This window comes from Nonomuraea sp. NPDC049625 (genome assembly GCF_040675285.1).
Classification (GTDB): Bacteria; Actinomycetota; Actinomycetes; order Streptosporangiales; family Streptosporangiaceae; genus Nonomuraea; species Nonomuraea angiospora_A.
The window spans coordinates 57672-113662 of record NZ_JBFAOQ010000002.1; the positions used below are offsets into that span (position 1 = coordinate 57672).

The following is a 55991-nucleotide window of genomic DNA, read 5'->3' on the forward strand; positions in this document are numbered from 1 at the left end:
GTACGCCGGGGTCCGGCCGACGAAGACCGGGCGGTAGACGAGCAGGTCGTTGGTGTGCACGCCGCCCCGGTAGGCGTCGTTGAGCACGTACACGTCGCCCGGGCTCATCCGGTCCGCGGGGATGTCCTTGAGGAGCTCGGGGAGCGCCACCTTGAGCGCCATGCTGTTCATGAGGGTGGTGGCCATGGACTGGGCGATCAGGCGGCCCCGGGCGTCGAGGACGGCGGCCGAGGCGTCGGAGCCCTCCACGATGAACGTCGAGTACGCGGAGCGGACCACCACGATGCTGGCCTCTTCCGCCGCGACGACGAGCGCGTTCCTGAGCACCTCGGCGGTCAGGAGGTCGGGCATGTCGTGCTCCTGGTGAGGTGGACGGCGCGGGTCTCGGCGAGGGTGGCGGTCCAGCCGGGCGGGACGACGATCGTGGACTCGGCGTCCTCGATGATCGCGGGGCCGTGGAGCGGGCCGCCGGCCATGGTGTCCCTGGTGTGGACGGGGACTTCGGCGTAGCCGCCGGTCTCCGGGAAGTACGCCCGCCTCCCCCGGGGCACGGCCGCCGCTGTCGCGTCCCCGGCTGCCCCGTCGCCGGCCGTCCCGTTCCCGGCGGCCTCATTCCCGGTGGTGCCGGGGGGTGGGGAGGTGGGGGCGGTGAGGTGGATGCGGTAGCTGACCAGTTCGATCTCGCCCCGTTGCGCGATCCCGTACACCTCCTCGTACCGTGCGAAGAAGCGGGACGCCAGCTCCTCCCGGGAAGACGTCCATTCGACGGTCAGGTCGTGGGACTGGCCCTTGAAGCGGACGTCCACCGACCGTGACACCAGCACCCCGGGGTCCGAGAGTGAGACGCCCAGGTCGGCGGCGGCGTCGGTGGCCAGGGAGGTGAAGACGGCGGAGGGGTCGGGGGCGTCCAGGCGGGACAGGACGCGGTCCGTGGAGAGGGCGCCGGCGAGGAGTCCGGCGGCCGAGGCGACGCCGCAGTGCGCGGGCACCACGACCGTCCCGATCCCGAAGCGCTCCGCGACCCGGGCCGCGTGCATGGGACCGGCGCCGCCGAAGGCGACCAGGGCGAAGCCGCGCGGGTCGATGCCGCGCTGCACCGTCACCACGTGCACCGCCGACGCCATCGAGGCGCTGACGATCTCGTGCACGGCGTACGCGGCCTCCTCCCGGGAGACCCCGAGCGGCGAGGCCAGCCGGTCGAGGGCCTTGGCGGCCAGGTCCGGAGTCAGGGGGAGCGAGGCCGAGGAGAGGTAGCCGAGGACCAGGTTCGCGTCCGTGACCGTGGGTTCGGAGCCGCCCAGGCCGTAACAGGCGGGCCCGGGGGAGGAGCCCGCCGAGTGCGGGCCGACGCGGAGCGCGCCGGCGGCGTCGAGCCAGGCGACGCTGCCCCCGCCCGCCCCCACCTCCGCCAGGTCGATGGCCGGGGTCTTGATGGGCACGCCGGTGCCCGCGCGCCGGCCGCCGAAGCTGCCCTTGCCGCCGACGTGGAACTCGTTCGTGATCTCGGGCGTCCCGCCGCGTACGACGCACGCCTTGGCGGTGGTCCCGCCCATGTCGAACGAGATCACGTCCGGGAACCCGGTCCCGGCCGCCGCCAGCACCCCCGCCGCCGGGCCCGACTCGATCGTGGCCACCGCGCGCCGGGCGGCCAGCTCGGCGGAGATCACGCCGCCGCTCGACTCCATGACGTGGACGGGCGCGCGGATCCCGATCTCGGCCAGCCGTTCCCGGAGCTGCGAAAGGTACGAAGCCATCAACGGGCCGATATATGCGGACATGATGGTGGTGGTGGCGCGCTCGTACTCGCGGATCTCCGGCCAGATCTCCGACGACGTCACCACGTCCGGGATCGACTCCCGCAGGAGCTCGGCGACCTGCCGCTCATGGGCCGGGTTGGCGTACGAGTGCAGCAGGCAGACCGCCGCCGACGTGATGCCGCGGGCCGTGATCGCCGCGGCGGCCCGGCGTACGGAATCGAGGTCCAGCGGCGTCAGCACCGCGCCGCGCGCCGAGACGCGTTCCACCACCTCGAAGCAGTCGCCCGCGGCCACCGGCGGAGGCGGCGGTGAGAAGCGCAGATCGTAGCGGTCCTCCTCGACCCGCGCGTAGCGCCCGAGCGGGACGGCGGCGCGAAAGCCCTGGGTGGTGACAAAAGCCACCCGGACCCCCTTGCGTTCGAGCACCGCGTTGGTGGCCAGCGTCGTCGCGTGGACGACCCGCGTGACCTGCGCGGGGTCGCGGTCGCCGAGCGCGCGCGTAACGCCGGCCACGATGCCCGCGATGGGGTCGTAGTGGGTGCTCAAACATTTGGCCACGGCAATCGCGCCGAACGTGCCTCCAAGGACCACATCGGTGAAGGTGCCACCGACATCTACGCCGATCGTGTAGCCCACCCAGGTACGTTATTCCCCCGAGCAAGCGCTTGTCTACGTGGCGGTCTATTGACTTACAGCATGCGATTGGGACCCTGGTCCTAGACCTGCGTTGGGAGCGGAGATGGCGCGCCTCACAGCTCTTGCCGGTGGCGTCGCGACGGCACTGGTGCTGATCGCGATGCCGGCCGCGGCTCACGAACACCCGAGCGGGATCACCGACCTGGTGACCCCCGCCGTGGTGCGACTGGAAGCCGTGTCTCATGTGGAGATCACCCTGCTCGACCACATCGGCGAGCTCAAACATGTGGAGCGGTCCTACGACATCCCGTTCGCCGCGGGCACGGGGACCGTCGTCAACCCCGACGGCACGATCATCGCGCTCAGGCGCCTGGCCGTGAACCCCAACGACGTCGCGATCTACGCGGCGAACAAGGTCTTCGCCGAGCACCACAAGGTGAAGATTCCCCTCGACTACGAGAAGCACAAGCTCAAGGACGACCTGCTCAACCACCACCTGGCGGAGTGCTACCCGCCGAAGACCGACACCGCCACCTGCATCATCAACGTGACCACCGAGATCACGGCCTATCCCAACGTGTCGCCGCCGACCCCCAACGGCATCAAGGTCAAGTGCATCAAAGCCGGCCCGACGCCCGACAGCCCCGCCGTGCTGGTGCCGGTGACCCCCATGACCGGAGGCGTCGGCATGCCCACCGCGCCGCTCGCCGACCAGGTGCCCGAGCAGGAGGGAGCGCCCACCAACGTGGCGGGCTTCCTCGGCCGGCCGGGCCCGAAGGTCCTGGAGACCGTCGAGATCGCCCACCTGGGCAAGGGCGGCGCGGGAGGTGCGGGCGGTGACAACGGCAGGCCGTTCGCCGACCCGGAGAAGAAGGTGGACGAGCCGGTCAAGCTGGGCGGCCTGGCCGACCAGGGACTCATCGGCGCCCCCGTGATCGGCGACAAGAACGGCCACGTCATCGGCCTGCTGGTGGGCGGCGGCAAAGAGGGCAGGATGATCGGCGTCAGGGAGATCAACGGCATCCTGGCCGCCGCCAAGGTGGCGCCGCGCAGAGGCGCGATCGACACGGCGTTCGAGGCGGCGCTGACCCGCTATCACACCAAGTACTACACGGAGGCCGCGCCCGGCTTCCAGCGCGTGCTGGAGCTCTATCCGGGCAACGTGGTGGCCGCCAAGCTGCTGAAGACCTCGCTGGAGAAACGGGGCGGGCCGGAGGACCAGGGCACGAAACAGGTGGCGGCCACCACCACCCGGTCGACCCCGCTGTGGCCGTTCATCGTGGCGGCCGGAATCCTTTTCATGGCGGCCGCGGGCGGGGCGTATCTGCTGTGGCGCCGCCGTGCTCCTGAAAAGGTGACAGAGCCGCCAGAACCACCGGGGGCGGCCGCGCCACCGCTCGACGACGGGGCCAGCCAGACCGTGGTCGTACGGCGGTCGCAGGCGTTCCCCATGGTCCCGCAGCAACAACAGCAGGTGATGACCGCGCCGAACCCGGCGATCAAGTACTGCACCTCGTGCGGCATGCGACTCGGGCCCGCGCATCGCTTCTGCGGTTACTGCGGCCACCCCATCGAGACGTGATGCCATTGAACGAAAGATCGCTCATCGGCCAGGAGGTGGCCGGGTACTACATCGAGGACATCGTCGGCAAGGGCGGCATGGCCGTGGTCTACCTTGCGCTCGACCCCAGGTTGAGCCGCCGGGTGGCGCTGAAGATCCTCAACCCGGTGCTCAGCGTCGACGACCGGTTCAGGCAGCGGTTCATCCTGGAGTCCAGAACGGTCGCCAGCATCGAGCACCCCAACATCATCCCGATCTACGAGGCCAACGCGGACGCCGACGGCGTCCTCTACATCGCCATGCGCTACGTCGACGGGCTCGACCTGCGCCGGCTCATCTACGACCGCGGACCGCTGCCGATCGCCCAGGCGAACCAGGTCTTCGCCCAGGTCGCCGCCGCCCTTGACGCCGCGCACGCGCACGACCTGATCCACCGCGACGTCAAACCGGCCAACATCCTGATGGCCGGTGACCACGTCTACCTCACCGACTTCGGCATCACCAAGCACCGCTCGTCGATCTCCGGGCTGACCCAGACCGACCAGTTCATCGGCACGCCCCGCTACATGTCGCCCGAGCAGATCAACAAGGAGCACATCGACGGCCGCGCCGACCAGTACGCGCTGGCCTGCGTGGTCTACGAGGGGCTGTCGGCGCGGCTGCCGTTCCAGCGCGAGAACGACATCGCCCTGCTCTGGGCCCACCTGGCCGAGCAGCCGACGCCGCTGTCGCAGCTCAGGCCCGACCTGCCCGCGCAGATCGACGCCGTGATGATGCGGGCGCTGGCCAAGGCGCCCGAGCAGCGTTACGCCACCTGTACGGAGTTCGTGACCGCGCTGCGTGACGCGATCAGCGGGCACCAGCCCGACCCCATGAGCGGCCCCACCAGCGGGCCCCACCTCGTGCCCCGCCAGGGTCCCCACTCCGGCCCGCACCCGGCCCCGTACCCCGCGCCCGTCCCGGGACCCACGACCGGACCCACGACGGGCCCCACGACCGGCCCCCCGACCGGTCCCGCCTCCGGGCCCACCTCAGGCCCGCGTCCCGCGCCTGTCCTGGGGCCCCCGTTCACGCCGATCGGGTCGGACCGGGCCCCCGCGCCCCCCACGCATCCGACCGCGCCCAAGAAACGCCCGGGACGCGTCCCGATCGTGGCCGCCACGCTGGTCGCCGCCGTCGCGGCCCTCGCGCTCGTCGCCATGATCATCATGAACCACCGCGGCGACACCTGGTCCCGCTACAAGACCAGCGCCGCCGCGCCGCTCACGTTCGAGTACCCGGGCGACTGGACCGTGCGCACCCACCAGGACCTGTTCGCGGTGGTCTCGCCGCACGCCCAGGAGTTCGAGTCCCTGTTCGTGGCCGGCCCCGGCGCGGACTGGTCGGCGATCTCCCAGGTCGTCGAGGACGACCCCGACTCCGCCTCGGGCGTCTACGTCCAGGTCTCCGACACCCTCGACGCCGGCGGCAACTCCGAGCAGATGAAGGCCAAGATGGAGGCCCTGCTGCCCGGCCAGGTCGACGTCGGCAAACCCGTGCCGGACCAGGCCGGCACCAGCCCCGCCACCCGCTTCGACGGCTCCCTGCACGACCCCGCGTCCGGCACCAGGCTGGGCTTCGTCAGCTACGTGATCGACCGCCAGCCCAAGACCATGCTCGTGATGTACTTCTGCGCCAAGGCCACGTGCGACGACGCCACCCAGACCCGCATCCGGCAGAGCGTCCATGTGTCGTGACTTGTGACTCACTTGCGTGCGGCTTGGCCTGGGTGTTCAAGGCGGGTGCCCGGCGTCTACCCTCCGGCTTGTGGGCATTCGCATAGTCATCGCCGACGATCAGGCGATGGTCAGGGCCGGGCTGCGCATGGTCGTCGACAGCGACCCCGGCATGGAGGTGGTCGGGGAGGCGTCCGACGGGCGCGAGGCCGTCGCCGTGGTCAGGCGTACGCGGCCGGACATCGTGCTCATGGACATCTCGATGCCCCGGCTCGACGGGCTGGCCGCGGCCAAGGAGCTGCTGGACGACCCGTCGCCGCCCAAGGTCATCACGCTGACCACGTTCGACACCGACGAGAACCTCTACGCCGCGCTGCGCGCCGGCACCAGCGGGTTCCTGCTGAAGGTGTCGCCGCCGGAGCAGCTCCTGGAGGCGATCAGGGTGGTGCACGCGGGTGACGCGCTGCTCGACCCGGCCGTGACGAGCCGGGTGATCGCCACGTTCGCGGGCCGGGCCGAGCCGACGCCCTCGCCCCGGCTGGCCGAGCTGACGCCGCGCGAGCTGGAGGTGCTGCGGCTGCTGGCGCGCGGCCTCACCAACGCGGAGATCGCCGGGGAGCTGTACGTGGGGGAGGCCACGGTCAAGACGCACGTGGCGCGGGTGCTGATGAAGCTGTCGCTGCGCGACCGGGCGCAGGCCGTGGTCTTCGCGTACGAGACCGGGGTGGTCCGGCCGGGCGCCGCCTGAGGGTTTGGCGGTACATGGAGCATCATGTGTATATTTTCCGTCAGAAGGCGGTAGATACAGGAGATATTTCATGCAAGCGTTCCCTCGGGTGCTGTTCGACGAGGCTCACAGCGAGTCGTGGACCGTCCGGCGCGAGGTGGCCGAGGCCATCAACCCCGCCCATCCCGACGACAACAGCTACGCCCGCGCGGCCGGGCTGCTCCGGCATCTGGGGCACACGGTCGGCGCCCACACGTCCGGCGCGCTCACGCCCGAGACGCTCGCCGAGCAGGATGTCCTGGTGATCGCGCACCCGTCGGGAGAGCGGTGGGAACGTACCATCGGGCAGGGCAGCCCCCTCTTCACCGCCGCCGAGCTGGACGCGATCGAGTCCTTCGTCGCCGACGGCGGCGGGCTGGTGGTGCTGGCCGAGGAGGAGCAGGACAAGTACGGCAACAACCTGCGTGAGCTGCTCGGGCGGTTCGGGGTGGGCGTGGCGCACACCACCGTGCGCGACCCGAAGAACGCGCACCGGGACGTGGCCACCTGGGTGCTCGCCGAGCCCGCCACCACCTCCGGCCTGCTCGCCGGGGTCCGCGCGGCCTGCTTCTACCGCACCGGCGTCCTCACGATGGCGAGTGAGGGCGCGGGCGAGGGCGAGGTGCTGTTCGCGACCTCGCCGACCGCCGACCCGGCGGGCGCGCCGCTGGCCGCCGCCGTCCGGTACGGCAAGGGGCGCGTGGTCGCGTTCGCCGACTCCGACCTCTTCGGCGACGACTCCATCGAGGACTACGACCACCGGCGCCTCTGGGGGAACGTGGTCACCTGGGCCGCCCGCGTCCCGGACGCCGGCGACGCCGCCGGGTCGCGCGACGAGGCCAAGGCGGCCGGGTTCGCCCGGCTCAAGGCGGCCGTCGAGGAGCTGCGTCCGCTGCAGGTCAAGGACGGCTCGGTGCCGGAGGAGAAGGAGCGGGCGAAGGCGCTGATGGCCGAGATCGGGACGCGCCTGGGCGAAATATCGCCATATTTCCCGCATGACGCCGCGTACCTCCAGGCCGTCCAGGCGGACCTGGCGAAGTGGGCCGAGCAGGACCTCGGCGTGCCCGACTTCCTCGACTCGCTCGACCTGTTCCACCCCGACACCCAGCGCGAGGACGGGCTGGAGCACGTCGTGGTCTTCCCCATGTACACCCAGAACGGCAACCCCGCCCGCAACCTGGAGGCCGTCTGGATCCGGACGATCTGGCCGGACTGGCTGGCCGACTTGGAGGCGGGCGGCTACGACAACCCGATGTTCGTGCCGATCGCGTTCGAGGACTTCACCTCCGGCTACGACACCCACTCCGCCGTGCTCTTCCCCGAGACGGTCGCGGTGCGGCAGGCTCCGGCGCGCTTCACCTGGGGCGGGATCTTCGCCGACCGCGAGGCCGCCAGGTTCAGGCGGGTGTCGCAGGCCGCCGCCGAGACGCTCAAGCTCGACCTGCCGCCGGACGCGGCCAGGCTGCTGGCCTCGCAGCGGCTCGCGCAGGACACGTTCGTGCTCTGGGACCTGGTCCACGACCGCACCCACAGCCACGGGGACCTGCCGTTCGACCCGTTCATGATCAAGCAGCGGATGCCGTACTGGCTGTACTCGCTGGAGGAGCTGCGCTGCGACCTGACCGCGTTCGGGGAGGCCGTCAAGCTGGAGGCCCGGGGCGTGCCGCACGCGCGGTACGTGCAGGTGGCGATCCTGTTCGACCGGCTGTTCAGGTTCCCGATCACCGGGGAGCGGGTGCGGAACTACGACGGGCTCGGCGGGCAGCTGCTCTTCGCGTACCTGCACCGCAACGACATCGTGCGCTGGACGGACAACCGGCTCACGATCGACTGGGAGCGGGTCGCGGACGGGGTCGCCGACCTGCGGGGCGAGGTCGAGAAGCTGTATCGCGACAGCATCGACCGGTCCAAGCTGGCGCACTGGCTGGCGGCGTACGAGCTGGTGGGCGCGTACGTGGCGCCGCATCCCGGCTCCGTCTGGGCCAAGGGGGTCCAGGCGCTGCCGGAGGAGCAGAAGGCCAAGGTGGACGCGGTGCTGCCGGACGAGTTCCCCCTGAGCATGTTCTACGAGGCACTGCGCCGTAAGCTGGCCGAAGTGGTCGAATCGACTAAGGGACTTCGCGCATGATCATTCTGGTTACGGGTGCTGGAGGGCCGACAGGGGAGGCCGTTTCCGAATATTTCCGGAAAAATGGTCATACGGTGATCGGGGTCGACAAGGAGGACGTCGACCTGCTCGACCGTACCGCCGTACAGGGCCTGGCCGACTGGATCGAGCGCGATCACGGCCGCGTGGACGGCGTGGTGCACCTGGTCGGCGGCTGGCGCGGCGCCGGCTCGTTCGCCGAGACCAGCCTCGACGACTGGGATCTCCTGCACGACCTGTTGATCCGCACGCTCCAGAACGTGTCGCTGGCCTTCGAGCCGCTGCTGCGGGACAGCGACAACGGCCGCTTCGTGATCGTCTCGGCCAAGGCGGCCGAGCGGCCCTCCGCCGGGGGCGCCGCCTACGCGGCGGCCAAGGCGGCGGCGGAGGCGTGGACGCTCTCCCTCGCCGACGCGCTCTCCGGCACCGGCAGCGCGGCCACCATCCTGGTGGTCAAGGCCCTGGTGAACGACGCCATGCGGGCCGAGAAGCCCGCCGCGAAGTTCGCCGGATTCACCGACGTACACGACCTCGCGGAGGCCATCGGCGGCCTCTACGACCGCCCCGCCGCCGAGGTCAACGGCACCCGATTGGACCTTACTGCGTGACTTCCCGGCACGACCCCCGGCTCAAGGCGTTCGCCAGCGACAACTACGCCGGGGTGCACCCCGAGATCCTCCAGGCGATCGCCGCCGCCAACGGCGGCCACCAGACGGCCTACGGCGAGGACGTCTACACCGAGGCCATGGCGGAGGTCTTCAAGCGGCACTTCGGCGAGCAGGCGCAGGCCTGGCCGGTCTTCAACGGCACCGCCGCGAACGTCGTCTCCCTCCGTTCGATGACCGCCCACTGGGAGGCGGTCATCTGCGCGGAAAGCGCCCACATCCACACCGACGAGGGTGGCGCGCCCGAGGTGGCGGGCGGCATCAAGCTGCTCACCGTGCCCACGCCCGACGGCAAGCTCACGCCGGAGCTGATCGACCGGCAGGCGTGGGGGTTCGGCGACGTGCACCGGGCGCAGCCGCGCGTGGTGTCCATCTCCAACACCACCGAGCTCGGCACCCTCTACACGGCCGACGAGATCGCGGCGATCTGCTCGCACGCCCATGACCTGGGGCTGCTCGTCCACCTCGACGGCTCCCGCCTCACCAACGCCGCCGCCGCCCTCGACGTCCCGCTGCGGGCCCTCACGACGGACGTGGGGGTGGACGTGCTCTCCTTCGGCGGCACCAAGATCGGGCTGCTGTACGGCGAGGCCGTCGTCGTCCTCAACCCGGCCGCCGCCAGCGGGGTCGACTACATCCGCAAGACCTTCATGCAGCTGTCGTCGAAGATGCGCTTCGTGTCGGCGCAGTTCGAGGCGCTGCTGTCGGGCGACCTGTGGCTGCGCAACGCCCGCCAGGCCAACGCCATGGGCCGGCGCCTGGCCGAGGCGGTCAGCGGCATCCCGGGGGTGACGCTCACCCGGCCGGTGGAGGCGAACGCGGTCTTCGCGATCCTGCCCCGGGACGTGACGGAGCGGCTGGCCAAGCGGTTCCGGTTCTACACGTGGAACGAGGCGACGGGGGAGGTGCGGTGGATGTGCGCCTTCGACACGACGGAGTCCGACGTGGACGCCTTCGCCGCCGCCCTCACCGACGAAATGCACCCCTGACCCCCGCGCCGCCGGTGGTCGTTATGGCTTGGCGGGGGTGGTCCGCAGGGCGAGGCGGGCCGCCTGCCAGCCGCCCATCCCGTGTACCGACGGGCCGGGTGGGGTGGAGGCCGAGCACAGGAAGACGCCCGGCAGCGGTGTGCGCCACGGCGCCGGCGACCAGACGGGGCGGCGGAGGAACTGGACCAGGCTGGTCAGGCCGCCGGTGATGTCGCCCCCCACCAGGTTGGGGTTGGCGGCCTCCATCGCGGCCGGGCCCATCGTGTGGCGGGCCAGGACGCGGTCTCGGAAGCCGGGCGCGTACCGCTCGATCTGGGTCTCGATGGCGTCCGTCATGTCCACCGTCGAGCCGGCGGGCACGTGGCAATAGGCCCAGAACGTGTGCCCGCCCCTCGTCGGATCCGCCGCGTACGGCTGGACCGCCAGCACGTACGGCCGGGGCGAGTGCCGGCCGGCGGTCGTCTCCGCCTCGCTCAGCGCGATCTCCTCCAGCGTCCCGCCCAGGTGCACCGTGCCCGCGTCCGCCACCGCCGGATCCCGCCACGGCACCGGCCCGTCCAGGGCCCAGTCCATCTTGAAGACGCCGGGACCGTAGCGGAAGCGGGCCAGCCGCCGCCGGTAGCCCGCCGGGAGGTCCGCCATCGCGAGGAACTGCCGGGGCGAGACGTCCAGCACCACCGTCGGCGCCGACAGCTCCGACAGCCGGCGCACGCGGTGGCCGGTGACCGCCTCCCCGCCCAGCGACCTGAGCTCGGCCACCAGCGCGTCGGCCAGCACCTGCGACCCGCCCCGCACCAGCGGCCAGCCCGCCAGGTGGGCCAGGGACGCCAGCATCAGCCCGTATCCGGCGGTGATGGGCGCGCGCAGGTCCCGTACGGAGTGGGCGGCCATGCCCGCGATGAGCGCCCGCCCCTCCACGGTCCGGAACACCCGCCGGGCGAACGTCGTGGCGGGCAGGGCCGCCGCGAGCCCGAACCCGGCCGCCTGCGCGAACGTACGCGGCCCCGTGGCCCGCCACGGGCCGAGCGGCTTGAGGAGCAGGTCCACCAGCGGGAGCCCGGCGCGGGCGGCCGCGCCCACGGTCGCCAGCCACGCGCCCGCGTCGCGGCCCAGGCCCTGGGCGGTGCGGTGGGCGTCGCGGTGCACGAGTACGGCCGGGCGGCCGTCGAGCGGATGGGCCACGGGCACCGGAGGATGCGCGAACTCCACACCCGGAAGGTCCAGCGCCCGGAACGCGGGAGAGGCCACCGCCATCGCCATCACCGTCGCGCACAGGTCGTGTACCCGCCCCGGCAGCGTCAGCTCGCCGGAGCGCAGCCCGCCGCCGAACCGGTCGGCGGCCTCCAGCAGCAGCACCCTGCGCCCGGCGCGGGCCAGCGTGACGGCGGCGACGAGCCCGTTGGGCCCGGAGCCCACCACGACCGCGTCGGCGTCCCCGTCCACGGCCGGCCTTACTGGGGCTTGAGGATCGACGGGTAGGGCTGCGCGCCGCGCTGCTTGAGCAGCTCCGTCATGAGCTTGATCTCGCCGCTCTGCCCCTGGACGATCTTCTGCGCCATGCTGACGACCTCGTCGCGCGTGGACAGCTTGAGCAGCCCCTCGGCCATCTGCACACCCCCCTCGTGGTGGCGGATCATCAGCTGCAGGAACAGCACCTCGGCCTGCGTGCCCTGCGCCTCCTTGAGCTGGGTCAGCTCCTGCGGCGTGGCCATACCGGGCATGGAGCCGGGCATGGAGCCGGGCGCGGCGGTGGCGGTGCCGCCGTGGCCGTGGCCGGCCATCCAGGCCATCGGCTTCTGGTCGGTGGCCTGGTCGAGACCCCACTGCTGCAGCCAGCCCAGGAACATGCCGCGCTGGTTGGCCTGGGTGTTGATGATGTCGAAGGCCAGGTTTCTGATCTCCTTGGCCGGGCCCTTGTCCCTGACGATGAACGACATGTCCACGGCCTGGGCGTGATGCGTGGCCATGTCGCGGGCGAACCCGGCCTCGGCCGAGGTGTCGCCGGGCGTGCCGTCACGGCCGAACAGGAAGAATGCGGCCACGGCGAGCACGAGCACGCCGCAGGCGATCAGGATGGGTTTACTCACGGGCTTTTCCATGGCCCGTCCAGCGTACCCACCGATGGCGTCGTGATCGGACGCTTATAAGCGCCTTATTCTCCGCATACGCCGGGAGGCAATAGGGTGACCGGAGTTGGTACGCCGATGGAGGAACGATGACGAAGGAGAAGGCGCAGGCGAGGCGCGAGCATCTTGCGAAGATGCGGGCCGAGCAGAAGCGCAAACAACGCCGCGCCGCGCTGCTCATGTGGGGGACGGGCGGTCTGATCATCGTGGTGCTCGTCGGCGTGGTCGGCTTCTACCTGGTCAAGCAGGCCAGGGAGACCTCGTTGGACGCCGTGGCCAATTACAAGTACGAGGCCGGGCAGCACGTGTGGAACGCGGTCACCTACAAGGAGAACCCTCCGGTGGGCGGCCAGCACAACAACTACTGGCAGGCGTGCTCGGTCTACGACAAGCCCATCCACAGTGAGCACGCCGTGCACTCCATGGAGCACGGGGCCGTCTGGATCACCTACCGGCCCGACCTGCCCAAGGCGCAGGTCGACAAGCTGAAGGAAGTGGCGTCGTCCACGGGCCAGCAGGACTACATGCTGGTCAGCCCGTACCCCAACCTGCCCGCGCCGGTGGTCGCGTCGTCGTGGGGGCACCAGCTCAAGCTGAACGACTCCGCCGACCCGAAGCTGGGGGCGTTCATCAAGAAGTTCCAGAACGGTAAGGACACGCCGGAGCCCGGCGCCACGTGCGGCGGCGAGGACGCCATCACGACGACGGCCGACCAGGCGCCGCTGCCGCCGGAGCCGAAGGCCAACCAGCAGCAGCCGCCGATGGAGACCATCTCGCCGACGCCCAGCCAGTCGCAGAAGTAGCCCGCGCGGGGCCGGTGGGCATCGGCCGGAGCCGGGAACGGCGGTACGCCGGAGGGGCGGGTGGGTGGCCCCTTTCGGCGGCGTGGCCGCCCCCTCGTGGGTGTGGGAACTCCGGCCGACGCCCGTGACGGGGCTCTCACACCCCGTCGATGAGGAGGCCCTGACGGGCGCGGGAGTACTCCTCGAAGGAGATGCGGCCGTCACCGTCGGCGTCCACCCGGGAGAAGGCCGCGGCGAGGTCGGTGTCCGCGCGGTTCCATACGGTGCGGAAATCCTCCATGGTGATCCAGCCGTCGCCGTCGCGGTCCGCGACGGCGAAGGTGGCCCGGGTGATCGGCGCGAGCACGGCTTCGAGTGCGCCCGTGCGTACCAGCGACTCGAAGGACGTGACGTACTCCTCCTTGCTGATCCGCCCGTCGCGGTCGGTGTCGAGGGCCCGGGCGTGGGTGTCCCAGGCGTTGAGGAACGCGTTGACGACCGCCTCGGCCTCGGGCGAGTCCGCGCGCACGCCGGTCTGCTCCAGCCGCCGCTGGGCCAGCGACAGGTAGTCGTATCGGGTCAGGAAGCCGTCGCCGTCGGCGTCCAAGTCCTTGAAGTTGCGCTCCGCGCTCTCGCGGAAGCTGCTCTTCTGCGCCATCATGACTCCGATCAGTTACTCTAAGTAGTCTAACGCTACTTAGCGTAACTCGCGCCGGATGTGATGGACAGAAGGCTCACGAAAGAGCGTGTTCGACGGGCGTCCACTCCAGACCGTGCGCCTCGGCCACCGGGCGGCTGGTCAGGTGGCCGTCGTAGGTGCTCAGGCCCAGCGCGAGCGCCGGGTCCTCGCGCATGGCCCGCTTCCAGCCCAGGTCGGCGATGGCCAGCGCGTACGGCAGCGTCACGTTCGTCAGCGCGAACGTCGAGGTGTGCGGCACCGCGCCGGGCATGTTGGCCACGCAGTAGAAGATCGAGTCGTGCACCCGGTACGTGGGCCGCTCGTGCGTGGTCGGCCGGGAGTCCTCGAAGCAGCCGCCCTGGTCGATCGCGATGTCCACCAGCACCGAGCCCGGCTTCATCCGGCTCACGAGGTCGTTGCTCACCAGCGTCGGCGCCTTGGCACCGGGCACCAGCACCGCGCCGATGACCAGGTCGGCCTCCGTCACCGCCTGCTCGATCTCCAGGGTGTTGGAGGCGACGGTCTGGCAGTGGCCCTGGTAGATCAGGTCGGCCTGGCGCAGCTTGTCGATGTTGTTGTCGAGCAGCAGCACCTCGGCCTGCATGCCGAGGGCGATGGCGGCGGCGTTCATGCCGGACACGCCGGCTCCGATGACCACGACCTGCGCCGCGCGCACGCCGGAGACGCCCCCTATCAGCACGCCCCTGCCGCCTCCCGAGCGCATCAGGTGGTACGCGCCCACCTGCGGCGCCAGCCTGCCCGCCACCTCGGACATGGGCGCGAGCAGCGGCAGCGCCCGGTTGGCGGTCTGGACGGTCTCGTAGGCGACGGCGGTGCTGCCGGAGTCGAGCAGGGCCTGCGTGCAGGGCCTGGACGCGGCCAGGTGCAGGTACGTGAACAGCACCTGCCCCTTGCGCAGCCGGTGGTACTCCTCCGGCACCGGCTCCTTCACCTTCATGACCATGTCGGCGGCCGCCCAGACCTCGTCGGCGTCCGGGACCATGACGGCCCCCGCCGCGGCGAAGTCGTCGTCGGGGATCGCGGAGCCGACGCCCGCCCCCTGTTCCACGAAGACCCGATGCCCGTGGCGCACGAACTCGTGCACTCCGGCCGGGGCAAGGGCCACCCGATATTCGCTGTTCTTGAGCTCTTTCGGAACACCGACTTTCATGGCCGAACTCTTCTCGCTCTTGTGCGCTTACGTCTCCATTCTTCCTCTCTCCCCCGAATAGGTGAGGATTATCGGGCTGATTACCCCGGTGCCGCCGTACCTCGATAGGCTCACCGGCAGTCCGAACGTCAGGATGGGATCGCCATAGATGGACAAGCCGGAAGAGCCGCCGCCCGCGGACCCCGGGGAGCCGAAGGCCAGCAAGGCCACCACCATCTTGCTGATCGTCTCGCTCGTGCTCGTCGTGCTGGTCGCGGGAGTGGTCGGCTCGATCGCCGTCCTGATGACCAAAAATCCCGACACGCCGCTCCTGGGTGCCGCGCCGATGCAGCAGCTGGCCGTGCCCATCCACTTCGCCCCCGTACGGGAGGCCAAGGCCGCGCCGTGCCCCGGCGCGGAGGCCGTGCTCGACCAGGAGCAGAAGAACTGCTACTTCCTGGAGGACGGCGTCACCGTCGACACCGTGCAGCGGATCGAGCCGGTGCGCGAGAAGGACGGCCAATACTCCGTGCGCATCGCGATCGCCCCGCGGTTCAAGGAGCGCCTGGTGCAGCTCATCGACGAGCTGGTGCCCGAGCAGCGGCAGGTGGCCATCGTGCTGGCCCCCGCGCAGCCTGACGCGCCCAAGGTCGTGCTGGCGGCGCCCGTCGTCACCCAGTACATGGACGGCGACAGCATGAGCATCTCGGGCTTCGAGAAGGAGGAGGCCGACGCGCTGGTGACCCGCCTGCTGGGCACCACGCCGGGCGCGTCCACGCAGCCCACGGACCCGGCCTCGCAGCCGCAGCAGCCCGGCGGCACCCCGCCGCAGAACAACCAGACCCCTCCGGGCCAGCAGAACAGCCCTCCGGGCCAGCAGAACACCACCCCCGGCACCGCCACCACCCCCGGCACCAACCCCGCCGCCACGGGCCCCGCCACGGGCCCCGCGTCAGGCCCGCGGCGCACCCCCGACAAGCGCTACGCCGGCTGCAAGGAGGCCGTGGCCGCCGGGGACGGCCCCTACTACAAGGGCACCCACGAGGAATACTCCTGGTACGTGGACGTCGACGGCAACGGCGTGGCCTGCAACAGCGGCGACATGCGCTAACCGAACAGCTCCTCCAGCCCGTCGATCGCGAAGTAGGCCACGAAGATCAGCGAGACGATCCAGAGCAGCCACGGGATCTCGGAGAAGCGCCCCCTGGCGGCCTTGACGAGGGTGTAGGCGATCACGCCGGCGCCCACCCCGTTCGTGATCGAATAGGTGAACGGCATGAACGCGATCGTCAGGAACGCCGGGATGGCCACGTCCAGCTCGTCCCAGGGCACGTTCCTGCTCTGCGTCATCATCAGCGCCCCGACCAGCACCAGCGCGGGCGCGGCAGCGGCGGCGGGCACCACCGAGGCCAGCGGCGTGAACAGCAGCGTCAGCCCCAGCAGCGCGCCGGTCGCCACGCTGGCCAGACCGGTCCGCGCGCCCTCGCCGACGCCCGCGGCGGACTCGACGAAGACGGTGTTCGCCGAGGAGCTCACCGAGCCGCCGATCATGCCCGCCACGCCGTCCACGGTCAGGATGCGGCCCAGCCGGGGCACCTGGCCCCGCTCGTCCACCATCCCGGCCTCGTCGCTCACGCCGATGATCGTGCCCATCGCGTCGAAGAACCCCGACAGCACCAGCGTGAACAGCACCACGGCCGCCGTCAGCGCCCCCGCCCTGCCGAACCCGCCGAACAGGTCGAACGCGCCCACCAGCCCGAAGTCCGGCGCCGCGACCAGGCGCTCCGGCACATGCGGCGTGACCACGCCCCATGACCGGGGCGGGACCTTGGCGACCGAGTTGACCAGGATGGCCAGGGCCGCCGTCACGACGATGCTGATCAGGATCGCGGCCGGGGTCCTGCGTACGAACAGGACGATCATCAGGAGCAGGCCGAAGCAGAACACGACGACCGGCCAGCCGACGAGGTGGCCCGTCGCGCCGAGCTGCACGGGCGTGCCGGTGCCCCGCGTCACGAACCCGGAGTCCACCAGCCCGATCAGGGCGATGAACAGCCCGATGCCCACGCTGATGGCGTGTTTGAGCGCGAGCGGGATGGCGTTCATGATCAGCGTGCGCAGGCCCGTCACGGCCAGCACGATGATGACGAAGCCCTCCAGCACCACCAGGCCCATGGCCTGGGCCCACGTCATGTGCGGCGCGGCCTGGTAGGCAACCACCGCGTTGAGGCCGAGCCCGGCGGCCAGGCCGAAGGGCGCGTTGCCGACGAAGGCCATCAGCAGCGTGGAGACGGCCGCGGCGAGCGCGGTGGAGGTGGTGAGCTGGGCGATGGAGAGCCGGGCGCCCGTGACGTCCGTGGCGCCGGCCAGGATGATCGGGTTGAGCAGGATGATGTAGGCCATGGCCACGAACGTGGTGACCCCGCCACGCACCTCGCGGCCGACGGTCGTCCCCCGCCCGGTGAGCTCGAAGAAACGGTCGAGCACCCGCCATCCCCCTTCGCATGATCAAGGGGGATGGCGCATAGCTACCCGGCGGGTGAGGAGATCACGCCTTCTCGTGGCGCCCGTGACCCACGAGCCCCATGAACTCCTCCAGCCCGATCGTCCCGTCGCCGTCGTTGTCGGCCGACTTGATGAACGCCTCGATCTCGCTCTCGGACGCGCCCTGCCCGCCCAGCGCCTCGTTGGCCCGGCGGATCTCGTCGGCCGTCAGCAGGCCGTCACCGTCGGTGTCGAAGCGCCGGAACTCCGCCTCGGCCGCTTCACGAGCGCTTGCCATCGGATACCCCCATTGTCGATCCGTCATCAAACAACGCGATATCTTCTGGCCTAATCGGAACCCGAGTCAACCGCAGCCCGGTCGCGGCCCGCACGGCGGCGGCTACGGCGGGGGTGGAGGAGAGCGTCGGGGGCTCGCCCGCGCCGCGCAACCCGTACGGCGCCGCAGGATCCGCATTTTCCAGGATCTTCATCTGCATCGGCGGCATGTCGAGGATCGTGGGGATGAGGTAGTCCGTGAACGACGGGTTCAGCACCCGGCCGTCGCGGACCTGGATCTCCTCCATGAGCGCCAGCCCGAGCCCCTGCGCGGACCCGCCCTGGATCTGGCCCTCGAGGGCCTGCGGGTTCAGGATGCGGCCCACGTCCTGGACGGCCGCCAGCTCGACCACCTTGACCAGGCCCAGCTCCACGTCCACGTCCACGACGGCCCGGTGCACGCACAGGGCGAGCTGGGTGTGGGAGTCGCCCTGCCCGGTGATCGGGTCCATCGGGTACGTGGGGCGGTGCCGGTACTCGCGCGTCTCCTCGATCGGCCCGAACTTCTCCAGCGCCTCCTCCGGCGGCAGCCCGTTGAAGCGCTTGCGCACCGCCTCGCAGGCGGCCCGCACCGCCCCGCCCGTGACGTACGACTGGCGCGAGGCCGACGACGAGCCGGCCGAGCCGACGGAGGTGTCGGCGGTGGCCACGGTCACGTTCGCGATGCCCAGCTCGGTGCGGGCGATCTGGGCCTGGATCGTCACCAGGCCCTGGCCCACCTCGGCGGCGGCCGTGTGCACGGTGACGTGCGGCTCACCGCCCACCAGTTCGGCGCGGACCCTGGCCGTGGAGTAGTCGTCGAAGCCCTCGGAGAAGCAGATGTTCTTGATGCCGACGCCGTAGCCGATGCCGCGGCGCACCGACTCGCCGTGCGTGGTCTGGGACACGCCCCCGGGCATCGACCGCAGGTCATCAAGGGGTTCCGACGGTAGCGGCATCGCCTCCAGGTCCCGCAGCATCTCGGCGAGCGGGGCCGGAGAGTCGATCACCTGGCCGGTGATGAGGTGGGAGCCCTGGGAGACGGCGTTGCGCACGCGGATCTCCACGGGCGACAGGCCGCACGCCTCGGCCAGCCGGTCCATCTGCGACTCGTACGCGTAGCACGCCTGGACCGCGCCGAAGCCGCGCATCGCGCCGCACGGCGGGTTGTTGGTGTAGACGCCGGTGGCGTCTATCTGCACGTTCTCCACCTCGTACGGCCCCACGCCCAGCGACGCGGCGTTGCCGACCACGGCGGGGGAGGAGGAGCAGTACGCGCCGCCGTCCAGCAGAATGTCGGCCTTGACGTAGACCAGCTTGCCGTCGCGGGTCGCGCCGTGCTCGTAGCGCATCCGGGCCGGGTGGCGGTGCACGTGGCCGAAGAACGACTCCTCCCGGCCGTACACGATCTTCACGGGCCGGTTCAGCCGCAGCGCCAGCATGCACGCGTGCACCTGCATCGACAGGTCCTCGCGGGCGCCGAACGCGCCGCCGACGCCGGACAGCGTCAGGCGCACCTTGTCCGGGGGCAGGCCGAGGCAGGGGGCGAGCTGGTCGCGGTCCACGTGCAGCCACTGGGTGGCGATGTAGAGGTCGACGCCGCCGTCCTCGGCCGGGACCGCCAGGCCGGACTCGGGGCCGAGGAAGGCCTGGTCCTGCATGCCGACCTCGTACTCGCCGGTGACCACGACCTCGGCCTCGAACGTGTCTCCCCGCCGCACCGGCTGGTGCCGCACGAAACGCCGGGACCGGCGGGGGTCGGTCACGGCCTCGCGCACCTCGTACTCGACCACGATGGCCGCCGCCGCCCTGCGCGCGGTCTCGGGGTGGTCGGCGGCGACCACCGCCACCGGCTCTCCCTGGAAGCGGACCTGGTCGATGGCCAGCACCGGCTGGTCCTTGTGGTCGAGCCCGTAGAACTTCTCGCCCGGCACGTCCTCGTGCGTCAGCACGGTCAGCACGCCCGGGATCTTCAGCGCGGGCCCCACGTCGATCGACCGGATCCAGGCCGACGGGTGCGGGCTGCGCAGCGTCGCGCCCCACACCATGCCGTCCAGCCACAGGTCGGAGGCGTAGGCGAACTCGCCGGTCACCTTCAGCGTCGCGTCGGGCCGCCGCGCGCTCTCACCGACCCCCGCGCCGTGCAGGGTCGTGTACGCGGTCTCCGTCATCTTCCGAGTAGAGCACCGCCGCCGCGCCGGATCCTATGCGCGTCGCGTGAAATCCCGGTCAGCGGTTGGCCGCGGCGCCTTGTATATTCCTCCAAGTGCGCATCTCCGACCTGCTGGCCATCGACGAACTGCGCCTGACCCTGCTCGCCGGCGACCCTTCGCGCGAGTTCGGCACCGTGCACATCACCGACCTGCCCGAGCCGGGGCGCTACCTGAGCGGCGGCGAGCTGGTGCTGTCGGGGCTGATGTGGTGGCACGAGCCGGGGGACTCGGCCAGGTTCGTGGCGGCGCTGGTGGAGGCGGGGGTCGCCGCGCTGGGCGCCGGGCAGGCGTGGCTGGGCCACGTCCCGGCCGACCTGGTGGCCGCGTGCGACTCCGCCGGTCTGCCGCTGGTCGAGGTGCCGACGGAGGTGTCGTTCCGGACGCTGGCGGAGCTGGTCGTGCCGCGGCTGGCCGGCGACGTGCGCGACGCGCTCGGCCGCCACCGCAGGCTGGTCGCGGCCATCGCCGAGGGCGCCGACCTGCGCGAGCTGTTCGCGCTGACCGCCGCCGAGCTGGGCGTCACCGGCGCCGTGCTGTCCGCGTCGGGCGAGGTGATCGTGGGTGCGGCCAGGGATCCCGTACGGCTGGCGAGGGCGTACCTGACGGCGCCGCGGCTGCCCGCGCGCGTCGGCGACCACACGATCTTCCCGGTCGGCCGCGGCCACCGGGCCGCGGGCTGGGCGCTGGCCTGCGACGGCGACCTGATGGGCCGCGCCGACCTGGGCTACGAGCTGGCGTCCTGCGTCGGCCTCGAACGCAACCGCATGGAGGAGGGCCGCCGGGTCGAGCGCCGCCTGACCGAGCAGCTCATCGTGGCCGCGCTGGCCGAGTCCGACGCGGCCGAGCTCAACGCCAGGCTGCGGACCTGCGGGATCGACGCGGCGGAGCCGTACGCCGTGGTCAACGCCACCGCACCCAGGCAGGGCGCCACCCGCGGACCCGACCCCGCCACGCTCGGCGGGCAGGTCGTGGAGGAGCTGCTCGGCCGCGAGGTCGTGGCGGCGGCGGGCGCGGACGGCGCGATCGCCGTGGTGCCGCTGCGCGAGCGCACCACGGCCGAGCTGGCCGACCGGCTGCGCGCCGGGGCGCAGGTGCTCGCCGCCCTGCCCGACACCCGCCTGTGCGTCGGCGTCAGCGGCGCGCTGACCGGCGCCGGCGCCGTCAAGGGCGGCGTGGAGGAGGCCGGGCACGCCAGGCGCCTGGCCGAGGCCCGCGTCGGGGGAGTGGTCACCAGCGACGAGATCTACACGCACGCGCTGCTGCTGGCCACGGTGCCGGGAGACGTGCGCCGCTCGTTCACGGCGCGGCTGCTGTCGCCGCTGCTCGACTACGACCGGCGGCACCAGTCCGAGCTGGTGCGCACGCTCGGGATCTTCCTCGACTGCGCCGGCTCGTGGAACGCCTGCGCGGAGCGGCTCCACGTCCACGTGAACACGGTCCGTTACCGGATCCGCAGGATCGAGGAGCTGACCGGGAGGAATCTGGCGACGATGGCCGACCGGGTCGACTTCTTCCTGGCGCTCAGGGACACGGGCCGGCCTCGCTAGCCCCCCGCGCCTCGTCCACGGCCGCCTTCTCCTCCCTCAGCCGCCGCTCCCAGCGGGCGTGGCCGAGCCCGCCGCCGCCGGCCAGGGCCTCGTCGACGTAGGACAGGGCCCGGCCGGGATCCTTGAGCATCCGGTACGCCCGCGACAGCCCGATCAGGCAACGTACCTTCCCGATCCGGTAACCGCTCGCCTCGAAGAGCTCGCGGGTCCTGAGAAGGTGCGGCAGGGCCTGCTCCGGGTCGTCCAGGCCGAGGTAGGTCTCGCCGAGCGCGAGCCGGCTGTTCGCCTCATGGGTGGCGTCGCCCGCCTCCTCGGACTCGGCCAGCGCCTCGTGCAGCGCCTCACGCGCCATTTCCGGACGTCCCATGCCGAGGTGGGAGTGCCCGATCATCAGCAGCGCGTACCGGATCCCCACCTTCGCGCCGATGCTCTTGGCCAGGGCGAGCTGGCGCTCCGCCCAGGGCAGCATCTCCTCGTAGCGTTCGCCCGAGTTGTAGGCGTTGGCCACGTTGCCCAGCGCGCGCATCTCGCCGAAGGCGTCGCCGATCCGCCGGGCGAGCTCCAGCGAGGACAGCTGGTGGGCGACGGCCTCGTCCGTGTGCCCCGTCATGCGCAGGGCGTTGGCGATGTGGCCGTGCGCGACCAGGGCGCCGGCCTCGTCACCGAGGCGTTCGCTCACCCGCAACGCCAGCGTGTTCAGCTCCTTCATCTCCGCCATGTGGTAGGCCCGCTCCTGGGGCCAGATGAGGCCGAACGTGAGGTTGACGCCGAGCCGGGCGATCGCGTCGTCGGGGGAGTTCATGGCCTGCACGGCCGCGGCCGACAGGACGGCCTCCTCCTCGCGCAGCCACGCCTTCGCCTCCTGCGCGGTGCGGACCTCGTGCGGGACCGCGTCGAGCGGGGCCGCCGGCTGCGTCCGGTGCGGGTCGCTGACGTGGCTGGCCAGGCGCGTGGAGGCGGCGTAGTACGACAGCGCGCGGATCAGCGGCCCGCGCCGGTCGGCGGGACGCAGCTCGCCGGCGAAGAGGCGGACGAGGTCGTGCAGCTGGTAGCGGCCGGGGGCGGCGCGATCGAGCAGGTGGGCGTCCACCAGCCGCTCCAGGGCCGCTTCCGCCTCGCCGGACGTGACGTCGGCCAGCGCCCCCGCGACCTCCGCGGTCATCTCGGGCACGTGCAGGAGCCCCAGCAGCGACAGCATGCGCGCGGCCAGCCGGTTCACGGGGCGCGAGCCGCGTTCGAGCGCGGTGTGGCTGGCGGCCAGGCTGGAGCGGACCGCCAGGTCGCCCGCCGCGAGCTCGTGCAGCCGGGTGCGCTCGTCGCTCAGCCGGGAGGCCAGCGCGGAGACGCTCCAGTCGGGGCGACCGGCCAGGCGCGCCCCGGCGATGCGCAAGGCCAGCGGGAGACCGTCACACAGGCGGACGAGCCTGGCCGTCTCGCCCGCGTCGGCCGAGATCCGGCTCGCGCCGGCCAGGTTGGCCAGCATCGTGGCCGACTCCGCCGGCGACATCCTGGCGAGCTCCAGCTGGACGGCGTCCTCGCCCCAGCTCATGGTCTCCCGGCTGGTCACGAGCAGCGTGTTGCCGAGCGAGGCCGACAGCAGCGGCCGGATCTGCGCGAGGTCGGCGGCGTCGTCCAGCACGACCAGCACCCGCCGGTCGTGCAGGCGGCTGCGCCACGCGGCCGCCGCCTCGTCCAGGTCGGCGGGCACGACGGTGGGCGGCACGCCGAGCGCGCGCAGGAACCGCCCGAGCAGGTCGAGCGGGGTGAGCGCGGGCAGCTCGGGCGTGGCGCCCCGGCAGTTGACGTAGAGCTGGCCATCGGGGAAGCGGTCCATGGCCAGGTGGGCGACGTGGGCGGCGAGCGCCGACTTGCCGACGCCCGGCGGCCCGGTGATGATCAGCAAGGGGCTCGGCGAGGCCGCGAGCCGCTCCTTCAGCCGCGCGATCTCCGCGGACCTGCCCACGAACTCCGCCAGCGGCCTGGGTAACTGGTGCGGCGTCTCTTGAGGTGCCGGCGCGCTCGGGGCGGGTGCCGCATCGGCCCGCAGCACCATCTCGTGGCACCGGCGCAACCCCTCGCCGGGCGACAGGCCGAGCTCCTCGGCGAGCAGGACCCGGCCTTCCTCGTAGACCGTCAGCGCCTCGGCCGGGCTGCCTGAGCGGAACAGGGCCGTCATGAGCAGCTCGCGGACCCGCTCGCGCAGCGGGTTGCGGCGGGTGAGGTGGCGCAGCTCCTCGACGATGTCCCGGTGGCGGCCCAGGCGCAGCAGGCTCTCCGCGCGCAGCTCCAGGGCGGCGAGCCGGAGCTGCTCCAGGCGGTCGCGCTCCGTCTCCGCGAACGGGCCGGACAGCCCGCTCAGCGCGGTGCCGCGCCACATCGCCAGGGCCTCGTCGAGCAGGCGCACGGCCTGGGGGTCGTCACCGGCGCGCCGGACCCGCCTGGCCTCCTCGACCCTCTCGGCGAACAGCAGCGCGTCCACCTGGGCGGGCTCCACCCGTAAGACGTAGCCGGCCGGGGTCCCCGCCAGCACCCGCGACGGCTCGCGCCGCCCGCGACCGGGCTCGAAGGCGCGGCGCAGCCCGGCGATGTAGGTGTAGACGCTCTGCTCGGCATTGCGCGGGGCGTCCTCGCCCCAGATACCGGCGATCATGTGGCTCATGGGAATGGGCCGGGCCACCGCGGCGGCCAGGATCGCGAGGGTGGTCTGCTGCCTGGCGGGCCCGAGATCGACATGCTCTGCGGCCGTTCCGCGGTGGAGCTCCGCGGTCACCGCCCCCAGCAGGCGAATGAAGATCCCCTCGCCCACACGACCTCCTTGACTCGCCCTCGAACCGCGTCAACAGGGCAGCGTAATCAAGATCGTCGTTCCGTGAAGGCTTGCGGGACCGCTGTAGATCGAATGTAGACGTGGCCGATAAATTGCATAACAATCCGTGCCCGCCGGACAGCAGGTTACGTGACCTGACTGATCGGCGACTCAGGCAAGGTCGCCCGGACGGCAGATGGCGGGGCCAAGAGGCCCCTCACCGGCCGGGCCACGGTACGACAGGGCACGGAGTGCGGTTGCGTGCCCGGTGCCGCCTTGCCTCGCCTAACGATTGCTGCTCAGCAGCAGTACACGTCCGATTGTCCAGAGGACAGGGAAGACGTTGCGGCACTTGTGGCCGTAGCATTACCTCCAACGGTTACCGCGGCAGTGATCACGGCAACCAGGACGGACAGGACAATGCGCATGCGCACGGGGGTTCTCCCTAGCCTATGTGAGTTGCTTGGACTTCATCTTCTCAGGGAGCGGCTGCTGTGACCACATCTGACCTAGTCGGTCTCCGCATCAAGACGGTTCGGCGGCAACGCGGCTTGTCACAGGCCCAGCTGGCGCACCCGGAACTGTCCGACAGCTACGTCTCGTTGATCGAGAGCGGAAAGCGTACCCCCACCCCTGCGGTCTTGGAGCTGCTGGCCCAGAAGCTGGACTGCTCGCTGTCCTACCTGATCAACGGCGTCACCGCCGAACAGATGGAGGACATCGAGCTCGCCCTCGGCTACGCGCGGCTGGCGCTCGAGAACGGCGAAGTCGCCGAGGCCCGGACGCGCTTCGAGGAACTGCTGGGCAACAGCAACCTGACAGGTCTTACCTCACTTCGTCAAGAAGCCGAATTCGGTCTGGCCCTCGCCACCGAGGCCGGGGGCGATCTCGACCGGGCGATCTCGATCATGCTCAAGCTCCGTGAGGAGGAGCTCCCCGCCGAGCAGAACATCGAGGTGGCCATCGCGCTGTGCCGCGCCTACCGGGAGCGCGAGCGGCTGAGCGAGGCCGTCGAGGTGGGCGAGCAGATCCTCAGCGGAAAGTCCCGGCAGGGCTGGACCGACCTGCTGGTCGAGCTGGGCGCCACGCTGCTGGCGGCCTATCTGGAACGCGGCGACATGCTGCGCGCCAGGCAGTTCGCGGCCGAGCTGCTCAACGCGGCCGACGCGCTGGGCACGCCGCGCTCCATCGTCGCGGCCAACTGGAACGCCTCCATCGTCGCCCGCGCCACCGGGCACAACAGCGAGGCGGTGGCCTTCGCCGAGCGGGCCCTGGCCGTGCAGGTGGAGCACGGGCAGCCGCGCAACACCGCGAGGATGCGGCTGCAGTTCGCGCGGACGCGGCTCAGGACCGGCGCGCAGGACGCCGCGGCCGTCCGCGACGGGCTGCGCACGGTGGTCGCGGAGTTCGAGCAGACCTCGACCAGCACGATCGACCAGGCCATGCTCTACATGGAGCTGGCCAGCGCCGAATACATGACCGGAGACCTCGACCAGGCCGCCGAGCACGCCGTGATCAGCAGAAACCTGCTCCCCGAGTTCGGCCACGTGCTGGGCGCGGAGGCCAACCTGCTGCTCGGCAGGGTCTGCGGCGCGGTCGGCCGGGTCGACGAGGGGCGCCGGCACGCCGCCGCCGTCAAGGGCTGGCTCACGCCGCTGCCCGACTCCCGCCGCTCGGCCCGCACCTGGTACGCCGCCGCCGAGACCATGGAGTTGCTGGGCGAGACGGACGAGGCGGTGGAGGCGTACCAGCGGGCGCTGGCCTGCGCGGGGCTATAGCGAGGTCCGGACCGGGCGGTGGCGTCGGTAGCCTTGGGGGTGCCATGAAGAGATCCCCGCTTGCGGCCCTCGCCGCGACTGCCGCCGCCCTGCTCGTGCTCGTGTTCGGCATGGCGGCTCCCGCGCTGGCGCACGACGCGCTCAAGAGCAGCTCCCCGGCCAAGGACGCCGAGGTCAAGAGCCTCGACGAGGTGCGGCTGGAGTTCACCGCGGGCGTGCGCCTGCCGTTCGTCATCGTACGCGGCCCCGGCGGCGCCGAGCTGCAGAGCGGCCAGCCCGAGGCCGACGGCAAGGTGGTGACCCAGGCGGTCAAGGAGCCGCTGCCCGACGGGAAATACACGATCGCCTACCGCGTCGTGTCGTCCGACGGGCATCCGATCGAGGGCGAGATCCCGTTCAAGGTGAAGGGGGCGGAGACACCGTCCCCCAGCCCGAGCACCGCGAGCCCCAGCGACTCCGCCGTCGCGGCACCGGCGAGCTCCGCCCCCGCGACGCAGGCCGCGCCACAGCCCGCACAGACGTCGCCCGCCACCGATCAGGCCTCGGCCGGCCAGCCGGTGGGCTTCCCCGTCTGGCTCGTCATCGTGATCGGCGCGCTCGTCGGCATCGGCATCGGTTTCCTGCTCAGCGCGCGGAAGAAGAAGCCATGAGCAAGGCGGCGCGGCTCGCGCTCGGCGGGGCGGCCGCCGCGGTCGTCGCCCTGGTCATCGGCATGATCGCCGGCGGCAGGGCGTTCCCCAGGATCATCCCGGGCCTGCCCGACTCCGGCGCGGTCGTCCGGTGGGGGCTGCCGCTGTCCAAGCTGCTCATGGACGTGGCGGGCGTGACCACCGTGGGCCTGCTGCTCATGGCCGCCGCGCTGCTGCCCAACGACAAGGGCGTGCTCGGCAGGACCGCCGGCCAATACGTCAAGGCCGGCTCGTGGGCGGCCCTCGCCTGGGCCGGCTCGGCCTTCGTGGCCATCGTGTTCAGCACCGCCGAGTCCATCGGCAGGACCGTTCCCCAGATCCTCGACCGCACCTTCCTCACCAGCTACGCCACCCAGACCACGCAGGGCGTGGCGCTCACGCTCGTGGTGCTGTTCGGGGTGGCGATCGCGCTGTTCTCCCGCGGCGCCATCACCGCGGGGGCCGCGGCGGGCCTGCTGGTCTTCGCGCTGGTGACGCTGCTGCCCGCGCCGCTCACCGGCCACACCTCCTCCTCGCCCAACCACGACCTCGCCACGTCGGCGGTCTCGCTCCACCTGCTCGCCCTCGCCCTGTGGGTGGGCGGGCTCGCCGTGCTGGCCATTCACGCGGTCCGCAAGCAGCCGCAGCTCGAGGTGGCCGCGCGCCGGTTCTCCGACATGGCCGTGTGGTGCTACGCCGGGGTGGGGCTGTCCGGCGTGTTCAGCCTGATCGCGCGGCTGGGCGCGGTGTCCGACCTGTGGACCACCCAGTACGGCCTGCTCGCCGTGGTCAAGATCGTGGCGTTCGTGCTGCTCGGCTACGTCGGCTACTGGCACCGCCAGCGCACGCTGGCCGACCTCGACATGGGCAGGCCGCGCGCGTTCACCCGGCTGGCCGGCGGCGAGATGCTGCTCATGCTGGCCACCATCGGGGTGGCCGTGGCGCTGTCGCGCACGCCGCCGCCCGACTTCAGCGTCCCCGCCGACCGGGCCTTCGAGCTGCTCGGCTTCCCCCTTCCCGCCGAGATCACGCTCGGCAACGTGTTCACCATGTGGTGGTTCGACCTGTTCTTCGCCACGGTCGCCGCCGCGCTGGCCGGGCTCTACGGGTTCGGCGTGTGGCGGCTGCGCAGGCGCGGCGACAAGTGGTCGTGGGGGCGCACGGCCTCCTGGTACGTCGGGGTCGCGCTGCTGGTGTTCGCCACGCAGAGCGGGCTGGCCCGCTACGCCAAGGTCATGTTCGACGTCCACATGATCGAGCACATGACGCTCTCCATGGTCGTGCCGATCTTCCTCGTCATGGGCGGGCCCGTCACGCTGGCCCTGCGCGCGCTGAAGCCCGCCACCCGGCGGGGCGACAGGGGGCCGCGGGAGTGGATCACGACGATCCTGCACAGCCGCTTCACCAAGGTCGTCACGCATCCCGCCATCGCCACGGCCATCTTCATCGCCTCGACGTACGCGCTGTACTTCACGCCGCTCTTCGAGTCGGCCATGGAGGAGCACCTCGGGCACATCTGGATGACCCTCCACTTCCTGCTCAGCGGGTGCCTGTTCTTCTGGGTGATCGTCGGGGTCGACCCCGCGCCCAACCGGCTCCCGTACGTCGGGCGGCTGCTCATGCTCTTCATCACCATGCCGTTCCACGCGTTCTTCGGGGTCGCGTTGATGATGATGGGCACGGTGATCGCCTCCGGCTGGTACGAGCAGCTGGGCCGCACCTGGGGCGCCACGCTGCTGCAGACGCAGCAGGACGGCGGGGCCATCGCCTGGGGCTTCGGCGAGATCCCGACGCTCATCGTGCTGCTGGCCATCGCCATCCAGTGGTATCAGGACGACGAACGGCAGGCGCGGCGCACCGACCGCAAGGCCGACCGCTCAGGCGGCTCAGGGGATTCGGAACTCGACTCCTACAACGCCTACCTCGCCCGTCTCAACCGCGCCGACAAAGGTGAATGACAAGGTTTCCGGCGAGTAGCCGTTCGGCCATGGCCTTCTATCTTCCCACTACAAGTCTCTGTACCGCCAGGTAGCCTGTCTCCCAGGGGAGACGGGCATAACCCCATGACCAGCGTGCGTAGGCCTTGAGGGGGGACGCGCACCGCCAGGTGAGGGCGCCGGAGTGGGGACCGGCGTGAGCCCGGTGTGCCCAGGAAGGCGAGAGCCATTGTCGGAAGAGACACGGATGCGCGGGGGGCAGAGCCTGGCCGAGGCTCTTGAGAGCTGTCTGGCCGAATGGTCCGAGCGCACGGGGATCGCCGTCGAGACCTGGGCGCTGCCGGCCACCGACGTGTCTTCGCGGGTCTCCAGGGCCGTCATGGCCACGATCGACGAGGCCCTGTCCAACGTCGAGCTGCACAGCCGGGCCCGGACCGTGTCCATCGCCGTGACGGTCTCCAAGAGCGGGCTGCGCATGACGGTCAGCGACAACGGCCAGGGCTTTCACGCCGCGGGGGCGGGGAGCGGGATCGCCAGGATGCGGGCCGCCTTCACCGAGCTCGGCGGGAGCCTGTCGGTCAACAGCGTGCTCGGCGAGGGCACGACCGTGACCGGGGTGGTGCCCCGACGCGGCTGACCGGGGGATCAGGAGAGGGTGAGGATCTCGCTGCCCGTGTCGGTGACCACGATCGTGTGCTCGAACTGGGCCGTGCGCTTGCGGTCCTTGGTCACGGCCGTCCACTTGTCCGGCCAGATGTCGTACTCGATGGTGCCCAGCGTCAGCATGGGCTCGATCGTGAACGTCATCCCCGGCACCAGCTCCACCCGCAGCGACGGGTCGTCGTAGTGGGGCACCATGAGCCCGGAGTGGAAGCTCGTGCCGATCCCGTGACCGGTGAAGTCGCGGACGACGCCGTAGCCGAAGCGCTTGGCGTACGCCTCGATGACCCGGCCCACCACGTTGAGCTGCCGCCCCGGCGCGACCGCCCTGATGGCCCTCATCATGGCCTCGCGCGTGCGCTCCACCAGCAGCCGCGACTCCTCGTCGACCTCGCCCACCAGGTAGGTGGCGTCGGTGTCGCCGTGGACGCCGCCGATGTAGGCGGTGATGTCGACGTTGACGATGTCGCCGTCCTGGAGCACGGTGTCGTCGGGGATGCCGTGGCAGATGACCTCGTTGATCGACGTGCACAGCGACTTGGGGTAGCCCTTGTAGCCGAGCGTGCTCGGGTAGGCGCCGTGGTCGATGAGGAACTCGTGGCCGACCCGGTCGAGCTCGTCGGTCGTGACACCCGGCCGGATGTGCTTGGCGACCTCGTCGAGCGCCTGGGCGGCGATCCGGCCGGCTACCCGCATGCGCTCGATGATCTCGGGGCTCTTCACGTCGGATTCGCCGGTCTTGGGGCGCTTCTTGCCGACGTACTCCGGCCGCTCGATGTGGGCGGGGACCTTTCGCATGGGCGAAACTCGCCCGGGCTGGAGCAGTGTCGTCATGAAACATGAGTCTACGGGGCAGAATTGACCCCGTGAGCGAAGGCCAGTGGTGGTTCTGTCTCAAGCACATGCGGGTCGAGCCCGAGAAGGGCTGCCCCAACAAGGACCGGATGGGTCCCTACACCTCCGAGCAGGAGGCGGCCGGGGCGCTGCAGCGCGCCGCCGACCGCAACAAGGCCTGGGACGAGGCGGAGAATGACGACGACTAGGGCACGACCGCGTACGCCCTGACCGGGAAGGTTCCCATGCCCGCGACCATCGGGGGCGCGGCGTGGAACCGGAAGCCGTTCTGGGGCAGCGCGTCCAGGCCCGTCAGGTGCTCCACCAGCGGGATGCCCGCCTTCAGCAGGATCGTGTGGGCGGGGCGCTCGCCATGCGGCGGGGTGTCGTCGATGTTGAGCGAGTCGATGCCCACCAGCGCCGCCCCCTGGTCGGCCAGCCACTGCGCCGATTCGGGCGCGAGGTAGGGGTGGTCGTGCAGGTAGGCGTCGGTGCCGAAGTGGCGGTCCCAGCCGGTGTGGATCAGCACGGCCCGTCCCCGTACGTCCAGGTCCTCGGCGATCACCACCTCGCGGCCCGCGCCGGCCCGCACCACGAGGCCGGGCAGGTCGGCCAGCTTGCTCACCGGCACCTGTGACAGGTCGGGCCCGTCGGGATAGCGGTGGTACGGGGTGTCGAGGTAGGTGCCGGTGTTGGCGGCGAGCGCGATCGTGGCGATGTGGAACTCCGTGCCCGGCGCGTAGACCTTGCGCGAGTCCTCCCGGCTCAGGTGCACCCCCAGCGTCGGGCCGGGAATGCCGGGATAAGTGATCATTCCGTCAACGATGCGGTGGCTGAGTTCGACGATCATGCGGACGCTCCTACCCGTGCGAGCTTGATCAGGGCGAGGACGCCGATGCCCGCCCAGATCAGGTTGAGGCCGGCCGACGGCCAGGCGGAGCTGTAGGCGCTGTTGGCCATGAGCCCGAGCGAGCCGGCGAGGTTCATGAGCTGGTACGCCGCGCCGTCGCCCGGCAACCGGGACTGCGTGACCAGGATGTACCCGGCCAGCAGCAGGGCGGCGCCGATCCAGCCGACGGCGGCGAAGAGGAGGTCCATGGCCGTCATTGTCTGGAGTGATCGTCGTAAAGCGCAAATAAAGAATGCTAAAGGTGCGCGTAAGCTGACCTGCATGGACATCGATCCACGGCGGTTGCGTATCCTGCACGAGGTCGCCCGCCGCGGCGGCGTCATGCGGGCCGCCGAAGCGCTCTATCTGACCCCCTCGGCCGTCTCCCAGCAGCTCGCCCAGCTCGAACGCGAGGTCGGGCTGGCCCTCATCGACCGTTCCCAGCGCAGCGTCTCCCTCACCCCGGCCGGGCGCGTGCTCGCCGGTTACGCCGAGCGGGTGGAGGAGGAACTGCTGGAGGCCAGGCGCGAGCTCACCCGGTTCACCGAGCGCCTGGCCGGGCCGGTGCGCATCGCCGCCTTCCCCACGGTCATCACGCACGTGCTGGTGCCCGCCATGCGCGACCTGGCCGCACGCCACCCCAAGATCACCCCGGTCATCCACGAGGTCTTCGGCCCGCCCGCGCTGCAGGAGTTGCGCATGGGCGCGGTGGACGTGCTCATCACCGAGCAGGACATGGGCCTGCCCGGGCTGTCGCAGCCGTCGCTGAGCGCACGGCTGCTCTACGTGGACGAATACCGCATCGTGCTGCCGCCCGACCAGCCGGACCCGGGGTCGGTCCCCGAGCTGCTGCGGCTGCCCTGGGTGGCCAGCGAGCCGAACCAGGCGTGCGGGCAGGCGCTGGAGCGGCTGGCGGGGCTGCACGGGTTCGAGCCGCGCAAGGTGCACGTCATCACCGAGTTCGGGCCCACGCTGTCGCTGGTGGCCGCCGGGCACGGGGTGGCGATCGTGCCCGCGCTGGCGCTGCTGGACGTGCCGGAGGGCGAGGTACGGGTGAGCGAGGTGCGTGACGTGGGCGCGCGCCGGCTGGACGCGGTCACGCGGGTGAGCCGTACCCGGTCGGGGGAGCCCGACCCCGTGCAGGCCGTGGTGATCGGCGCGATCGAGGAGGCCACGGCGGCGCTGGAGACGTCCCTGAGCGGACGCCTGCACAGCGCCCCCAGCGCCCCCAGTGCCGTCGGTGCCGCCGACGCCTCCGAGCCGGAGCGGTCGCGTCCCTAGCCTGGGTGGCCGCGACCGTGGCCGGCAGGCGTCCCTAGTCGGTCTGTTGGGGGCCGCTGACCTTGTCCAGCAGGCGGGCCAGGCGCTCGCGCAGGCCGGGGCGGCGTTCGGGCTCTCCGGCCGCCGTGCTCACCAGGTGCTGCGCCCCGTCGAAGGTCACCAGCCCGTCCCGCGGCACCTCGATGCAGTCGTGCGCCAGCCCGGCCAGCTCCCGGTCGCCCCCCTCGATGGCCAGGATGGTCGCCCCCGTGCGCCGGGCGTCGTCCACTCGTTCGAGCAGCGGCACCGGCGCCTCCCGCTCGGCCAGCACGAACAGCGTCTCGCCCCGGGCCGCGCGCTCCAGGCGTTCGATGCCGACGCGCAGGTGGGCGGGCGCGTCGGCGGGCGGCGCCCAGCGCACCAGCGTGGGCGTGAGCTGCGCCATTCCGGAGAACCTGGCCTCGTCGGCGAGGTGCGCGGTCAGGTGCCAGGGCTCCTCGTCGGGGGTCCCCACCAGCAGCAGGCCGCCGGGCGAGCGGGTGGCCCGCAGGGCGACGCCCAGCTCGCGGGCGCGTTCGAGCCACCCGGTCTCGGCCAGGAGCTCACGCAGCAGTGCCACCGATCCTGAGTCCATTTCCCCATGGTGCCTGACGTCGCACGCGCGGGGTGGCTGATTCGGGAGTGATGTGTTGACACGAGGTGCGTTTCCCCGTCATTTCGGGCCTTGACAGGAGGTTACTCCCGGGTAACGATCGGCTCGCGGCGCCGCCGTCCCAAGTATGTGGTCCTCACGGAGAGGGGCGGTACATGTCCTTACGTGTCCGCGTCAGCATGTCCATGGTCCTGTTATTGATCATGTCCCTCATCACGACCCCGGCCCGCGCGGCGGCTCCGGGAGACGTGGTCTCCGCCCAGCCCACCACCGTCTACCTCCTGCCGGGCAAGCTCCTGGAGGTTCCGGTCAACGCTTGGCACCTCCTCTACAACTCCACGTCCGCCACCGGCTCGCTCAACACCGTGTCGGGGACGCTGCTCGTGCCCAAGAGCGGCTACCCGCTCGGCGCGCGCCCCATCGTCGGGTACGCCGTCGGCACCCACGGGCTGGGCGACCAGTGCGCCCCCTCGCTCAGCATGAGCCAGGGCCGGGAGGCGGAGCTCGCGCTGGTGAGCCTGTTCCTGCTCAAGGGGTACGCGGTGGCCATGACGGACTACGAGGGGCTCGGCACGCCCGGGCCGCACACGTACATGGCCGGGATCTCGCAGGGGCACGCCGTGCTCGACTCGATCAGGGCGGCCACCCGCGTGTCCGGGGCCGGGCTGTCGAACCGGGCGCCCGTCGCCGTCATGGGCTACTCCCAGGGCGGGGCGTCGGCCGGGTGGGCGGCGCAGCTGCAGCCCTCGTACGCGCCCGAGCTGCGGCTGAAGGGCGTCGCGGCCGGAGGCGTGCCCGCCGACCTGCACGCGGTCGCGGACCATCTGGACGGCGGGTCCGACTTCGGGCTGGCGGCGGCGGCCGGGGTCGGGCTGGACGCGGCCTACCCCGAGCTGAACCTTCAGGCGGACCTCAACGACCGCGGCCGCGCACTGCTCGCCGACGCGGCCGACGACTGCGTGGGCGACCTCGGCAAGCTGTCCGGGCTGAGCTTCTCCGACCTGAGCCCGATCGACCTGCTCAACCAGCCGAAGTGGCTGGCCCGGCTCGGAGAGAACCGCCTGGGCGCCACGGCTCCGCGGGTGCCGATGTTCCTGTATCACGCGCGGGGGGACCAGATCATCCCGCTGTCCGTGGGCTCGACGTTGCGATCCGAGTACTGCCGGGCCGGGGTGAACGTCCGGTGGACCGCGCTGCCCGCGCCGGACCACGTCACGGGAGCCGTCGAAGGAGGGCCGCTGGCCATCGAGTGGCTGGCCCTGCGGATCCTCGGGCTGCCCGCGATCGGCAACTGCTAGCCCGTACGCCGGCCGGGCCCGCACGACCGGGCCCGGCCCACCCGGTGGCGGGTACCGGGCGGCCGAGCTGGCATGATCGGGCGTATGACAGATGTGAGCGGGCTTTCCATCGGCATCCTCGGCGGTACCGGTGACCAGGGGAAAGGGCTGGCGCGGCGGTTCGCGCTGGCGGGGCACCGCGTGCTGATCGGGTCGCGTAGCGAACAGCGCGCCCAGGACGCGGCCGGTGACATCGGGGCGGGTGCGAGCGGGGGCGCGAACGCCGCCGTCGCCGCCGAGGCCGACATCGTGATCGTGGCGGTGCCGTACGAGGGGCACAAGGCGCTGCTGGAGTCCCTGCGGGCCGAGCTGGCCGGGAAGATCGTCGTCGACTGCGTGAACCCGCTCGGGTTCGACAAGCAGGGCGCCTACGCGCTGCCGGTGGAGGAGGGCAGCGCGGCGCAGCAGGCGGCGGCGGTGCTGACCGAGAGCCGGGTGGTGGCCGCCTTCCACCACGTGTCGGCGGTCCTGCTGATGGACCCGGCCGTGGAGAAGGTGGACCTCGACGTGCTGGTGCTCGGCGACGACCGCGAGGCCACCGACACGGTGCAGGCGCTGGCCGAGGTCATCCCGGGCGTGCGCGGCGTGTATGGAGGGCGGCTGCGCAACTCCCACCAGATCGAGGCGCTCACCGCCAACATCATCTCCGTGAACCGCCGCTACAAGGCCCACGCCGGGCTGCGCATCACGGACATCTGACCCGCCCGTCGCAGGGACCTCAGCCCTGGTCGGTGGGACGGGTGTGTCACAGCCAGCCCGCGTCCTCCGCGATGCGGATGGCGTCGATCTTGTTGCGGGCTCCCGTCTTCGTGATCGCCCCCGTCAGGTAGTTGCGCACGGTGCCGGGGGAGAGGTGGAGGCGGGAGGCGATCTCCTCGGCCGAGGCGCCCCGGGCGGCCTCCCTGAGCACGGTGGACTCGCGCGGCGTGAGCGGGCTCTCGCCGTACTGCATGGCCGAGGACACCAGCTCGGAGTCCAGCACGCGCAGCCCGGCGGCGGTGCGCCTGATCGCGTCCGCCAGCCGGTCGCCCGGGGCGTCCTTGACCAGGAACGCCTCGATGCCCACGGCCAGAGCCCGGCGTACGTGGCCCGGCTGCCCCATGGCCGTGAGCACCAGGACGCGGCACGACGGGAGGCGCTCCAGCAGCGTGGCGGCGGCGGTGATGCCGTCCACCACCGGCAGGTCGATGTCCACGACCGCGACGTCGGGCCGCACCCGCACGGCCTGGGGCACGATCTCGTCGCCCCGGGTCACCTCCGCGACCACCTCGATGTCCTGCTCCAGGCGGAGGAGGGCGGTGAGGGCGGCGCGGATCATGTGCATGTCCTCGGCCAGCAGCACCTTGATCACGCCACGACCTCCATCGTAAGGAGGAAGCCGCCGGCGCCGGTCCGGGCCGCGGTGCACGAGCCGCCCGCCTGGGCCGCGCGTTCCGCCAGCCCCGTGAGGCCCCCTCCGTCGGGGCCGGGCTCGGCGAGGACGCCGTCGTTGGCCACCTCCAGCCGGAGCGTGCCGCCGTTCACGGACGTGGTGATGGTGCAGGTCGTGGCGCGGCTGTGGCGCAGGACGTTGGTGACGGCCTCGCGTACGGCCCACGCCAGCGCCTCCTCCGAGCGGCCCGGCAGCGTCACGTCCACCAGATGCGCCTGCACGCCGACCCCCGACGACTCCAGCAGCGCCACCGCCCGGTTCACCTCGCCGGCCAGCGACAGGGCCCGGTAACCCCTGGCGACGTGGCGTACGTCCTGAGCCGCCTCCCTGGCCACCTGCACCAGCTCGCCCACCTCCGTCCGGGCGGCGGCCGGGTCGCGCTCCATGAGCCTGGAGGCCAGGTCTCCCTTGAGCGCGATCGCGGTCAGGCTGCGCCCGAGGCCGTCGTGCAGGTCGCGGGAGATGCGCAGCCGCTCCTTGAGCACGGCCGCGTCCGCCAGCTCGGCCCTGGCCTCCTCCAGGTCGGCCGCCACCCGCGTGAACCGCACCAGCGCGTACGTCATGGCGCCCGTCGTCGGCACGGTGACCACGTAGAAGAGGATGACGATGAACGGGACCCCGCCCCACCACAGCACGATGCCCTCGTACAGCATCATCAGCACCACCAGCGCGCCGCCCCAGCCCAGCGGCAGGAACACCAGCAGCGTCCCGGCCAGCATCGGCGCCGTCACCCCCGACATGCCGCCGGGCAGCAGGTCGGGCAGGTACGTGACGACAGCCTGGAGCACGATCGTGAGGGGGTAGGCGGGCGGGCGCTCGCCGCGCAGGCCGGCCCGCATGTTCAGGTAGTGCGTGGAGATCACGGCGAGCGTGGCGACCGCGGCCGCGATGCCGTAGCCGGGGCCGTAGTACACGAAGTAAGTGAGGGCGAGCAGCGAGTAGGCGGCCGACACGGCGGTGATGAGGCCGGTCGCGAGCCGTCTGGCCGAGGAGGAGACCACGGGGAGATTATCCTTACGATCGGCGCGGTTCCCAGCGGAACCACAGCCGGAGCGCGACGAGCCCGGCGACCGTCCAGGCGGCCAGGACCAGGGCGGGCACGGCCAGGTCGCCGGTCTTGACGGCGTTCACGACGGCGCTGGTGGGCAGCAGGTCCAGGGCCGGCCGCAGCCACGAGGGCAGCGGGATCGGGCCCATCGCCCCCGCGGAGACCCCCGCCACCAGGAAGACGGGCATGGTGAACGCGGCGGCCAGCTCGGCGCGCGGGATGGCGGCCGTGTACGCGGCGCCGAGCAGCGACAGCACCGCCGACCCCGCCACCGTGATCGCGGCGAACCCCAGCGGGTCCTCCGGGAACGGCACGCCGGCCACCACCCGCACGGCCACCGTGCTCAGCGCGATCATGGCAACGGTCTGCGTGGCCGTGCTGGCGATCTGGCCGAGCAGGATCTGCCCGTCCGTCAGCCGGCTCGCCCGCAGGCGCTTGAGCACGAGCTGGTCGCGGCGGGTGGCCAGGGCGACGGCGACGTTCATGAACGCGGTGATCGCCAGCAGCACCGAGATCGTGCTCTGGAAGATCGCGGCGGCGGCCGAGGGACCGACCACGTTCCTCATGAGCAGCGGCATCCCCACGGCCAGCCCGACCGGGGTCACCACGGAGGCGAACAGCATGGACCTGTCCCGCCAGAACAGGCGCGTGCCGAGGCGGTAGGTGGCGGTCAGGCTCATCGGGCGCTCTCCAGGAAGAGGTCTTCGAGGGTGGCGGCGCGGACCTCCAGGCCCGACAGGCGCAGGCCGCGCCCGGCCGCCCAGGTCAGCAGCGTCTGCGCGGCCACGTCGGGGTCGTCGGCGCGGCAGACGGCCGTCTCCCCCTCCATGGTGACCGGCAGCGGCAGATCGGCCGGGTCGACGTCCGCGGGCAGCCGGAACGCCACCCGCCCCGACCGGGCGGCCAGGGTCTCGGCCATGTCCCCGGACGCGACGATCTCGCCGGCGTCCAGGATGGCCATGGCCGTGGCCAGGCGCTGCGCCTCCTCCAGGTAGTGCGTGGTCAGCAGGATCGTGGTGCCCTGCCTGGCCAGGTCGCGGACGACGGTCCAGGTGTTCCTGCGGGCCTCGGGGTCCATGCCGGTGGTCGGCTCGTCGAGGAACAGCACGTCGGGGCGGCCCAGCAGGGCCAGCGCCAGGTCGAGCCGGCGCTTCTCGCCGCCGGACAGCTGGCGCACCTTGGTGCCCCGCCTGCCCGCCAGCCCGGCCAGCTCCAGCGCCTCGTCGCGGGGACGGGGCGCGGCGGTGAAGTCGCGCCAGGTGTCGACGGTCTGGGCCACCGTCAGGTCAGGGAAGAACCCGGCCTCCTGCAGCATGATCCCGGTGCGCTGCCTGACGGCCGCGCGGTCGGTGTACGGGTCGAGGTCGAGCACTCGAACGGTCCCGCCGTCGGCCCGCTGGAAGCCCGCCAGCACCTCGACCGTGGTGGTCTTGCCCGCGCCGTTCCTGCCGAGGAGCGCGAAGATCTGCCCCTGCGCAACCTCGAACGAGATGCCCTTCACCGCCTCGAACCCCTGGTGGCTCTTCCTGAGCCCGGTCACTTCGATCGCTGTCATGCGTACGAGTGTTTCCGGGGCGATCGCGCGGCGACAGTGAAGAATTCACGACTTACGCGAGAGCTTGAGCAGCGCGTCCGTGACGCCCTCGGGGTCGACGAGCTGGTGCAGGTGCTGGCCGGGCACGCGGACCACGGGCCAGCCCCGCCGCCCCGCCTCCTCGGCGACCTCCTCGTACGGCGGGCCGAACCACAGGCACGAGCACCTGACCTCGTCCCACCCGGCGGGCACGGGGATGGGCTGGGTGTAGTAGTCGAGCGGCAGCCGCGGCTGCTCCGCCGCCACCTTGATGCGCACGGCGGGGTCGGGCAGCATGGCCACCACATCCTCCTCGTCCCACCAGTCGGTCCAGCGCGGCAGCACGCCGTCGGGCCCGGCCAGGTCGTGCAGGAACGGCAGGAAGCTCTCCTCCGCGACCTTGATCAGCCCTTCGCGCGGCGGGATGTGCGCGTCGGCGAAGACGCACGCCACCACCCGCTCGCCAAGCCCCTCCTTGATCAGCGGCAGGAAGAAGCCGGCGTTGCTGTGCGCGGCCAGCACGACGGGCGTGTCAGGGGTGACCGCGCGCACCGCCTCGACCACCCGTGGCCAGTACGGCGCGCCGCCCGTCGCCACGCCGGTCAGGTCGGGCACCACGGCCGCGTGTCCTCGGCGTTCCAGCGACTCGGCCACGGGAGCCCAGGTCGAGGGCCCGACGGAAGGGCTGTGCACGAGTACGAAGGTCGTCTGCATAGGCCCACACTGTCAGACCACGAGGGTGTGCCGGGACACCGGGCGATCGGTGCCGTCGAAGAACGCCCAGGCCACGGCCAGGTTGTTCACCGCTCGCGAAAGCTCGTCCTCGGGGAACAGGAAGTGCAGGCGCATGCGGTCGGCGTGCCCGCCCAGCGGGTCGAACGATCTCCCCGGCGGCACCGCGACCCCGTGCCTGAGCGCCACCTGGGCGAAGGAGTCCACGTCGCCGTGCGGGATCCGTACCCAGATGGTCTGGCCGCCGAGCGCGGGCTCGAACTCCCACGACGGCAGCCGTTCGCGCAGTTCCGCGCACAGGTGGTCGTGGCGCCGGCGCAACGTGCGCACGCGCGCCGCCCGTACCTCCTCCAGGCGGCGCAGCAGCGCGACGGCGGCCAGCTGGCTGAAGACCTCGCCCCCGAGGTCGAGCACGGCCCGCAGCCTGGCCAGCCGCGACACCAGCGGAGCCGGCGCGCGGATCCACCCGACCCGCAGCCCGCCCCAGACGAGCTTGCTCAGCGAGCCGACGGTGATGAGGTGCTCCCCCCGCTCGAACGACGCCAGCGGCGGCGGCGTCTCGCCCGTGAAGCAGAGCTCGGCGCACACCTCGTCGTCGATCAGCGGCACGTCGTGCTCGGCGGCCAGCGCGGCCAGCCGCCGGCGGGCCGGGGTGTCCATGACCGCGCCGTCCGGGTTGCGGCTGGTGGGGACGAAATAGGCCAGTGCGGGGCGTTCGCGCAGGTCCTCCGCCGTCCCGGGCCGGACGACGGCGGCGGCGTGCCGGAACACCTCCAGCGCCCCCGGGTACGTCGGCGCCTCGGTCAGCACGGTGTCGCCGGGGGCCACCAGCAGCCCGGTGAGCAGGGTGAGCGCCTGCTGGGCGCCCGTCGTCACCATGATCTCCTCGGCCGTCGTCGGCACGCCGCGGCCGGTGTAGTAGGCGGCCAGCGCGGCACGCAGGGCCGGGTTGCCCGCGGGCTGGTAGCCCAGGTCGCGGGTGCCGGCCAGCCGCGCGCCCGCCTCCTCGTACGCCTCGAACATCGCCGCAGGCATGTCGTCCGGCGCGGCGCACGTCAGGAGCTGCACGCCGTCCGGCGGGTGCAGGATGTGGAGCAGGAGCGGATTGGTCGGCACGCCGTCGGCGGCGCGCGTCGCGGGCAGGTCGAGCGCGGCCACCCGGGTGCCGCTGCCCTGGCGGCGCACCACGCGGCCCTCCTGCTGCAGCAGGTCGTACGCGGCGACCACGGTGCCCCGGCCCACCGCGAGCCGCTTGGCCAGCACCCGGTCCGGCGGGAGCGCCCGGTCCGGCGGCAGCACGCCGTCGTCGATGAGCGCCCGCAGCCGGGCCGCGAGCAGCAGGTAGAGCGGGCCGCGGCCCGACGCCCAGCGGCCCAGGAGATCGACGAGGTCGCCGTCGGCGAGATTGGCCCCATTCATGGACCAATTCTGCCGGATTGGCTCTGATGCCGGACCGTTTCGCGGGCGATCCTTGACGCATGACCGATTCTCATCCCTCTGAGCTCCGCCCCGAGACGCGCACCGTTCACGTGCCACAGCCCGTCATCGAGGGCAGCCGGCCGATCACCGTGCCGATCTACCAGACCTCCGGATTCGTCTTCGACGATCCCGCCGTGATGGCCGACGCCATGGGGCGGGCCGACGGGCCGTTCGTGTACGGGCGCTACACCAACCCCACCGTCCGCTCCCTGGAGGAGGCCGTCTCCGGGCTGGAGGGCGGGGTGGGGGCCGTCGCCACGGGCTCGGGCATGGGCGCGATCAACACCGTCCTGCTCGGCCTGCTCAAGCCCGGCGACCACCTCATCGCGCAGAAGTCCCTGTACGGCGGGACCGCCGCCATGATCAACGACCTGGTGGGCAGGTTCGGGATCACGGTGACGTACGTGCCCGAGAACGACCCCGCCGCCCTGCGCGCCGCCGTCCGCCCGGAGACCCGGCTCGTCTACCTGGAGACGATCAGCAACCCGATGACGCTGGTCGCCGACCTGCCGGGGATGTGCGCGGCGGCCCGCGAGCTGGGGATCGTGTCCGTGGTGGACAACACGTTCGCCACGGCCCTGCTCTGCCGGCCCATCGAGCACGGGGCGGACATCGTCGTACACTCCACCACCAAGTACCTGTCCGGGCATACCGACGTGGTGGGCGGGCTCGCCGTCTTCGCCTCCACCGAGCTCTACGAGAAGGTCTGGCACTTCGCGATCGAACTGGGCGCCTCCGCCGACCCCTTCGCCGCCTGGCTGTCGCTGCGGGGGCTGCAGACCCTCGCCCTGCGCATGGAACGCCACTGCTCCAACGCCCGCCTCCTCGCCACCCGCCTGGCCTCCCACCCCGCCGTCACCGCCGTGCACTGGCCGGGCCTGGCCACGCATCCCTCCCACGAGCTGGCCGGGAAGCTGCTGTCCGACTTCGGCGGGGTGCTCTCGTTCGACCTCGCCGGCGGGCGGGCGGCGGGGGAGAGGTTCATGAGCTCCGTACGCCTCATGCTCCTCGCCCCGTCGCTGGGCGGTGTGGAGACGCTCGTCATGCATCCGGCGACGACGTCCCACCGCTCGCTCAGCGCCGGGGAGCTGGCCAGGCACGGGATCGGCGAGGGCACCGTACGCATCGCCGTGGGCATCGAGCACCCCGAGGACCTGTGGGCCGACGTGGCGCAGGCGCTGGCATAGTGGCCTGTGTGGATTACTCGGATGTGCTGGCGGCGGCCAGTCGTATCGATGGGCTCGTGCTGCGTACGCCGGTGCTGGAGGTCTCGCCCGGCGTCTTCTTCAAGCTGGAGCTGCTGCAGCATTCGGGGTCGTTCAAGGTCCGCGGGGCCTTCAACCGGATGCTGTCGGCGGGCGAGCTGCCGCCCAGCGGGGTGATCGCCGCCAGCGGCGGCAACCACGGGCTGGCCGTCGCCTACGCGGCGCGGGTCCTGGGGGTGCGGGCGGAGATCTTCGTGCCCGAGGTGACGAGCCCGGTGAAGGTCGCCGGGCTCGATGCGCTGGGGGCCCACATCACGCAGACCGGGGCCATCTACTCGGAGGCCGCCGAGGCCGCCGCCAAGCGGGCCGCGGAGACGGGGGCGTTGGCGGTGCACGCGTACGACCAGGCTGAGGTGGTGGCGGGGCAGGGGACCACGGGGCTGGAGATCGTCGAGCAGACGGGTGGCGTGGACACGGTGGTGGTCGCCGTCGGCGGGGGCGGCTTCGCCGCCGGCATCACCCTCGGCACCTCCGGCTCTGCTGTGACGTCCGGCTCTGGTGTGGCGCCCGGCTCCGCTCCGGCCCGTGGCTCTGCTGTGACGCCCGGCTCCGGGCCGCGGATCATCGCGGTCGAGCCCGAGCGGATCCCGACCCTCCACGAGGCGCTGCGCGCGGGACACCCGGTGCCCGTCGAGGTGAGCGGGGTGGCCGCCGACGCGCTGGGCGCCACCAAGATCGGCACCATCGCGTTCGAGGTCCTGTCCTCACCTCGGGTGGAGAGCGTGCTGGTGACCGACGAGGCGATCGTGGAGGCCCGGCGTACCCTCTGGGCCCGTCACCGGGTGGCGGCCGAGCCCGCGGGCGCGACGGCGTACGCCGCGCTGCTGTCGGGCGCGTACACGCCGGCTCCGGGGGAGCGGGTGGCCGTGGTGCTGTGCGGCTCCAACACCGACCCCGGCACCCTCACCCCCTGACCACCTCCCCCACCTCATGCCCAGCGTTGGGACGCGGCACTGCCCCGTGCCCAGCGCCGAAGGCGGCGTCGCCTGATCCCCGGCGACGAACGCGGCGCCGCCCTGTGCCCAGCGGACGGGCGCGGCGTCGTCTCACGCCGCGCCCGAGCCCTTCGACGCCGGGCCTGAGCCCCGTCGCCTGACGCGTGTGCCCCGCAGCGCGGATCTGGACCCACGGCCCAGAATCCGCGCGCTCGGAACAGCAGCCCAGTAGCGGTGGCGACCTCAGTGGTCATGCCGTCGCAGGCGGCCGTACCGCCGAGTAGGGGGCGTGTCGTCGGGCCGCCGTCAGTTGTACGTGTGCTCAGCAGCCGGGAAGGCGCCCGCAGTCACGTCGGCGGCGAAGGCGCGGACGGCGCGATCCATCTCGGTGGCCAGGTCCGCGTAGCGCTTGACGAACCGGGCGGGACGCGGCGTGAGCCCCATCAGGTCCTGCCACACCAGAACCTGCGCGTCCGTCCCGGCGCCCGCGCCGATGCCGATGGTGGGGATCGTCAGCGACGCCGTCACCCGCTCCGCCAGATCCGCCGGCACGCATTCGAGCACCACCGAGAACGCCCCCGCCCGTTCCAGGTCCTTGGCGTCCGCCATGAGCTCGTCGCCCGATTGGCCGCGCCCTTGAACGCGGTAGCCGCCCAGGACGTTCACCGACTGCGGGGTCAGCCCGAGGTGGGCCATGACCGGGACACCGGCCGAGACCAGCGCTTCCACCTGCGGGACGACCCGGCGGCCGCCCTCCAGCTTGACGGCGTGCGCCCCGGCCTCCTTCATGAAGCGCGCGGCCGACTCCAGCGCCTGCTGAGGTGAGGACTGGTACGACCCGAACGGCAGATCCGCGACCACCAGCGCCCGGGACGAGCCGCGCACCACGGCCGCCGTCAGGGGCAGGAGGTCGTCGACCGTGACGGGCAGCGTGGAGTCGTACCCGTAGACGACCATGGCCGCCGAGTCGCCCACCAGCAGAACGGGGATGCCCGCGTCGTCGAAGACCCTGGCCGTCATCGCGTCGTAGGCGGTGACCATGGGCCACCGCTCTCCGCGCTCCTTGGCGGCGGTGAGGTCGCGAACGGTGACCCGGCGCCCGGAGACGCCCCCGTACAGCGTGGTTGAAGAGGACATGTGTGAACCCTCCAGAAACGTCTCGAGGCGCCCCAGTGGCGTCCCCGGACTCTTCCGATGATGGCACGCGCTGTCACGTGCCGAAAAACCTGTGGCGAAACTGTCGGTGCCACTTGCGAGAATCAGCGCGGAGGTTGAAACGACATGGCTCTCGCCCCTTACCGACGACTGGTCAAGATTCCGGGCGTTCCCGCGTTGCTGCTGATGGGGCTGCTGGCGCGGGTTCCGTCCACAGCCATGGGGATGACGCTCACCCTGCACGTGGCCATGGCGCTCGACCTGGGCTACGGCAAGGCGGGGCTGGTCACCATGGCCAACACCATCGGCATGGCGATCGGCTCGCCGTTGTCGGGGAGGTTCGTCGACAAGCACGGGTTACGTCCTGTGGTCATGGTCACGACCGTGGCGCAGGCGGTGTTCTGGGCGTGTGCGTGGGCACTGCCGTTCCCGGCCCTGATCGGGACGGCGGCGGTGGCGGGGCTGCTGGCGTTGCCGGTGTTCAGCGTGACCAGGCAGTGCCTGGCCGCCATGGTGCCGGTCTCCCAGCGGCGCAGCGCGTTCGCGCTCGACTCCATGCTGGTCGAGCTGGCGTACATGGCCGGTCCCGCTCTCGCGGTGGCCGGGCTGACGACGCTGGACAGCAGGGTGACGATGACGATCATCGGAGTCGCCACGGCGGCGGCGGGCCTGGGCATGTTCATGCTCAATCCGCCCACCCGATCGCCCGACGAGCTCGAGGCGCAGTCGATCAAGGTGTCCAGGCGGCAGTGGCTGACGCCCGGGTTCGTGGCGTTGCTCGGGACGGCGGCGGCGGCCACGTTCGTGCTCACGGCCACGGAGCTGTCCCTGATCGCGACCATGAACAACGCCGGCCAGACCCAGTGGGTCGGCCTCGCCGTCGCCATCTGGTGCGTTTACTCCCTGATCGGCGGCTTCGTGTACGGCGGGCTGTCACGTGGCTTCTCACCCTTGGTGCTCATCGCCTCCATGGGCCTGCTCACGATCCCGGTCAGCCTGGTGAGCAGCTGGCAATGGCTGGTCGTGATGCTCCTCCCGGCAGGCCTCCTCTGCGCGCCGGCACTGTCGGCCACGGTCGACGTGCTCTCCCGGTGGGTGCCCGCCGCGGCGCGAGGCGAGGCGATGGGCTTCCACGGCACGGCCCTGCTGATCGGCGGAGCGAGCTCGGCCCCCATCGCGGGCGCCGTGATCGACGCAAGCGGGCCGACGTGGGCGTTCGTGCTCGCGGGCCTGGTGGGAGTGGCCATGGTGCTCGCCGCCGCCCCCTTCTGGCCCCGCCGCCCCGCCGACCCCCTCCCAACCTCCACCCAGACCCCGTCGGCCTCGCCGCCTTCGACCCTCGCCGAGCCCACTCCAGCACCAGCCGAGGCCCCTTGAGCCGGTGACCAGCAGGGCCCCGGCGATCGGCGGCTTCTAAAGCCGACGGCCGGTGGTCCTCCGACCGGGGCGTGGCGGCGCGGGGGACGGATGATCGTCGGCGGCTCGCGCGGCGGCCTGAGAACACGACGGCCAGTTGCTTCACGCGCCCGCTGGCACCGAGTCGGGTACGCCATCGCGTCGGACGACAGCAGCCCGGGGCCGCGCGGTGGTGTGGGGGATGGGTGCGTGGTGATGCGGCCGTAGTGCTCCGGCGGTCACAGCCGGCGCCCGCGGGCGCCGGCTGTCGCCGCAGCCGAGGGCTTGGGCGCGCTTCCTTGCCGGCGGCAGGAGCGAGGACAGCCGGAGATGGCCGGAGAGAGCGGGAGACAGCTGGGCGGGGATGATCCCGAAGCGGCGGCCGACCGCGGTCAGCACCTCGGCTCGCGAGCGTTGGCGAGAGTTAACCCAGGGTTTACGAAACGGGACCGTTGCGTATCGGAATAGCTTGCGATACGGTGTCGTTGCGAAACTCGTACGTATCGAAATTGGGGGGCTCTTCGTGAGAGACGTAGTAGTGGACCCGAACGCGGGCCATCCACGCCGATGGGGGATCCTCGGCGTGCTGGTGTTCAGCCTGCTGGCCGTCGTGCTGGACAACACCATCCTCAACGTGGCGATGAAGACCATCGCCGACAAGACGGTCGGCTTGGGGGCGACGCAGAGCGAGCTGGAATGGGCGATCAACTCCTACACGCTGGTGTTCGCCGGGTTGCTGTTCACGTTCGGGGTGATCGGCGACCGAACAGGGCGCAAGCGGATGTTGTTCATCGGCATGGCGCTGTTCGGCCTGGCCTCGCTCGCCAGCGCCTACTCGCAGGATCCGATGCAGTTGATCCTGGCGAGGGCGGCGATGGGCATTGGCGGGGCGGCGATCATGCCGGCCACCCTGGCGATCATCTCCAACGTCTTCCCGCCCGGTGAGCGGGGCAAGGCGATCGGCGTGTGGGCCGGTGGTGTGGGTCTCGCGGTGGCGATCGGGCCGATCACGGGTGGTCTGCTGATCCAGCACTTCTGGTGGGGCTCGGTCTTCCTGATCAACGTGCCGATCGTGATCATCGCCATGATCCTCATCGCGACCCTCGTACCGGAGTCGCGTGACCCGAAGCCGTCCAGGCTGGACCCGGTCGGTGTGCTGCTGTCGATCATCGGGTTGGTGGCCGTGGTGTACGGCATCATCCGCGGCGGCGGCCTCGGCACCGTCTTCAGCGCGGAGGTCCTGGTGCCGACGCTGTTCGGGCTGGTGGTGCTGGGTGCGTTCGTGTGGTGGGAGCGGCGCATCGACCACCCCATCTTCGACGTCCGCAACTTCGGCAACGTCCGCTTCAGCTCGGCCATCGGCATGATGGGCATCGTCTTCTTCGCGATGATGGGCGGGATGTTCTTCCTGACCTTCTACCTGCAGACCGTGCTGGGCTTCTCGCCGGTGCAGGCGGGGGCGCTGATGATCCCGTTCGCCGCCGCGCAGCTCATCTTCGCGCCGCTCAGCCAGCGGGTGAACGAGCGGTTCGGCGCCAAGCTGTCGGCCACCGTGAGCATGATCGTGGTGACGGCGGCCCTGGCCAGCTACGCGCTCATGGACCAGGACACGTCGATCGTGCTGATCGAGGTCATCTTCTTCGTCCAGGGCGCCGCGATGGCGAACATCATGCCGCCCGCGACCACCGCCATCATGGAGTCGCTGCCCAGGGAGAAGGCCGGCGTCGGCTCGGCCATGAGCAACACCGTCCGCCAGGTCGCCGGCGCGCTCGGCGTGGCCGTGCTCGGCTCGGTGCTGTCGTCCAACTACCGCGGCGAGATCACGCCCTCGCTGGCCGGCCTGCCCGCCGACGTCCAGCACACCGCGGGCGAGTCGATCGTGCAGACGATGGGCGTCGCCCAGGCGCTCGGCGAGAGGGGCCAGGCGCTGATCAAGCCCGCGTTCGCCGCGTTCGTCGACGGCATGCACGTGACGGCGCTGGTGTCGGCGGTGATCGCGCTGGTCGGCGTCGCGGTGGTGGCGAAGTGGATGCCGGGCAAGACGCGCCCGGTCTCGCAGGCGGAACAGAAAGAACCAGCTGTAGTGTGAGGCAGCGATGACGATCCAGGAATCAGGGACTGCCCGTCCGGCGGGGCGTCCGCGTAGCGAGAAGGCCGAGAAGGCGATCATCGAGGCCACCCTCGATCTGATCGGCGAGGGCATGGGCGTCTCCGATCTGTCCATCGAGGCCATCGCGTCGAGGGCGGGTGTCGGCAAGACGACGATCTATCGGCGCTGGTCCAACAAGGAGGACCTGGTCGTCGACGCCCTCGCCACGCTCAAGGCCCCGGTGCCGTCGCTCACCGGTACGTCGGTGCGTGACGACCTGATCTCCCTGCTCGACGCGATGCGCAGCGAGTCGGGTGTGGCCCGCAACCGCTGCGTGATGAAGATCGCCATGAGCGAGGCCGATCGGTATCCGCAGTTGATGGACCGGTTCATGAAGCGGGCCATCGAGCCCCGGAGGCAGGCGATGCGCGCGGTGATCGAGCGTGGCATCGCCAACGGCGAGCTCCGCGCCGACCTGGACGTCTCGATGGGCATGGCCGTTCTCACCGGCACCATGCTCTGGTTCACCAAGTGGGGTCCGGCCGGTGACCTCGACGTGGATCTCGCCGAACGCGTCGTGGACGTGGCGCTGGCGGGAATGGCCCCCTGACGGCAGGCGGCGGCCACCTGCGCATGTCCCGGGCCTGTGCCGTGTCCTTCGGATGATGGCGCGAGTGCCGTTTTCGGAGGCATGGGACCTCGGGGTGATGACTCCCGGCGGGGGCGTGTTAGCGCCGCCCCCGCCGGGCTTTGCCTTATGTGGGTTTGTGGCAACGGGGGTCCGTAGGTGATCGTTCTGGCCTAGGCAGAACGTGAGCATTGTTCTAATCTCGCGGCCATGCCCCCCATGCGAAAAATCGCGACAATCGTCGTGCTCACGTCAGGTCTGCTGTTATCCGGCGGCACCGCTTTCGCCCATGAGGAGCGTCCGGTGACGCTGCCTGATGGTACGGGGACGGTGCCGGTGCTGCGGCCCGGGGAGCCGGATCTGCTGGTGTGCAAGACGGATAAAGCCGACTTCGAGCGTCGAATCGCGAAATTTCCGGATGAGCTCAAAGCCCGCAACCTCGACCTTTTCGCGAAATGTCAGCAAAAAGGGGTTAGGCACCTCCAAGAAGCCGTCGACCAGGTCGACCGCCCCGGAATGACGATCGCCATTCTCCCCGGACTCTACCGCGAGGAACCCAGCCAGCCCGCCCCCACCGGCGCCTGCGCCCAGCTCCCCGCCCGATGGTCCACGTGGGGCTACCAGATCCTCTCCTTCGAGCAGCAGCGTCAGTGCCCCCACAACCAGAACCTCGTCGCCATCCTCGGCAAGAAGGACCTGCAGATCGAGGGCACCGGAGCCGATCCGCTCGACGTCGTGATCGACGCGGAGTACCGCAAGCTCAACGCCGTCCGCGCCGACCGTACCAATGGCATCTACTTCCGGAACTTCACCGCCCAGCGCACCACGTTCAACTCCCTGTACGTGCTCGAAACCGACGGTTTCGTCATCGACCGCGTCCTCACCCGCTGGAACGACGAGTACGGCTTCCTCACCTTCGCCAGCGACCACGGCCTGTACACCGACTGCGAGGCGTACGGGAACGGCGACGGCGGCCTCTACCCGGGCAGCGCCTCCAACCTGAACGACGGCCGCGGCCACGACGTCCCCAGGTACGCCATCGAGATCCGCCGCTGCAGGAGCCACGACAACGCGCTCGGCTACTCGGGCACCGCGGGCGACTCGATGTGGGTGCACGACAACGAGTTCTACGACAACATGGTCGGCGCCACGATGGACAGCCTCTGGCCCTCGCACCCCGGGCTGCCGCAGAACCACGCCAAGTTCGAGAACAACAAGATCTACGACAACAACCGCGACTACTACCGCTACACCCGCGACGGCACCTGCGCCAAACCCCCGGCCGAACGCGGCTACGAGCGGGGCGTGGTGTGCTCGCAGGTGGGCGTGCCCGCGGGGACGGGCATCCTGGTCGCGGGCGGCAACTACAACGTCTTCAGGAACAACCGCGTCTGGGGCCATCGGCGGGCGGCCTTCCACCTGTTCGGGGTGCCCGCGTTCATCAGGGGCGAGAACGACCTGGCCAAGCAGGCCGACACCTCCGACTACAACCGCTACGAGGGCAACGTGTTCGGCGTGAGCCCGACGGGCGAGCGGCGGCCCAACGGGCTGGACGTGTGGTGGGACGGTCAGGGCACCGGCAACTGCTGGCAGGGGGACACGGGCGCGTCGTCGCCCGCCGTCCTGCCGGTCTGCGCCGCCACGGCGCCCGCGCTGTCTGGCGGCGCGAACCGCCTGCTGGCCGAGCCCGTGAAGCTGATCAAGCTGTACCTGTGCGCGGACTTCAGCGCCTCGCAGGCCCGCCTGCCGACCGGCTGCGACTGGTTCGGCGCCTCGGGGCTCGGCAAGGTGGAGACGCAGCTCGCCCTCGGCGGCTCGGCGGTGCTCGGGCTACTGCTGGGGCTGTTCTGGTGGCGTTCGCGGCGCGGCGCGCGGCGGCACGGCGGCGACGGCCGGTCGGGGAACGGCGTGGCGCCCGCGGTGACGGCGATCGTCCGGCGCCGGCATCGGCTGGTCGTGGCCGGGAGCGTCGCCGGGGCCGCCGGGCTCGTGCTCGACGTGGTGGCGGCGGCCGTGGACAGCACGTCGCAGGCCGGGGCCGCGCTGCTGCTCATGGGGGCGTGGTGGCTCTGCCTGGGTGCGGCCCTGCGGGGCAGGCGGCCGGCGTTCGGCCTGCTCACGATCGTGGTGGGGCTGCTGGCCTGCGCCGACGCCTTCGACCGGCTGGTGTACCTGATCCCCGTCGTCCCGCTGGGGCCGGGGTGGATCCGAGGGCTGCTGACCGGGCTCTGGGTGCTCTGCGCGGTCGTGGTGCTGGCGCCGCGGCGCAGGGGCACCGCGCGGGAGACGCCCGCCGAGGCCGAGGTGAGCGCGTGAGCGGATCCGTCCGCATGGCCGGGTGCGTGCTGGCGGGCTGGCTCGTCACGGCGTGCGGGCCGCTGTCGGAGACCCACCACAATCCGGGCAACAGCCACGAGGTGGCCACGGCGGCGCCGAGCGGGCAGGCGTACGCCGTGATCACCGTCGCCCGCGGCCAGGTGAGCCCGCCGCCGGGCTGGCTGGAGGTGGCCAAGGGCCGGCAGGTCAGCATCACGGTGACCAGCGACGTGGCCGACGAGCTGCACGTTCACGGCTACGACATCGAGGCCGAGCTGCGGCCGGGGGTGCCCGTGACCGTGCGCTTCACGGCCGGCCTGACCGGGGTGTTCGAGGTGGAGACCCACAGGAGCAAGCTGGTCCTCACGCAACTGGCGGTCCGGTGACGGCGGGGGTCCTCGCGCACGGGATCGGTACCCGCGGCGACCTGCCGATCCCGCTCTTCTACGCCTACGCGGGCGCTTTCGCGGCGCTCGTCGTCTCGTTCCTGGCGCTCGGGCTGCTCTGGGCCGACTCCCGTTTCCGCGGCGACCGGGCGGGCCTGGTGATCCCGTTGCGCCTGCCCGGCCGCCCGGCGCGCGTGCTGACCCTTGTCCTCGCCGTCTACACGATCGGCCGGCTCGTGGCGGGTCCCGCGGACGGGAACGCGGGGCCGTACCTGGTGTATGTGCTCTTCTGGGTGGGTCTGGTCCCGGCGTCGCTGCTGTTCGGCCCGGTGTGGCGGGCGCTGAGCCCGTTCCGGCTGCTGCCCGACCGGCCCCGGCGCCCGCTCCCGCGCGGGCTCGGCTACTGGCCCGCCGCCGCGGGACTGCTCGCGTTCACCTGGACGGAGCTGGTCGCCCCCGAGCCCGCGGCCCCGCTCACGCTGCTGACCTTCTGCGCCCTGTACGCGTCCACCCAGCTCGCGGGCACCCTGGTCTACGGCCACGCCTGGCTGGAACGCGGCGACCCGTTCGAGGTGTACTCGACCCTCATCGGCCACCTGTCACCCCTCGGCAGAAAGGCGAACGGCGACCGCGTCCTGCGCAGCCCCTTCGACGGCCTCGACGCCATCCAGCCCGCCCCCGGCCTGGTCGCCACCGTCTGCGTCCTGCTCGGCGGCACCGCGTACGACGGCTTCTCCGGCACCCCCGCCTGGGTGAACGCCCTCCAGTCAGGCCCGCTCGGCCGCACCGGGCTCGGCACGCTCGGCCTGCTGGCCGCCGTCGCGGGGGTGGCCCTCCTGTACGCCGCCTGCCTCAGCGCGGCCGGACTGATCGGCGGCACCAGAGGGCTGACCGCCCGCTTCGCCCACTCGCTGGTGCCGATCGCCACCGGTTATCTCATCGCCCACTACTTCTCCCTCCTGGTCATCGAGGGCCGGCACGGCCTCCTCCTGGCGCTCGGCGTGGCCTCCCAGCCCGACCCGAACGCCGTCGAACCCGCCACGATCGCCGTCGTCCAGGTGCTGGCCATCGTGGTCGGCCACGTGGTGGGGGTGGTGGCCGCCCACGACCGCTCCGTCCGCCTCCTGCCGCCCGGCCGCGCGGTCGCGGGCCAGATCCCGCTGTTCGTCCTCATGGTCTGCTACACGATCGGCGGCCTGGCGCTGCTGCTGTGAGCGGAACGGGCCCGACTTCCGGCGGAGATCCGGGGTCTCGGGGTTCAGCCTCTGGTCGGTCGTCCGCCGAAGGGCCCTCTTCTAGCGTCGAAGGCATGATCGAGGTACGGGAGCTCACCAAGCGGTACGGCGGCGTCACCGCCGTACGCGATCTGTCCTTCACGGTACGGCCCGGCCAGGTGACCGGGTTCCTCGGCCCCAACGGCGCGGGCAAGTCCACCACCATGCGCGTCATCCTGGGGCTGCACCGGCCCAGCGCCGGGGCCGCGACCGTCAACGGCCGGCCCTACGCCGCACACCCCGACCCGCTCCGGCAGGTCGGGGCGCTGATGGAGGTCACGCCGGCGCACGGGGGCCGCACGGCGTACCAGCACCTGCTGGCCCTGGCCCGCACGCATGGGATCGCGCCCGCCCGGGTCATGGAAGTGCTCGAGCCGGCGGGGCTGTCCTCGGTGGCGGGGCGGCGGGTGGGCGGGTTCTCGCTGGGCATGCGGCGGCGGCTCGGGGTCGCGGCGGCGCTGCTCGGGGACCCGTCGGTGGTGATCATGGACGAGCCGGTCAACGGGCTCGACCCCGACGGGGTGCTGTGGGTGCGCACCCTGCTGCGGTCGCTGGCCGACGAGGGGCGCACCGTGCTGGTGTCCAGCCACCTGATGAGCGAGATGGCGCTGACGGCGCGGCAACTCGTGATCATCGGCCGGGGGCGGCTGCTGGCGGAGATCTCCGTGGCCGACCTGATCGAGCGGGCTGGGACGGACGCGGTGCTGGTCCGCTGCCCGCGCGCCGCGGAGTTGCTGCAGATCGTGGTGCTGGCGTACGAGACGGGAATCGTCCGGCGCGGCTACGGCGGAGTGACCTGATCGGAGCACGCGTCTACGCCGTGACCGCGAGGAGCACCGCGGTGACGTTGTCGTGGCCTCCCGCGTCCAGCGCCCGCCCGACCAGCGCCCGCGCGTCCACTAGCAGCTCGCCTTGGGGACGCAGGGAGTCCAGGTCGGGCAGGTGCCGCCACAGGCCGTCGGTGCACAGCAGCAGGCGGCCCGGCCCCGGGGGACGGTAGCTGCGGATACGCGGGTCGGGGTCGCCGGCGTCGGCGCCCAGCCAGGCGGAGAGCGCTTCGTGCGCGCCCGTGTCGTCCTCGGTCAGCGCCATCCCGGCACCCTCGTCCGGCAGCCAGTACGCGCGGCTGTCGCCGATCCAGCAGGCCCAGATCCCGCCCTGGCCGGCGATGCCCGCGACGTACGTGCAGGCCGGCGCGGCGTGCGCCGACTCGGCCAGGGCGGCGACCGCCCGGCCCGCGCGGGTCGCGGCGTCGGCGAGCGCGGTTTCCGGCAGCGCGCCCGCCCGCAGTCGCGCCACCAGGGTGGACGCGCCCGTGTCGGCCGCGATGCGGGCGGCGCGCTCGGAGCGGGGCGACATGGACACGCCATCGCACACCACACCGATCGTCCAAGCGCTGTCCCCGGCCAGCGCCATCGCGTCGGCGTTGACGCCGCGCCGCAGCCCGCGGTCGCTGACCCCCGCCCCGCCGCCGGTCGTGATCTCCAGATGTGAGCGGAAGGCCGGTTGGGCCTGGCCGCAGTCCCAGCAGTGGCCGTCCGGAGTCACGGTGCCGCCGCCACAGAGGGCGCAGTGTGTCGTCATCTCCCCTCAATCGTGGCAGAGCGCGGCGATCCGGGCGCGGTAGCTTGGGCGCACCGGGAGGGGGACAGGCGATGGCGGGCGAGGCGACGGCGGCGGGTGAGGCGGCGGTGGGCGAGGCCTCGGCGGCGGCGGAGTTGCTGGCCGCGGCGCGGGGTGGGGACGACCTGGCGTTCGGGCGGCTGGTCGGGCCGCTGCGGGACGAGCTGCGGGCCCACTGCTACCGGATGCTGGGGTCCGTCCACGACGCCGAGGACGCCGTGCAGGACACGCTGGACCGGGCGTGGCGGAACCTGGCGCGGTTCGAGGACCGCGGGTCGATCAGACCGTGGTTGTACAGGATCGCGACGAACAGGGCGCTGACGATCATCGAAAGCCGGAGCCGCCGAGAGCTCCCCGCCGATCTCGACCCGGCCGGTGGCGAGGTGGCGTGGCTGGAGCCGTACCCGGACAGTCTGATGGCCTGGACGGCGGGACTCGGGCCCGAGGCGCGGGCGGTGGCCAGGGAGAGCGTGGAGCTGGCGTTCGTGGCGGCGCTGCAGCACCTGTCGGCCGTGCAGCGGGCCGTGCTGCTGCTGCGCGACGTCCTCGGGTACGCCGCCCGCGAGGTCGCCGACCTGCTGGACACCACGGTCGCGGCGGTCAACAGCGCTCTCCAACGGGCCAGGAAGAACCTCGCCGAGCTGCTTCCCCCGAGCACCCAGCGGCAGACCCTCGGCGAGCTGGGCGAGGCGGGGAGCCGGGAGCTGGCCCGCAGGTACGCGGCCGCCTGGGAGGCCGGGGACGTGGACGCCATCGTGGCCATGCTGGCCGAGGACGCGAAGTACTCGATGCCGCCGCTGACGGCCTGGTTCGAGGGGCGCGACGGCATCCGCGGGTTCCTGCTCGGCGGGCCGCTCAAGGAGCGCTGGCGGATGCTGCCCGCGCGGGCCAACGGGCAGCTGGCGTTCGGCACGTACATGTGGGACGAGAAGCGGGCGGCCTACCTCCCGGCCGGGCTGGACCTGCTAGTGGTGCGGGGCGGTCAGGTGGCGGAGGTGGTGTCGTTCCTGGAGGCCGATTTCGCCGGTTTCGGCCTTCCCGAGGAAGTGCGATGAGTTTCGGGATCCGCCCGGGTTGTACGTCCGGAACGAAGGTATCGACCCGGAAGGACCCCACCCATGTCCACGAACGAAGACCAGATCCGCGACCTCGTCCTGCGCTGGGCCGAGGCGGTGCACCGCGGCGACCTGGAGACGGTCCTCGCGGACCACGCGGCGGACATCGTGATGTTCGACGTGCCGGAGGACGTTCGCGGCATCGAGGCGTACGAGAAGGCCTGGCCGCCGTTCTTCGAGTGGCAGGCGCAAGGGGCGGCGTTCGAGATCGAGTCGCTGGACGTCGTCGCCGGTGACGGCGTCGCCTTCGCGTACGCGCTGCTGCGGTGCGGCATGCCCGCCGACGACCGGCGGCTGCGGCTGACGCTCGGCCTGCGCGAGGAGGGTGGCCGGTGGGTCGTCGCGCACGAGCACCACTCGTTCCCGATCGCCGACGACGGGGCGGCCGTGCGGGAGGTGCGCGGGGTGCACGAGCGGTGGTACGCGGGCACCGCGGCCAAGGACCTGGACGGCATGATGGCCGCCATCGCCGACGACGTCGTGTCGTACGAGCACGACGTGCCGCTCGAGTACGTGGGCGTCGAAGCGGTGCGGGAGGTCTGCGCGCGCGGCCTCGACGAGGGCCCCGACGTCCGCTTCGACATGCCGGAGCTGAGGGTCATGGCGCGGGAGGACCTCGCGGTCGCGTGGGGGCTGAACCGGGTGCGCGTTGGCGGGGGCGGCGAGACGTGGTCGCGGGGGACGCGGGTGTTCGAGCGGCGTGACGGCTCCTGGGTGATGATCCACCAGCACGTCTCCTACCCGTACGACCCGGCCACGGGCGAGGCGCGAACCGACCTGCGCCCCGGCCCTGCCCGGCACTAGGCGGGCGGCAGGACGGTGGCGAGCATGGTGTCGAGGGCACGCTGGGACGTCTGCAGCCGCTCGATCGTCCCGGCGATGCGCTCGCGCTCTTTCCGCAGGTTGTTCACCATGCCCGGGCACGCCGTCGGCACCATCGCGTCGCCGTCGTCGTGGACGCAGGGGAGCAGGAGGGCGATGACGGTCGTCGGGAGTCCGGCGGCGAGCATCGTACGGATGTGGCGCACCGACGCCACGTCCGGCTCGCCGTACTCGCGGTAGCCGTTGGGCAGCCGCACCGGCCGCAGCAGCCCCTGCTCCTCGTAGTAGCGCAGCAGCCGCCTGCTCACCCCGGTGCGGCGGGCCAGCTCTCCGATCTTCATGTGCTCCTTGACCTTCACATCAATGTGACGC

Annotated in this window: 51 protein-coding genes (1 of these 51 only partly in view); 28 read left to right on the forward strand and 23 right to left on the reverse strand. The window is 71.8% G+C overall.

What is annotated here, in order from left to right; translation table 11 throughout:
* Nucleotides 1-351, reverse strand: the start of a protein-coding gene (locus tag AB0J87_RS07615) for a hydantoinase B/oxoprolinase family protein (protein WP_363963223.1). It extends 1374 nt beyond the left edge of the window; only the first 351 of its 1725 coding nucleotides appear in the window; its start codon is at nucleotides 349-351; its stop codon lies off the left edge, out of view.
* The gene (locus tag AB0J87_RS07620; protein WP_363963225.1) at nucleotides 336-2393 is read right to left on the reverse strand and encodes a hydantoinase/oxoprolinase family protein; all 2058 of its coding nucleotides are present in this window, start codon (nucleotides 2391-2393) and stop codon (nucleotides 336-338) included. Before AB0J87_RS07620 ends, AB0J87_RS07615 begins: the two co-directional genes overlap by 16 nt.
* Nucleotides 2394-2496: 103 nt before the next feature.
* Between AB0J87_RS07620 and AB0J87_RS07625 the strand changes: the two genes are divergently transcribed.
* The 6 genes from AB0J87_RS07625 (at nucleotide 2497) to AB0J87_RS07650 (ending at nucleotide 10235) form a co-directional block, all read left to right on the forward strand.
* On the forward strand, nucleotides 2497-3975 hold the full coding sequence (locus AB0J87_RS07625) for a zinc ribbon domain-containing protein (protein ID WP_363963227.1): 1479 nt from the start codon (nucleotides 2497-2499) through the stop codon (nucleotides 3973-3975).
* The gene (locus AB0J87_RS07630; protein ID WP_363963229.1) at nucleotides 3975-5690 is read left to right on the forward strand and encodes a serine/threonine-protein kinase; all 1716 of its coding nucleotides are present in this window, start codon (nucleotides 3975-3977) and stop codon (nucleotides 5688-5690) included. Before AB0J87_RS07625 ends, AB0J87_RS07630 begins: the two co-directional genes overlap by 1 nt.
* Before the next feature lie 70 nt (nucleotides 5691-5760).
* Nucleotides 5761-6417: a response regulator transcription factor gene (locus AB0J87_RS07635; protein WP_185072735.1), complete on the forward strand. Its 657-nt coding sequence runs from the start codon at nucleotides 5761-5763 to the stop codon at nucleotides 6415-6417.
* A 70-nt stretch (nucleotides 6418-6487) separates the two neighbouring features.
* Nucleotides 6488-8563 (forward strand): DUF6421 family protein, encoded by a 2076-nt coding sequence (locus tag AB0J87_RS07640; protein WP_363963231.1) that lies wholly within the window; start codon nucleotides 6488-6490, stop codon nucleotides 8561-8563.
* Nucleotides 8560-9189, forward strand: a complete 630-nt coding sequence (locus tag AB0J87_RS07645; protein WP_350728684.1) for an SDR family NAD(P)-dependent oxidoreductase — start codon at nucleotides 8560-8562, stop codon at nucleotides 9187-9189. Before AB0J87_RS07640 ends, AB0J87_RS07645 begins: the two co-directional genes overlap by 4 nt.
* Nucleotides 9186-10235, forward strand: coding sequence for a low specificity L-threonine aldolase (locus AB0J87_RS07650; RefSeq protein WP_350728685.1), 1050 nt, complete (start codon nucleotides 9186-9188; stop codon nucleotides 10233-10235). The genes AB0J87_RS07645 and AB0J87_RS07650 overlap by 4 nt, the downstream gene beginning before the upstream one ends.
* A gap of 21 nt (nucleotides 10236-10256) precedes the next feature.
* Here AB0J87_RS07650 and AB0J87_RS07655 read toward each other — a convergent pair whose 3' ends face one another.
* A complete protein-coding gene (locus tag AB0J87_RS07655) occupies nucleotides 10257-11678 on the reverse strand; it encodes an NAD(P)/FAD-dependent oxidoreductase (RefSeq protein ID WP_363963234.1) in 1422 nt (473 codons plus the stop codon).
* A gap of 8 nt (nucleotides 11679-11686) precedes the next feature.
* Nucleotides 11687-12322: a DUF305 domain-containing protein gene (locus AB0J87_RS07660; RefSeq protein ID WP_363963236.1), complete on the reverse strand. Its 636-nt coding sequence runs from the start codon at nucleotides 12320-12322 to the stop codon at nucleotides 11687-11689.
* Between the two features lie 128 nt (nucleotides 12323-12450).
* Here AB0J87_RS07660 and AB0J87_RS07665 point away from each other — a divergent pair, with 128 nt between their 5' ends.
* On the forward strand, nucleotides 12451-13164 hold the full coding sequence (locus AB0J87_RS07665) for a DUF3105 domain-containing protein (RefSeq protein WP_363963238.1): 714 nt from the start codon (nucleotides 12451-12453) through the stop codon (nucleotides 13162-13164).
* A 136-nt stretch (nucleotides 13165-13300) separates the two neighbouring features.
* Here AB0J87_RS07665 and AB0J87_RS07670 read toward each other — a convergent pair whose 3' ends face one another.
* Both AB0J87_RS07670 and ald read right to left on the reverse strand, forming a co-directional pair.
* Nucleotides 13301-13804 carry an EF-hand domain-containing protein gene (locus tag AB0J87_RS07670; protein WP_350728689.1) on the reverse strand — a complete coding sequence of 168 codons (504 nt, stop codon included), beginning with the start codon at nucleotides 13802-13804 and terminating at the stop codon, nucleotides 13301-13303.
* A gap of 73 nt (nucleotides 13805-13877) precedes the next feature.
* Nucleotides 13878-14993, reverse strand: a complete 1116-nt coding sequence (ald, locus tag AB0J87_RS07675) for an alanine dehydrogenase (RefSeq protein WP_363963240.1) — start codon at nucleotides 14991-14993, stop codon at nucleotides 13878-13880.
* A gap of 148 nt (nucleotides 14994-15141) precedes the next feature.
* Here ald and AB0J87_RS07680 point away from each other — a divergent pair, with 148 nt between their 5' ends.
* Nucleotides 15142-16083 carry an excalibur calcium-binding domain-containing protein gene (locus AB0J87_RS07680; RefSeq protein ID WP_363963242.1) on the forward strand — a complete coding sequence of 314 codons (942 nt, stop codon included), beginning with the start codon at nucleotides 15142-15144 and terminating at the stop codon, nucleotides 16081-16083.
* Here AB0J87_RS07680 and AB0J87_RS07685 read toward each other — a convergent pair.
* The 3 genes from AB0J87_RS07685 to AB0J87_RS07695 form a co-directional block, all read right to left on the reverse strand.
* On the reverse strand, nucleotides 16080-17459 hold the full coding sequence (locus AB0J87_RS07685; RefSeq protein WP_363963244.1) for an NCS2 family permease: 1380 nt from the start codon (nucleotides 17457-17459) through the stop codon (nucleotides 16080-16082). The genes AB0J87_RS07680 and AB0J87_RS07685 overlap by 4 nt on opposite strands.
* Before the next feature lie 61 nt (nucleotides 17460-17520).
* Nucleotides 17521-17754 carry an EF-hand domain-containing protein gene (locus AB0J87_RS07690; protein ID WP_357729518.1) on the reverse strand — a complete coding sequence of 78 codons (234 nt, stop codon included), beginning with the start codon at nucleotides 17752-17754 and terminating at the stop codon, nucleotides 17521-17523.
* Nucleotides 17738-19942, reverse strand: coding sequence for a molybdopterin cofactor-binding domain-containing protein (locus AB0J87_RS07695; RefSeq protein ID WP_363963246.1), 2205 nt, complete (start codon nucleotides 19940-19942; stop codon nucleotides 17738-17740). The genes AB0J87_RS07690 and AB0J87_RS07695 overlap by 17 nt, the downstream gene beginning before the upstream one ends.
* Nucleotides 19943-20037: 95 nt before the next feature.
* Between AB0J87_RS07695 and AB0J87_RS07700 the strand changes: the two genes are divergently transcribed.
* Nucleotides 20038-21531: a helix-turn-helix domain-containing protein gene (locus tag AB0J87_RS07700; protein WP_363963247.1), complete on the forward strand. Its 1494-nt coding sequence runs from the start codon at nucleotides 20038-20040 to the stop codon at nucleotides 21529-21531.
* Here the strand turns inward: AB0J87_RS07700 and AB0J87_RS07705 are convergent.
* The gene (locus AB0J87_RS07705; RefSeq protein WP_363963248.1) at nucleotides 21506-24337 is read right to left on the reverse strand and encodes a BTAD domain-containing putative transcriptional regulator; all 2832 of its coding nucleotides are present in this window, start codon (nucleotides 24335-24337) and stop codon (nucleotides 21506-21508) included. The genes AB0J87_RS07700 and AB0J87_RS07705 overlap by 26 nt on opposite strands.
* Before the next feature lie 494 nt (nucleotides 24338-24831).
* Between AB0J87_RS07705 and AB0J87_RS07710 the strand changes: the two genes are divergently transcribed.
* The 4 genes from AB0J87_RS07710 (at nucleotide 24832) to AB0J87_RS07725 (ending at nucleotide 29357) form a co-directional block, all read left to right on the forward strand.
* Nucleotides 24832-26115 (forward strand): helix-turn-helix transcriptional regulator, encoded by a 1284-nt coding sequence (locus tag AB0J87_RS07710; protein ID WP_363963249.1) that lies wholly within the window; start codon nucleotides 24832-24834, stop codon nucleotides 26113-26115.
* A 44-nt stretch (nucleotides 26116-26159) separates the two neighbouring features.
* Nucleotides 26160-26765 carry a copper resistance CopC family protein gene (locus AB0J87_RS07715; protein WP_363963251.1) on the forward strand — a complete coding sequence of 202 codons (606 nt, stop codon included), beginning with the start codon at nucleotides 26160-26162 and terminating at the stop codon, nucleotides 26763-26765.
* Nucleotides 26762-28741, forward strand: a complete 1980-nt coding sequence (locus AB0J87_RS07720; protein ID WP_363963253.1) for a cytochrome c oxidase assembly protein — start codon at nucleotides 26762-26764, stop codon at nucleotides 28739-28741. The genes AB0J87_RS07715 and AB0J87_RS07720 overlap by 4 nt, the downstream gene beginning before the upstream one ends.
* A gap of 226 nt (nucleotides 28742-28967) precedes the next feature.
* Complete coding sequence (locus AB0J87_RS07725) at nucleotides 28968-29357, forward strand: ATP-binding protein (protein WP_363963255.1); 390 nt, start codon at nucleotides 28968-28970, stop codon at nucleotides 29355-29357.
* Between the two features lie 8 nt (nucleotides 29358-29365).
* Here AB0J87_RS07725 and map read toward each other — a convergent pair whose 3' ends face one another.
* On the reverse strand, nucleotides 29366-30214 hold the full coding sequence (gene map, locus AB0J87_RS07730; RefSeq protein ID WP_363963257.1) for a type I methionyl aminopeptidase: 849 nt from the start codon (nucleotides 30212-30214) through the stop codon (nucleotides 29366-29368).
* Nucleotides 30215-30219: 5 nt separating this feature from the next.
* On the opposite strand from map, the gene AB0J87_RS07735 reads away from it, so the two are divergent.
* Nucleotides 30220-30423: a hypothetical protein gene (locus tag AB0J87_RS07735; protein WP_350728709.1), complete on the forward strand. Its 204-nt coding sequence runs from the start codon at nucleotides 30220-30222 to the stop codon at nucleotides 30421-30423.
* Here AB0J87_RS07735 and AB0J87_RS07740 read toward each other — a convergent pair.
* Both AB0J87_RS07740 and AB0J87_RS07745 read right to left on the reverse strand, forming a co-directional pair.
* Entirely contained in the window at nucleotides 30420-31064 is a 645-nt protein-coding gene (locus AB0J87_RS07740) for a cyclase family protein (RefSeq protein ID WP_363963259.1), read from the reverse strand. The two genes, AB0J87_RS07735 and AB0J87_RS07740, sit on opposite strands and share 4 nt — an antisense overlap.
* A complete protein-coding gene (locus AB0J87_RS07745; protein ID WP_350728712.1) occupies nucleotides 31061-31312 on the reverse strand; it encodes a hypothetical protein in 252 nt (83 codons plus the stop codon). The genes AB0J87_RS07740 and AB0J87_RS07745 overlap by 4 nt, the downstream gene beginning before the upstream one ends.
* A gap of 73 nt (nucleotides 31313-31385) precedes the next feature.
* Between AB0J87_RS07745 and AB0J87_RS07750 the strand changes: the two genes are divergently transcribed.
* Nucleotides 31386-32384 carry a LysR family transcriptional regulator gene (locus tag AB0J87_RS07750; RefSeq protein ID WP_363963261.1) on the forward strand — a complete coding sequence of 333 codons (999 nt, stop codon included), beginning with the start codon at nucleotides 31386-31388 and terminating at the stop codon, nucleotides 32382-32384.
* A 34-nt stretch (nucleotides 32385-32418) separates the two neighbouring features.
* On the opposite strand, the gene AB0J87_RS07755 is transcribed toward AB0J87_RS07750, so the two are convergent.
* Nucleotides 32419-32997: a hypothetical protein gene (locus tag AB0J87_RS07755; RefSeq protein WP_363963263.1), complete on the reverse strand. Its 579-nt coding sequence runs from the start codon at nucleotides 32995-32997 to the stop codon at nucleotides 32419-32421.
* Nucleotides 32998-33170: 173 nt separating this feature from the next.
* Here AB0J87_RS07755 and AB0J87_RS07760 point away from each other — a divergent pair, with 173 nt between their 5' ends.
* Nucleotides 33171-34313, forward strand: a complete 1143-nt coding sequence (locus tag AB0J87_RS07760) for a lipase family protein (protein ID WP_363963265.1) — start codon at nucleotides 33171-33173, stop codon at nucleotides 34311-34313.
* A gap of 84 nt (nucleotides 34314-34397) precedes the next feature.
* Entirely contained in the window at nucleotides 34398-35051 is a 654-nt protein-coding gene (gene npdG / locus AB0J87_RS07765) for an NADPH-dependent F420 reductase (RefSeq protein WP_185072761.1), read from the forward strand.
* Nucleotides 35052-35097: 46 nt separating this feature from the next.
* On the opposite strand, the gene AB0J87_RS07770 is transcribed toward npdG, so the two are convergent.
* From AB0J87_RS07770 to AB0J87_RS07795, 6 genes are read right to left on the reverse strand one after another with little or no spacing between them, the layout of a single operon-like run.
* Entirely contained in the window at nucleotides 35098-35703 is a 606-nt protein-coding gene (locus AB0J87_RS07770) for a response regulator transcription factor (protein WP_363963267.1), read from the reverse strand.
* Nucleotides 35700-36785: a sensor histidine kinase gene (locus AB0J87_RS07775; RefSeq protein ID WP_363963269.1), complete on the reverse strand. Its 1086-nt coding sequence runs from the start codon at nucleotides 36783-36785 to the stop codon at nucleotides 35700-35702. The genes AB0J87_RS07770 and AB0J87_RS07775 overlap by 4 nt, the downstream gene beginning before the upstream one ends.
* Before the next feature lie 13 nt (nucleotides 36786-36798).
* The gene (locus AB0J87_RS07780) at nucleotides 36799-37512 is read right to left on the reverse strand and encodes an ABC transporter permease (RefSeq protein WP_363963271.1); all 714 of its coding nucleotides are present in this window, start codon (nucleotides 37510-37512) and stop codon (nucleotides 36799-36801) included.
* A complete protein-coding gene (locus tag AB0J87_RS07785; RefSeq protein ID WP_363963273.1) occupies nucleotides 37509-38387 on the reverse strand; it encodes an ABC transporter ATP-binding protein in 879 nt (292 codons plus the stop codon). The genes AB0J87_RS07780 and AB0J87_RS07785 overlap by 4 nt, the downstream gene beginning before the upstream one ends.
* A gap of 45 nt (nucleotides 38388-38432) precedes the next feature.
* A complete protein-coding gene (locus AB0J87_RS07790) occupies nucleotides 38433-39119 on the reverse strand; it encodes an alpha/beta hydrolase (RefSeq protein ID WP_363963275.1) in 687 nt (228 codons plus the stop codon).
* 12 nt (nucleotides 39120-39131) lie between these two features.
* Nucleotides 39132-40556, reverse strand: a complete 1425-nt coding sequence (locus AB0J87_RS07795) for a PLP-dependent aminotransferase family protein (protein ID WP_363963277.1) — start codon at nucleotides 40554-40556, stop codon at nucleotides 39132-39134.
* Nucleotides 40557-40615: 59 nt separating this feature from the next.
* Here AB0J87_RS07795 and AB0J87_RS07800 point away from each other — a divergent pair, with 59 nt between their 5' ends.
* Nucleotides 40616-41803 carry an aminotransferase class I/II-fold pyridoxal phosphate-dependent enzyme gene (locus AB0J87_RS07800; RefSeq protein WP_350728728.1) on the forward strand — a complete coding sequence of 396 codons (1188 nt, stop codon included), beginning with the start codon at nucleotides 40616-40618 and terminating at the stop codon, nucleotides 41801-41803.
* A gap of 8 nt (nucleotides 41804-41811) precedes the next feature.
* Nucleotides 41812-42795: a pyridoxal-phosphate dependent enzyme gene (locus AB0J87_RS07805; RefSeq protein ID WP_363963279.1), complete on the forward strand. Its 984-nt coding sequence runs from the start codon at nucleotides 41812-41814 to the stop codon at nucleotides 42793-42795.
* 327 nt (nucleotides 42796-43122) lie between these two features.
* On the opposite strand, the gene panB is transcribed toward AB0J87_RS07805, so the two are convergent.
* A complete protein-coding gene (panB, locus tag AB0J87_RS07810; RefSeq protein WP_363963281.1) occupies nucleotides 43123-43953 on the reverse strand; it encodes a 3-methyl-2-oxobutanoate hydroxymethyltransferase in 831 nt (276 codons plus the stop codon).
* 144 nt (nucleotides 43954-44097) lie between these two features.
* Here panB and AB0J87_RS07815 point away from each other — a divergent pair, with 144 nt between their 5' ends.
* The 7 genes from AB0J87_RS07815 (at nucleotide 44098) to AB0J87_RS07845 (ending at nucleotide 52859) form a co-directional block, all read left to right on the forward strand.
* Nucleotides 44098-45348: an MFS transporter gene (locus AB0J87_RS07815; RefSeq protein ID WP_363963283.1), complete on the forward strand. Its 1251-nt coding sequence runs from the start codon at nucleotides 44098-44100 to the stop codon at nucleotides 45346-45348.
* Nucleotides 45349-45889: 541 nt separating this feature from the next.
* Nucleotides 45890-47455 carry an MFS transporter gene (locus tag AB0J87_RS07820; protein WP_363963285.1) on the forward strand — a complete coding sequence of 522 codons (1566 nt, stop codon included), beginning with the start codon at nucleotides 45890-45892 and terminating at the stop codon, nucleotides 47453-47455.
* A 7-nt stretch (nucleotides 47456-47462) separates the two neighbouring features.
* On the forward strand, nucleotides 47463-48065 hold the full coding sequence (locus AB0J87_RS07825) for a TetR/AcrR family transcriptional regulator (protein WP_355206266.1): 603 nt from the start codon (nucleotides 47463-47465) through the stop codon (nucleotides 48063-48065).
* Between the two features lie 534 nt (nucleotides 48066-48599).
* Nucleotides 48600-50399 carry a right-handed parallel beta-helix repeat-containing protein gene (locus tag AB0J87_RS07830; protein ID WP_363963288.1) on the forward strand — a complete coding sequence of 600 codons (1800 nt, stop codon included), beginning with the start codon at nucleotides 48600-48602 and terminating at the stop codon, nucleotides 50397-50399.
* Complete coding sequence (locus AB0J87_RS07835; protein ID WP_363963290.1) at nucleotides 50396-50785, forward strand: hypothetical protein; 390 nt, start codon at nucleotides 50396-50398, stop codon at nucleotides 50783-50785. Before AB0J87_RS07830 ends, AB0J87_RS07835 begins: the two co-directional genes overlap by 4 nt.
* The gene (locus AB0J87_RS07840) at nucleotides 50782-51999 is read left to right on the forward strand and encodes a hypothetical protein (RefSeq protein WP_363963292.1); all 1218 of its coding nucleotides are present in this window, start codon (nucleotides 50782-50784) and stop codon (nucleotides 51997-51999) included. The genes AB0J87_RS07835 and AB0J87_RS07840 overlap by 4 nt, the downstream gene beginning before the upstream one ends.
* Nucleotides 52000-52094: 95 nt before the next feature.
* Nucleotides 52095-52859, forward strand: coding sequence for an ATP-binding cassette domain-containing protein (locus AB0J87_RS07845; protein ID WP_363963294.1), 765 nt, complete (start codon nucleotides 52095-52097; stop codon nucleotides 52857-52859).
* 13 nt (nucleotides 52860-52872) lie between these two features.
* Here AB0J87_RS07845 and AB0J87_RS07850 read toward each other — a convergent pair whose 3' ends face one another.
* Nucleotides 52873-53643, reverse strand: a complete 771-nt coding sequence (locus AB0J87_RS07850) for a protein phosphatase 2C domain-containing protein (RefSeq protein WP_363963296.1) — start codon at nucleotides 53641-53643, stop codon at nucleotides 52873-52875.
* A gap of 71 nt (nucleotides 53644-53714) precedes the next feature.
* Between AB0J87_RS07850 and AB0J87_RS07855 the strand changes: the two genes are divergently transcribed.
* On the forward strand, nucleotides 53715-54737 hold the full coding sequence (locus AB0J87_RS07855; RefSeq protein ID WP_363963298.1) for a sigma-70 family RNA polymerase sigma factor: 1023 nt from the start codon (nucleotides 53715-53717) through the stop codon (nucleotides 54735-54737).
* 63 nt (nucleotides 54738-54800) lie between these two features.
* The gene (locus AB0J87_RS07860; RefSeq protein ID WP_363963299.1) at nucleotides 54801-55601 is read left to right on the forward strand and encodes a nuclear transport factor 2 family protein; all 801 of its coding nucleotides are present in this window, start codon (nucleotides 54801-54803) and stop codon (nucleotides 55599-55601) included.
* Here AB0J87_RS07860 and AB0J87_RS07865 read toward each other — a convergent pair.
* Nucleotides 55598-55960, reverse strand: a complete 363-nt coding sequence (locus tag AB0J87_RS07865; protein WP_350728754.1) for a MerR family transcriptional regulator — start codon at nucleotides 55958-55960, stop codon at nucleotides 55598-55600. The two genes, AB0J87_RS07860 and AB0J87_RS07865, sit on opposite strands and share 4 nt — an antisense overlap.
* Nucleotides 55961-55991 lie beyond the last annotated feature (31 nt).

Excerpts from the sequence above, each read along its gene's own strand:
- AB0J87_RS07625 (WP_363963227.1), top strand. The coding sequence starts at position 2,497 with ATGGCGCGCCTCACAGCTCTTGCCGGTGGCGTCGCGACGGCACTGGTG.
- AB0J87_RS07630 (WP_363963229.1), top strand. The coding sequence starts at position 3,975 with ATGCCATTGAACGAAAGATCGCTCATCGGCCAGGAGGTGGCCGGGTAC.
- AB0J87_RS07640 (WP_363963231.1), top strand. The coding sequence starts at position 6,488 with ATGCAAGCGTTCCCTCGGGTGCTGTTCGACGAGGCTCACAGCGAGTCG.
- AB0J87_RS07645 (WP_350728684.1), top strand. The coding sequence starts at position 8,560 with ATGATCATTCTGGTTACGGGTGCTGGAGGGCCGACAGGGGAGGCCGTT.
- AB0J87_RS07665 (WP_363963238.1), top strand. The coding sequence starts at position 12,451 with ATGACGAAGGAGAAGGCGCAGGCGAGGCGCGAGCATCTTGCGAAGATG.
- AB0J87_RS07670 (WP_350728689.1), bottom strand. The coding sequence starts at position 13,804 with ATGATGGCGCAGAAGAGCAGCTTCCGCGAGAGCGCGGAGCGCAACTTC.
- ald (WP_363963240.1), bottom strand. The coding sequence starts at position 14,993 with ATGAAAGTCGGTGTTCCGAAAGAGCTCAAGAACAGCGAATATCGGGTG.
- AB0J87_RS07680 (WP_363963242.1), top strand. The coding sequence starts at position 15,142 with ATGGACAAGCCGGAAGAGCCGCCGCCCGCGGACCCCGGGGAGCCGAAG.
- AB0J87_RS07690 (WP_357729518.1), bottom strand. The coding sequence starts at position 17,754 with ATGGCAAGCGCTCGTGAAGCGGCCGAGGCGGAGTTCCGGCGCTTCGAC.
- AB0J87_RS07695 (WP_363963246.1), bottom strand. The coding sequence starts at position 19,942 with ATGACGGAGACCGCGTACACGACCCTGCACGGCGCGGGGGTCGGTGAG.
- AB0J87_RS07715 (WP_363963251.1), top strand. The coding sequence starts at position 26,160 with ATGAAGAGATCCCCGCTTGCGGCCCTCGCCGCGACTGCCGCCGCCCTG.
- AB0J87_RS07720 (WP_363963253.1), top strand. The coding sequence starts at position 26,762 with ATGAGCAAGGCGGCGCGGCTCGCGCTCGGCGGGGCGGCCGCCGCGGTC.
- AB0J87_RS07725 (WP_363963255.1), top strand. The coding sequence starts at position 28,968 with ATGCGCGGGGGGCAGAGCCTGGCCGAGGCTCTTGAGAGCTGTCTGGCC.
- map (WP_363963257.1), bottom strand. The coding sequence starts at position 30,214 with ATGACGACACTGCTCCAGCCCGGGCGAGTTTCGCCCATGCGAAAGGTC.
- AB0J87_RS07735 (WP_350728709.1), top strand. The coding sequence starts at position 30,220 with ATGAGTCTACGGGGCAGAATTGACCCCGTGAGCGAAGGCCAGTGGTGG.
- AB0J87_RS07740 (WP_363963259.1), bottom strand. The coding sequence starts at position 31,064 with ATGATCGTCGAACTCAGCCACCGCATCGTTGACGGAATGATCACTTAT.
- AB0J87_RS07745 (WP_350728712.1), bottom strand. The coding sequence starts at position 31,312 with ATGGACCTCCTCTTCGCCGCCGTCGGCTGGATCGGCGCCGCCCTGCTG.
- AB0J87_RS07750 (WP_363963261.1), top strand. The coding sequence starts at position 31,386 with ATGGACATCGATCCACGGCGGTTGCGTATCCTGCACGAGGTCGCCCGC.
- AB0J87_RS07755 (WP_363963263.1), bottom strand. The coding sequence starts at position 32,997 with ATGGACTCAGGATCGGTGGCACTGCTGCGTGAGCTCCTGGCCGAGACC.
- AB0J87_RS07760 (WP_363963265.1), top strand. The coding sequence starts at position 33,171 with ATGTCCTTACGTGTCCGCGTCAGCATGTCCATGGTCCTGTTATTGATC.
- npdG (WP_185072761.1), top strand. The coding sequence starts at position 34,398 with ATGACAGATGTGAGCGGGCTTTCCATCGGCATCCTCGGCGGTACCGGT.
- AB0J87_RS07780 (WP_363963271.1), bottom strand. The coding sequence starts at position 37,512 with ATGAGCCTGACCGCCACCTACCGCCTCGGCACGCGCCTGTTCTGGCGG.
- AB0J87_RS07785 (WP_363963273.1), bottom strand. The coding sequence starts at position 38,387 with ATGACAGCGATCGAAGTGACCGGGCTCAGGAAGAGCCACCAGGGGTTC.
- AB0J87_RS07790 (WP_363963275.1), bottom strand. The coding sequence starts at position 39,119 with ATGCAGACGACCTTCGTACTCGTGCACAGCCCTTCCGTCGGGCCCTCG.
- AB0J87_RS07795 (WP_363963277.1), bottom strand. The coding sequence starts at position 40,556 with ATGAATGGGGCCAATCTCGCCGACGGCGACCTCGTCGATCTCCTGGGC.
- AB0J87_RS07800 (WP_350728728.1), top strand. The coding sequence starts at position 40,616 with ATGACCGATTCTCATCCCTCTGAGCTCCGCCCCGAGACGCGCACCGTT.
- panB (WP_363963281.1), bottom strand. The coding sequence starts at position 43,953 with ATGTCCTCTTCAACCACGCTGTACGGGGGCGTCTCCGGGCGCCGGGTC.
- AB0J87_RS07815 (WP_363963283.1), top strand. The coding sequence starts at position 44,098 with ATGGCTCTCGCCCCTTACCGACGACTGGTCAAGATTCCGGGCGTTCCC.
- AB0J87_RS07825 (WP_355206266.1), top strand. The coding sequence starts at position 47,463 with ATGACGATCCAGGAATCAGGGACTGCCCGTCCGGCGGGGCGTCCGCGT.
- AB0J87_RS07830 (WP_363963288.1), top strand. The coding sequence starts at position 48,600 with ATGACGATCGCCATTCTCCCCGGACTCTACCGCGAGGAACCCAGCCAG.
- AB0J87_RS07845 (WP_363963294.1), top strand. The coding sequence starts at position 52,095 with ATGATCGAGGTACGGGAGCTCACCAAGCGGTACGGCGGCGTCACCGCC.
- AB0J87_RS07850 (WP_363963296.1), bottom strand. The coding sequence starts at position 53,643 with ATGACGACACACTGCGCCCTCTGTGGCGGCGGCACCGTGACTCCGGAC.
- AB0J87_RS07855 (WP_363963298.1), top strand. The coding sequence starts at position 53,715 with ATGGCGGGCGAGGCGACGGCGGCGGGTGAGGCGGCGGTGGGCGAGGCC.
- AB0J87_RS07860 (WP_363963299.1), top strand. The coding sequence starts at position 54,801 with ATGTCCACGAACGAAGACCAGATCCGCGACCTCGTCCTGCGCTGGGCC.
- AB0J87_RS07865 (WP_350728754.1), bottom strand. The coding sequence starts at position 55,960 with ATGAAGATCGGAGAGCTGGCCCGCCGCACCGGGGTGAGCAGGCGGCTG.